We start from the raw sequence: 56,795 nt of genomic DNA on the forward strand, positions 1-56,795 counted from the left end.
GCCGAAGCCGGGCGAGGGGCCCTCGAAGGAGGAGCGCGAGAAGGGTCTCTTCAATCTGCTGTATGTTGCGATCGCGCCCGACGGCCGCCAGGTGCGCGCCGGCGTCACCGGTGACCGCGATCCCGGCTACGGCTCGACCTCGAAGATGATCTCCGAATGCGCGATCTGCCTGCTGCGCGATGCGGCTGACGTTCCGGCCGGCTTCTGGACACCGGGTGCAGCGATGCAGCACAAGCTGATCAAGCGGTTGCGTGACAATGCGGGGCTGACGTTCGAGGTGGAGACGTAGCTCCTCGCCTCTCGTCGCAAGCTGCGGGGCAATCGCATATGGCGCTTTGCGCGCCCTGAGCGCGCGCCTCGTCCTTCGAGACGCCCGCTTCGCGGTCTCCTCAGGATGAGGCTAAGCAGCATCAGTGCTCGTTGAAATGAGTGCCGCGTACCCGGTCGTCATCCTGAGGGCCCGCCAAATCACACCGCCCGCGCGTCATAGGCGTACATGAAATCCATGCCCTTGGCGCCGAGTGGCAGGAGCCACTTCAGCATCTGATTGCGAACCCACGCACCGGTGGCGCTAAACTCGCGCTTGCTGTTGCCATTGCGGCGCGCCATGGCGACGATCTTTTCGGTGCGCGGGCGGCGCGAGGCCTCGAAGGTCTGGAACGTGGCGCTGAGCTCCTGCCCCTCCTGCATCAGCCGCGCGAGCCGCATCGCATCCTCCAGCGCCAGCGAAGCGCCTTGGCCGGCATGGGGGCTGGTCGCATGCGCCGCATCGCCGATTAGCAGCGAGCGCTTGCGCGACCAGGTCGGCAAGGTCGCGACGTCGAGCGTGTCGGTGACGACGATGTTCTCGGCCGCTTCGATGATGTCGGAAATCGGATCGTGCCAGCCGCGATGGAAGCCGCGCAGATGCTGCTTCAGCGTCGCGTGGTCGAGCGCGCGAAACATCACCGCGTCCATGCCGTGCGCCGGCTGTGTGCTCCACCACATCACGCCGTCGTCCGGATCGGGGCTGCAATAGCCGTAGCCGAAGAAGCCACTCTGTCCGAACGTGGTCTCGACGTGGCGGCCGATCGACCTGCCGTCGAGCACCGCGTGCGGCACGAAGCCGCCGAAGCCGATCAGTCCGGTGTTGAACGGCTGCGGCCCGTCCGGCACCACCTGGCAGCGCGCCACCGAGTGAACGCCGTCGGCGCCGATCAGGAAGTCGCCCTCGGCCGTGGTGCCGTCGGCGAAGTAGGCGATGATCGGCTGGTCGCCGCGGTCCTCGATCTTGATCAGGCGCTTCTCGAAGTAGAGTGAGACGCAGGCACACCAGGCCTTGTCGATCAGGATTTCGTTCAGCGTGGCGCGGGAGATGTTGACGGCCGGCTGGCCGAAGCGCCGCTCCATGTCGCGGTTGATCGAGCCGAGCCGCTCGCCGTCCTGCGAATAGAAGTCGAAGGCCTCCGCGACCGAGCCGCGGCTGATCAACTCTTTCGCAAGGCCGATCTCGTCCATGACATGCATGCCGTTCGGTGCGATCTGAAGGCCGCCGCCAATGCCCTTCGAATAGGGCCAGGCCTCATAGATCGCCGACTCGATGCCGGCCCGGCGAAGCAGGACCGCGGCGACGGGCCCGGCGATGCCGGCGCCGATGATCAGGGCCTTGCGGGGACGATAGGACATGGCTTGCTCCCGACGTTTCCGTGGTGCTAGGAGAAATCACGGCTGCTAAATCTCTTAGTGGCTAAGATATATACCGACTAAGCGACGAGGCGAATCTTGTCAAGGACGAAGGCGCGCGATGCGCTGTTGCAGGAGCTCGAGGAGGCGATGCGCAGGTCGTCCGCGCAGGGCGTGCTCTACGGCCAGACCGTTGCGAACGTTGCCGGAATTGCCAATTCCGACCTTGAATGCATGGACATCCTGTATCTCGAAGGCCGTGTCACTGCGGGCCGGCTCGCCGAGGTCACGGGGCTCACGACCGGCGCCATCACCGGCGTGGTCGACCGGCTCGAAAAGGCTGGCCTGGTGCGCCGTGAACGCGACGAGACCGATCGTCGGAAGGTTTTCATCGCGGTCGTGCCGGACGCGGCGATGAAGATCGGTCAGTTCTACGTACCGATGCAGCAGGCGATGGAGAAGGTGTTCGGCGGCTATTCAGACGAGGAACTGCGTCTGCTGCTGCGCTTCGCCAATGAGGGCTACAAGGCCGTGCTCGCAGCCACGGAGGCGCTCAAGGGCCTGCTCGAGACCCGCCGGAGAAGCGTCCCGCTCTCAAGCTGAAGAAGCTTCGTCGTCAGCCTTGATCTTGTAGACCTGTGCGGCCGCGATCATGCCCCACATCGCGCCCAGCATCATCCAGAAGTGCCGCCAGTGGTCGGTGTCGATCACAAAACTTTCGCCGACAGTGCCGATGAAGGCAGAGAACACCGCGAGATAGGCGCGCTGCCAGGGCACGCGGACGAAGATGTGGCGGAAGCCCATGATGACGGTGGTGAAGACCAGCGCGGGATAGCACACCCCGGAGAGCCAGCCGCCGGACATGAAGGCGTTGAGATAGGAGTTGTGGGTGTCCTCGGGGAAGAAGCGGTGGAATTGCAGGGGGCCGATGCCGAACGGCAGGTCGAGCGCCATCTCGGCGCCGAGGATGTGGCGGCCGAACCGGCCGAAGCGGCCCTCGTCATAGCTCTGGTCGAAGCTCGCGCGCTGCTTGAACATCTCGGCAATCGAGTCGAATGACAGCAGCACCGCGATCAAGGCCAGTCCCAGCACCGCGGCGACGATCGCCATGACGATGATGCGGGAGCGCTGCGCGTTGGTGCGGCTGGTCAACACCATCAGCGCCAGCATGAAGGCGGAGGTCAACACCAAGCCGCCCCAGGCGGCGCGGGAGAAGGCGAGCAGGATCGCCAGCGACATGAGGCCGAAGCCGATGACATTGCGGAACGCCTTGCCGAGCTTGTCCGAAACCACGCTCTGGAGCGAGAACAGCGCCGGCAGGATGAGGAAGGCGCCGAGCACGTTCGGATCCTTGAACGTGCCGCGCGCGCGTCCGTAGAGCGTGAGGAGATCGTCTCCGCCGGGGATCAGGTGGAAGTAACCGGCGACCGCCAATAACGAGGCCACCATGGCGCCGACCACGAGCCCGCGGCGAAGCATGTCGAGCCGGGCCGCCGTATCCTCCGAGGTGACCATCGCGAAGAACACCACGGTCACCGCCATATACCAGGAGGTCGCGATCCAGCTCGCCACCTCGGACTGATCGAGCAGCGGGATCGCGCTGATGGTGTAGCCGACATTGAGCAGGACCAATATCAGCACCAGCGGCATCAGCGCGAGCTTCAGCCGCAGACCGGTGGCAAAGAAGGTGACAGTCGCGAGCAGCGTCGCGATCTCGTAGGGACTCGGCTCGATGAACACGATCGCGCCCGACGCGCCGACCAGCCATACCAGCGCGCGCTGGAGGGCCAGCACGCCGGGTGCAGCCCGTACGGCTACGTTCACTTCACCGGCTGTCGCCGCATACGCCATCGCACGCTCATACGCTTACGCTACTGGTACGCCACAATACCGCTGTCATCGCCCGGCTTGACCGGGCGATCCAGTACTCCGCGGCGCCTATTGCGGACAACGGTTGGCGCTGCGGAGTACTGGATGCCCCGCCTTCGCGGGGCATGACAGATAAACTCAATTCAATACGCGTTCTCGTTCTTGGTTAGCAGCGAGATCGGCGTCTTCAGGAGAATGTAGAGATCGAACAGCACCGACCAGTTCTCGATGTAATAGAGGTCGAACTCGACGCGTTTCTGGATCTTCTCTTCATTGTCGATTTCGCCGCGCCAGCCGTTGATCTGCGCCCAGCCGGTGATGCCGGGCTTGACGCGGTGGCGCGCGAAGTAGCCGTCGACGGCTTCGTCGAACAGGCGGCTCTGGAGCTTGCCCTGCACCGCATGCGGACGCGGGCCGACCAGCGAGAGGTTGCCCGAGAAGACCACGTTGAAGAGCTGCGGCAACTCGTCGAGGCTGCTCTTGCGGATGAAGCGGCCGACGCGGGTGACGCGTGGATCGTTCTTGGTCACGACCTTCGAGGCGGTCGGATCGGCCTGATGGTGGTACATCGAGCGGAACTTGTAGACGTCGATCCGCTCGTTGTTGAAGCCGAAGCGTTTCTGGCGGAACAGCACCGGGCCGGGGCTGTCGAGCTTCACCGCCAACGCCACCAGTCCCATAACCGGCAGCGCGGCGAGCAGCGCGAGGCTGCCGACGATGCGGTCGAACAGCCATTTCATCACCAGATCCCAGTCGGTGATCGGCGCCTCGAACACGTCCAGCGTCGGCACTTCGCCGAGATAGGAATAGGAGCGGGGCCGGAAGCGCAGCTTGTTGGTGTGCGCGGAGAGGCGAATGTCGACCGGCAGCACCCAGAGCTTCTTCAGCATCTCCAGAATGCGGGTCTCCGCCGAGATCGGCAGCGCGAACAGCACGAGGTCGACACGAGTGCGGCGAGCGAATTCAACGATGTCGTCGACCTTGCCGAGCTTGCGCGCGCCGGCGCAGGTGTCGAGCGCGCGGCTGTCGTTGCGATCGTCGAACACGCCGAGTACGTGGATGTCGGAATCCTCCTGCGCCTTCAGCGCCTGGACCAGTTGCTCACCGTTGCTGTCGGAGCCGACGATGATGGTGCGGCGGTCGAGCCGGCCCTCGCGCGCCCAGCCGCGCACCAGCGAGCGCAGGATGAGACGCTCGGCCATCAGCGCGGCGAGCCCGAGGAAGTAGAAGGCGGCAAGCCACAGCCGCGACATTTCGCTGCCGAACTTGGCGAAGAACGAGATGCCGATGAAGAGCAGGAAGACGAACGACCAGGACGAGATCATCCGTGTCATCTGCCGAAGCTGCCCGCGGAACAACTGCACCTGGTAGATGTCGGCGGCCTGGAAACAGACCACAGCGGCGACCGCCACCGCGATAATCTCCGCAGGATAGACCCAGTTGAACCCACCGGCGAGCGGCATGACATAGCCGGCGTAGAGCGCAATACCGACGAGGCTGAGCAGCGCGAAATCAGCCAGGCGGACGAAGCCGGCGATCACGATGGGCGAATAGGCGCGGGCGACCTTCTGATTGACGACCTCGAGCGCTGCGGGCGAGAGCCGGCGGCGGCGCTCCACAAAGGGTTGGTCAGCCGGCTTCGCCGCGGCGCTGGTCGCGGCATCGAGCATCGAGCGTGCGTTGAGCGGTTCCACGAGCGTCCACGTCCATTCCAAAGCCCCGCGGCACGGCTTTTGCGCGCCCGGCAAGCATTCCCCGGCACCTCGATTATCGAACAAATCGGAAGATTTTCTAAAGCGGGCTTAAGAATGGTTAATGATTGGCAAATGCGTCGCGATAAGCGGCGAGCACGCCGTCGACCATCGCCTGCTGCGAAAAATGCGCCGAGATGCGCGCGCGCAGGGCGGTTGCGCGCTGGGCCGTCCCTTGCGGATCGTCGAGCGAGGCCGCGATCGCCTCGGCCATGGCCTCGGAATTGCTCGGCGCGAACAGGGCGGGGCTCTCCGGCCCGAAGATCTCGGGAATGCCGCCGATGCGGGCCGCGATCATGGGAATGCCGGCAGCACCAGCCTCGATCACGACATAGGGCATGGAATCGCCACGCGAGGGGACGACCAGCAGCCGGCCCTTGGAGAAGCCGTACCGCGCCTTGACGTGCCCGATGAAACGGATCGCGCTGGAGAGGCCGAGCCTCTCGACCTGAGCCTTCAGCGCCGCGGTTTCCTCGCCGTCGCCGCCGAGCGTCAGCGTGACCTTCTTGCCGTTCTCGTGCAGGCGCGCGACGGCATCGACCAGCAGATCCGCGCCCTTGATGTGCCTGAACTCGCCGACATAGGCGAGGTCGGTGGCATCCTCGGCAGTCGCGACGGGCTCGAACTCCTCCGGCGTGACGCCGTTGAAGACGCAATGCACCACGCCCTTGGGCGTGCCGACGATGCGTTGATAGGTGTCGCGGGCAAATGCGCTCTCGAACAGGAACAGGTCGGTCGCGTCCATCAGCGTGCGCTCGAGCCGCGCGTAGAACTCGCCCTTGAATGTGTTGAGGGGATAATGCAGCGAGCCGCCATGCGGGGTGTAGATGCGGATGGTGTCGTCGGAGCGTCGCCGCATGCGGATGAAGGCGCCGGCCTTGGCGCCATGGCCGTGCATGACGTCGGGCCTGAGCGTCGCGATCAGGCGTCGCATGCGAAGCCACACCAGGACGTCGTCAGGTGACGGTTCGCGGCGGATCGCGAGCCGGTGCACGCCGAGCTTCAGTCGCGGCGCGAGCTCGGCAAGCGCCTTGTCGGCGCGCTCGCCGCCGGTGAGGCTGTCGGCGAGGATGCCGACATGATGGCCGCGGTCGACCTGGCCATTGGCGACGTCGAGGATGTGGCGGAAGATGCCGCCAACTGGTGCGCGCACGGCGTGCAGGATGCGAAGCGGCCGGTCGGAAGAAGGGGGCATGATCAAAGCCAGCGCTCGACGGCAACTGCCGAACAATTCTCGTGAAATAATCGAGACGGATTAAGGGCCGTCATGGTTAACAAACGGTGACGGGGCGCCATGCGGCGGTTGCCGGACGCAGCGATTAACCCAGCGGCAACCTTAATGGAGTGTAGTCGCCCTGTTGAGGCAGCTTGTGGCGTTGCCCCTGCGGGAGTGTTCGATGCGTTTAGCGTTCTGGCGTGCCGGCAAGGACAAGGCGGTGATCGAGCGGGCTGTCTCAAGGTCCAAACCCGAAGCCGCGCCCAAGGTCGAGGCGAAGCCTGCGCCGGTTGCCGCGAAGCAGGCGCAAGTCGAATCTGGCGACATCGACCTGCACGCGCTCGGCGCGGCATTGGCGCGCAAGCGGGGCTGGATCATCGTGCCGACTGTGCTGGTGCTCGTTGCATCGGTTGTTGCCGTCAATCTCGTCACACCGCGCTACAAGTCTGAATCGCGGATCCTGATCGATGGCCGCGAGAACGTGTTCCTGCGCCCGAACAGCGACCGCACTGAAGAGCGGCAGGCGCTCGACGCCGAGGCCGTCACCAGCCAGGTGCAGCTCGTGCTGTCGCGCGATCTCGCGCGCGAGATCATCAAGAAGAACAAGCTCGCGGAGCGGCCCGAATTCGATCCGGTGCTGCAAGGCATCTCGCCGCTGAAGTCGCTGGCAGCGCTGGTCGGCATCGGCCGCGATCCGTTCTCGATGACACCGGAAGAGCGCGTGCTGGATGCCTATTACGAGCGCCTCCAGGCTTACGCCGTCGACAAGTCGCGCGTGATCGTGGTCGAATTCCAGTCTGCCGATCCCGAGCTCGCCGCGCGCGTCGCCAACTCTATCGCCGACGTTTATCTCGTGCTCCAGCAGGGTGTGCGCCAGGAGCAGGCCAAGAACGCCAGCCAGTGGCTGGCCGGCGAGATCGAGAATTTGCGCAAGAAGGTGTCCGAGGCGGAGGGGCGGGTCGAGGACTTCCGCTCCAAGTCGAGCCTGTTCGTCGGCACCAACAACACCACGCTGTCGAACCAGCAGATGGGCGAGATCAATACCCAGCTCAACAACGCGCGCTCGATCAAGGCCGACGCAGAATCCAAAGCGCGGCTGATCCGCGAAATGCTCCAGAGCGGAAAGCCGATCGAGGCATCGGAGGTGGTGAACTCCGAATTGATGCGGCGGCTGTCGGAGCAGCGGGTGACGCTGCGTGCGCAGCTCGCCGAGCAGTCATCCACGCTGCTCGGCAATCATCCCCGGATCAAGGAGTTGAAGGCGCAGCTTGGCGACCTCGACAATCAGATCCGCGACGAAGCGGCGAAGATTTCGCGTTCGCTCGAAAGCGACGCTCGAATCGCCAGCGGCCGGGTCGACGGTCTGACGGCGAGCCTCGAGCAGCTCAAGAAGCAGGCGGCATCCACCAACGGCCAGGACGTGCAGCTCCGCGCGCTCGAGCGCGAGGCCAAGGCGCAGCGCGACCTTCTGGAAACCTATCTCGCCAAGTATCGCGAGGCCAACACCCGCGAGACCATCGATACCGCCCCGACGGACGGCCGTATCATTTCGCGCGCCATCGTCTCGAATACCCCGGCCTACCCGAAGAAGCTGCCGATCGTGCTGATCGCGACGATTGCGACGCTGCTGCTGTCGTCCGGCGTCGTCGTCACCGGCGAGCTGCTGCGCCAGACTGCGCCGCGGGCTGTGGCTGCGGTCCTACCGTCACGGGCGACGGTGCGCCAAGAACCGGCAGCGGAGCTGGTGGTCGAGCCGAGGGTCGATCCCGTCGTCGACGAGCCCAGGCCGCTTCAGCCGGCGATGGCCGCTGAGGCCGACATGACCGAATTCGCCGAGATCGAGCAATTAGCCGAGAGCCTGCGCGCCGCGGGCGCGGCGGCGAAGAAGATTACGGTGCTCGGCACCGCGGCCGGCGACTCGATTACGCTCTCGGCGCTGACGCTCGCCCGGCATCTCGCGCGTGACGCACGCGTCGTCGTGGTCGATCTCGCCGCGTCCTCGCCGACCATTGCCGCGGTGGCCGTCGATGGCTCCGCGCCCGGCCTTGCCGAGCTGATGCAGGGCGAAGCGTCTTTCGCGCAGGTTATCACCCGGGACAAGCTGTCGCGGCTGCATCTGGTCATGGCCGGCCGCCCCGGCTTCGATCGCAGCCTGCTGCAATCACCGCGGGTGACGCTCGCGATCGATGCGCTGCTCCGGGCCTACGACCACGTGCTGCTGGATGCCGGCGGTGCCTCCGATCTGCCGGCCGAGTTGCTGACGGCCGATGCCCGCGCCGTCGTGGTGCCGGATGCATCGATGGCACAGGATGCGCGCACGCTGATGTGCGAGCAGCTGAGGGCCGTCGGCTTCAGCGACGTGACGATGCTAAGCAGGCCGGTGCTGCCGTCCGATGCGGTGGACGCGCCGCGCGTGGTGGCGGCGTAGGCGAGGGCGCTGCTCCCGGTAATCTACCGATCAGTGCTGCTCTTACCTCCCCCATCCAGGGGAGGGTAAGAGGCAGCCCGCAAATGGAGAGACGAGGGCGCCGGCGTTACCCGAACGCCTGACGCAGACTGCGCGCCAGGTCGAGCAGCATCTGGTTCTGCTTCACCAGCCGCTTGCCGCGGTTCAGCGAGGACATTGCCACCGCCGCGAGCCTTCCGCGCGAGGTCAACGGGACAAAGCTGTCGAAAATGTCCTCGTCGTCCTTGCAGAACATCCGCTTGTAGTCGTCCGAGCCGATGCCGAGGTCGAGCGAGCGGTAGCCGCGCTCGGCGCAGCGATCGATGATGTAGCGCATCAGGATCAGACCGGGACTGTAGCGGGCATTCTCGGACATCGTGTAGGTGTTGAACATCATCGAGAGGCGCTGGCCGTCGGCGACGCCGGCAAAGATCGCGATTACTTCCTCCTCGCATTCGAGCGCGTGGACGTCGATCACGCGTCCTTCTCCTCGCCGGGCGAGGGAGGCGCTGCGGATGAACTGTTCGACGCCCGGTTCGGCGAAGACGTTCGGCAGCTTCTGCTCCGCCATCCGTGCCGGCTTGACGCGGAAGAACCAGTCGAGCAGGCGCACGATGTCCGCATCCGTGGTCGCAAGGTGGTAGCGGTAGCCCGCGAGGGCCTGGAGCTTCTTCTCCTTGCTCTTGAGGCGACGACGGAAGGAATTGCTGATCCGCGATGCGGGCGGACCGCCCGGCTCCATCGCCAGCAACGGGCAGCCGTTGACCGAGCTCTGCCGCGGCAGCAGCGAAAACGGGTTCTGCTGATCGTGCCAGCGCTTAGGCTGCTGCGTCAGCGAGAGGACGTCGACATGCTCGCGCAGCGGTGCAAACAGCGCATCGAGATCGGCGAGAACGGCCTGTGCCGCGAATTCGGCGTTCCACAGGCCCATGTTGAAGGTGGTATGCTTGCCGCCCATGAAGCAGGCCGTGCGCACGCCGTGGGCTTGGCGCAGCGACAGCGGCAGCAGCACGAGCGGCCGGTGCTCGACGTCGCGGGCGATCACGACGAACGGGCGCGCGCCCTCGCGTTCGCCGACCAACTGCTGCCAGGGACCGAGCAGGTCAAACCGCTGATACGGCGTGAAGAGGTGGCCGCTCTCCTCGAAGGCGCGCCAGACCGCCTCGGCCTCGCCGAGATCAGCGACGATATCGACCTGGCCGATGCGGCCCGCTTTCGACCGCGCTGGCGCTTCTGCCGTCCGGCTTTGCATCGCCGCAGCCATGGTCATTCGCGAAACCTGTCGAGAAATCGAAAATATACGTATTTCGGCCGGTGGCCGACCTTTGCAAACAAATGTCAACAAAGGGTAATGACGATAGGAAAGGGAACAGGGGGCTGCGCGAAGGTGGGGACCTTGGCATCCGACGACAAATGGCTGGAGCGTCTTCGGCTTGAGCTGGCCTGGTTCAGCGGCCAGGCTGCGTTGCGCAGCCGTGGTGCCGGCGCCATCCTGCGCTTTGCGCATGTGCGGCCGCGGCGGCGCGGCGGCTTTCAGCCGCTGGGCGCGCACGAGATCACACCGCAGTTCCTCGACCGCGCCATTCGCGCGCTGAAGCAGTGGAAGTACGATTTCCTTGGCATGGACGAGGTCTGCCGCCGCGCGGTGACGCTGCCGGAGAAGCGGCGCTTCGTGGCGCTGACCTTCGATGGCGCCAACAAGGATTTCATCAACTTCGCCTATCCGGTGCTGGCGCGGCACGCTGTGCCTTGCACGATCTATGTCCCTACCGCCTTTCCCGACGGCGTCGGCGAAGCCTGGTGGCTCGGGCTCGAACGGATGATCGCGCGCGAGAGCCGCATCAGCCTGATGATGGGCGAGAAGGAGCAGCGCTTCACCGTCACCGACAATGCCGAGAAGCAGGCGCTGTTTTCGTATCTCGAGAGCTGGTTGCGTTCGCTACCGCCGGCGGATCTGTCGGCGTCGATCGCCGATCTTTGCGCGCGCTACCGGATAGACCTCGCCGCGATCTCGCGCGAGGCGTCGATGGGTTGGGAAGATCTGACGAAGCTCGCCGCCGATCCGCTCGTCACGATCGGCAGCGCGACCGTCAACTATCCTGTTCTCGCTAACATGAAGGATGCGGCCGCGCTCCGCGAGATGACCATGGGCAAGGCGGTCGCGGAAGCGGCTTTCCGCCGCGAGATCAGGCATTTCGCCTTTCCGTTCGGCGATCGCTCTTCGTTTGGGCGCAGCCACGTCGTGATGGCAGAGGAGGCCGGCTTTGCCAGCGCCGTGTCGACGATCCCGGGCATCGTGGATGCAGAGGGACGCACCAATCTGCGCGCGCTGCCGCGGATCTCGTGGGACGGCCGGGTACGATCGCTGCGCATGATGCGCGTGCTGGTGTCCGGCGTTGCCTTTGCGCCGGTGAAGCCGACCGGCAGTGCCGCGAACTAGAAGGGCTGCGAACTGGACTTGGCGCGATCGGGACGCTGCATCCAGCTCACGATCGGCATCGCCGGTAGCACCCATCCCATGCCAACGACCACGTAGTAGATCGCCTGGCGCCAGCCGGACTCGGCGATCCACGGCATCTGCGCCAGCGCCATGCCGAGCAGGGCCCAGACCGTGGCCAGCATCAGGAGCAGGATGGCGCCGAGGAACTTGCGGGTGCGGATCGTCATGGCGGGAGCTTGCTGCGTTGGCGTAACTTGCGCTGCGGGAGCGGGGGACTATAAGGGGCGCGCAGTCCGGTTCAAGCCTCCTTGGTTCAAGTCCTGGTTTTTGCCCTAATGACGACGATTTCCGCCCCGTCCGAACCGCATCGCGCCGTGCGCGTGTGGCTGATCGCCGTGGCCGCGCTGATCGCGCTGATGGTGCTGGTCGGTGGCGCGACGCGGTTGACGGAATCCGGCCTCTCGATCGTCGAATGGAAGCCGGTCACGGGCAGCGTGCCGCCGCTCACCGAGGCGCAGTGGACAGAGGCGTTCGAGGCCTACAAGAAGATCCCGCAATATCGCGAGCTCAATGCAGGCATGAGCCTGTCCGAGTTCAAGGAGATCTTCTGGTGGGAGTGGAGCCACCGGTTGCTCGGCCGTTTCATTGGCATCGCCTATCTGCTGCCGTTCCTGTTCTTCCTATGGCGCGGCGGTCTGTCGGGTGAGCTGAAGCGGCGGCTATGGCTGCTGTTTGCGCTCGGCGGGCTTCAGGGCGCGGTCGGCTGGTGGATGGTGGCCTCGGGCCTGTCGGAACGCATCGAGGTGTCGCAATATCGGCTGGCGACGCATCTGGTGCTCGCGCTTCTGATCTTCGCCGGCATCGTCTGGACGGTGCGGCGGCTCAAGGAGCGGCCGCAGATCGCAGCACCTGCGCGCCTGCGGTTCACGAGCGCGCTGCTCCTCGTCGTGACTTTCGTGCAGATCTATTTCGGCGCGCTGGTCGCGGGCCTGCGCGCCGGACGCGCCTACAACACCTGGCCGCAGATCGACGGCGCGTTCATTCCTTCGGCGGAACGGCTGTGGTTCGAAACGCCGTGGTGGCGCAACCTGTTTGACAACGTGCTGACGGTGCAGTTCGAGCACCGTATGACCGCGTACGCGTTGTTCGTGCTGGCGGCGCTGCACGCGGTTGACGCCGTGCGTTCGCGCGCAGGTGCGGCGACAAGCGGCGCGCTGTGGTTGTTGGCTGCGGTAAGCATGCAGGCGGTGCTCGGCATCCTGACGCTGCTCAACCAGGTTCCGATTGGACTGGCGCTTGCGCACCAGGCGGTCGCGATCGTCGTGTTGATACTCGCGGTGGTGCAGACGGAGCGACTGGCTTCGCGGCAGTCGATCGAGGCGCGGCCGCGCGGTGTTCCGCTCGGTCAGGCGAGCTGATCAGCAATAGCCATAGATGCCGCACGCGTAGGGCAGTCGCCAGAAATAGTCGACCTGCTTTCCGCCGTAATACGGGCCCCGATAATCGTAATCCCAGGGGCGACCGTAATAGCCCGGCAGCGTGTGCGAGCCGGGCAGCAGCGGCGTGCCGGGCAGGTTGCGGATGTAACTGCCGATGCCATAGGCCGGCGAGATCAGCGCGTCGGGATCGGTCTCGACATAGACTCTTGGCGCTTCCTGCGGCGGAACAGCTGCGCGCCGCTGCGGCGTGGCCGGCAGATCGGCAGCCAGCGCGGTTGAAACCGTCAGCATCGCCGCAAGGGCAGGCACCATCCAGCGCAGCATCGTCGGCTCCGAATCAAAGGAGGGATCCAGTGACGATGTATGCGGCAGATATGGTTAACGACTGTTAACTGACATAAGCCATTCCGGGGCGGGCGAAGCACCGAGCCTGGAATCTCGGGTTCAGCGCTACGCGCTCCGGCATGACGCCAAAGCCTTACGCGCCCAGCGCCTGTTCCAGATCCGCAATCAGATCCTCCTTGTCCTCGATGCCGATCGAGAGCCGCACCACGTCGGGGCCGGCGCCGGACTTGATCTTGGCGGCATCGTCGAGCTGGCTGTGCGTGGTCGAAGCCGGGTGGATCACCAGCGAGCGGGTGTCGCCGACATTGGCCAGATGCGAAAACAGCTGCAATTTCGACACCAGGCTGACGCCGGCATCATAGCCGCCCTTAAGGCTGAAGGTGAACACGGCGCCCGCGCCCTTCGGTGCATATTTGCGCGCGAGCTGATTGTATTTGTCGCTCGGAAGGCCGGCATAACTGACTGAAGCCACCGCCGGGTGGCCGACGAGGAATTCGGCGACCGCCTTGGCATTGTCGCAGTGCTTCTGCATGCGCAGCGGCAGCGTCTCGATGCCGGTCAGGATCATGAAGGCGTTGAACGGCGACAGCGCCGGCCCAAGGTCGCGCAAGCCCAGCACGCGGCAGGCGATCGCGAAGGCAAAATTGCCAAAGGTCTCCTGGAGGCGGATGCCATGATATTCGGGCCGCGGCTCCGACAGCATCGGATATTTGCCGCCGGTGGACCAGTCGAAGGTGCCGGCATCGACGATGATACCGCCCAGCGAATTGCCATGGCCGCCCAGGAATTTCGTCAGCGAGTGCACGACGATGTCGGCGCCATGGTCGATCGGGCGGATCAGATAGGGCGAGGCCAGCGTGTTGTCGACGATCAGCGGCACGCCGGCTTTGCGCGCCACCGTCGAGATCGCTTCGATGTCGGTGATGCCGCCGGCGGGATTAGCGATCGACTCGATGAAGATCGCCTTCGTGCGCGGCGTCACCGCGCGCTCGAAGCTTGCGATGTCGTCGGGATCGGCCCACACCACGTTCCAGCCAAAGCTCTTGAACGCATGCGTGAACTGATTGATCGAGCCGCCATAGAGCTTTCGCGCCGCGATGAATTCGTCGCCGGGCTGGAGCAATTGCTGCAGCACCACGACTTGCGCAGCATGGCCCGAGGCCACCGCAAGCGCGGCCGTGCCGCCTTCGAGCGCCGCGACACGTTCTTCCAGCACCGCGTTGGTGGGATTGCCGATGCGGGTATAGATGTTACCGAACGCCTGCAAACCGAACAGCGAGGCGGCGTGGTCGGCATCGTTGAACACGAAAGACGTCGTTTGATAAATCGGAGTTGCGCGCGCACCGGTGGTGGGATCGGGCTGTGCACCGGCATGCACGGCGAGCGTGGAAAATCCCGGAAGGCGATCGCTCATTGAGGCGTCCTGTTCTCTTGATCTGAAATCGCGCGGCATGCTGATCGGCGCGGCATCCGCCGTCAAGCTGCTGCTTCACATCGGAACGATCGTGCTACGCATTGTCGCGATCGCGAAAGGAATCCTTCGCGATCGCGTCAGCTCTGCTCGGTCTTGTTTTTGGCGGCGCGATCGGATGCCGCGGTGTCGCCACCGCCGACACTCATCCGATTGAGGGATAGCCGCATGCCTTGCGTCGGTGCCGGAGCGCGCTTGGAACTGAGCGTGCGTGAATTGACGCCCATCCAGGAGATCTCGGACGACAGGCGGCCGTATTCGATCTTGGGACAGCGGTTCATCACCACCTTGATGCCGACGGACTCTGCCTTCGCCGCCGCCGCGTCGTCGCGCGCGCCAAGCTGCATCCAGATCACCTTCGGCAGCGGATCGAGCGTGAGCGCCTCTTCGACGACAGGCATGATGTGGCTCGAGTTGCGAAAAATGTCGATCATGTCGACGGGACGGCCGATGTCTACGAGCGAGGCGACGAAGGGGTTTCCGAGCAGCTCCTTGCCGACATGGCCGGGATTGACCGGGATCATGTCATAGCCGCGCTGCGCCAGATATTTGAACGCAAAATAACTCGGCCGCACGTTGACGGGCGAGGCGCCGACCATTGCGATCGACTTCACGCTGTTGAGGATGCCGCGGATGTAATTGTCGGGGTAGGCGTCGTGGTTCATCTCTTATCTTTTCTTGTTGTCATTCATCCCGCCACGTCGGCGTACGCTTCTCGATGAAGGCGCCAATGCCTTCCTCGGCGTCGCGCGCCATCATGTTCTCGGTCATCACCTCTGCCGCATAGCGATAGGCATCGGCAAGGCTCATCTCGGCTTGGCGATAGAACGCCTCCTTGCCGAGCTTGACGGTGTAGGCGGATTTCAGCGCGACCTGATTTGCGAGCGCAATCGCGGCCTCGCGCTCAGTGCCGGCGGGGACGACGCGATTGATAAGGCCGATCTCGCGGGCGCGCGCGGCCGGGATCGGCTCGCCCGTCAGCAGCATCTCCATCGCCTGCTTGCGGGGAACGTTGCGCGACAGCGCCACCATCGGGGTCGAGCAAAACAGGCCGATATCGACGCCGGGCGTGGCGAAGCTCGCAGCGTCCGAGGCGATCGCGAGATCGCAGCTTGCAACCAGCTGGCAGCCGGCCGCGGTGGCAACGCCCTGGACCGCGGCGACGACCGGTTTGGGCAGGCGCACGATCGCCTGCATCATGGCGCTGCAGGCGGTCATGATCTGCGCAAAATAGGCGCGGCCGTGATCAGGATCGACGCGGCGACCGCTCAGTTCCTTCAAATCGTGGCCCGCGCAGAATGCCGGTCCGTTGGCCGCGATGACGGCCCCGCGGATACGCTTGTCCTCGGCGATCGCATTCACGCTCGCGTGCAGATGCCCGATCATCGCCTCAGAGAGGCTGTTGCGGGCCTCGGGCCGGTTCAGCGTGAGGATGGCAATGCTGCCGACGATTTCGCGCAGCAGGATCGGCGGTTGCGGGGAAGGGGCGCGGGCGACCTGGGCGGACATCGAAGCGTTTCCGGTTAGATTATTGCATTTGGATGACGCAGATAACTTAATGTACCAGGGGACATGAAGCGAGGGTGGGGAACAGCATGGCGTTAGCAAAAATGAGCGTGGCAGAGCTCGAGCAGTTTCTGCGCGACGAGTTTCCCCAGGCCTTCAGCGGCGATGACGTTACGATCGAAAGCGCCGATGGCCAAACCTGCCTTTTGCGCCAGCGCTACAGCGAAAGGATGCTGCGGCCGGGCGGAACCGTGTCCGGCCCGACGCTGATGGCGCTGGCCGATTTCGCCATGTACGTGGTGCTGCTGTCGGCGATCGGGCCGATCGGGCTGGCGGTCACCACCAATCTCAACATCAACTTCCTGCGCAAGGGCCAGCCGGGGCAGGACGTGCTGGCGGAGGCGCGGCTGCTCAAGCTCGGCAAGCGCCTTGCGGTCGGCGAGGTAAATCTGCTGTCCGGAACCTCGCCCGACCCAATCGCGCATGTCACCTCCACCTATTCCATTCCAAATGTTTGAGGTTTTTGCAGGTATATTAGTACCATAATTTCAAACCATTGATATTGCTAGTATAATTTCGCGCTTTGGGCATTGACCGCTGCGCCGCTCTTCTCTAGAAACCGCCCAGTCCGGTGCGGTGTTCGCGCCGATGTCTCCCTCACGGAAATTCTGACATGAAAACCTTTTCGGCAAAGCCGGCCGAGGTGACGAAGAAGTGGGTGCTGATCGACGCCAAGGGTCTGGTCGTCGGCCGTCTCGCCACCATTGTCGCCATGCGGCTCCGCGGCAAACACCTCCCGACCTACACCCCGCACGTCGATTGCGGCGACAACGTCATCATCATCAACGCGCAGCATGCGGTCCTCACCGGCCGCAAGCGCGAGCAGAAGACCTACTACAAGCACACCGGCTACGTCGGCCACGTCAAGGAGCGCACTGCGCGCCAGATCCTCGAGGGCAAGCATCCCGAGCGTGTGCTCGAGAAGGCCGTCGAGCGCATGATCCCGCGTGGTCCGCTCGGCCGCGTGCAGATGGGCAATCTCCGCGTCTACGGCGGCGCCGATCATCCGCACGAGGCGCAGCAGCCCGAGAAGATCGACATCGCCAAGTTGAACCGCAAGAACACGAGGGCCGCATAACATGGCCGAATCCATCCAGTCGCTCGACCAGCTCTCGCAGCTCAAGACGGCGGCCGCGCCCGAGGCGCCCAAGCACGAGAAGAAGGTCGACAAGTTCAACCGCGCCTATGCTACCGGCAAGCGCAAGGACGCGGTCGCCCGCGTCTGGATCAAGCCGGGCGCCGGCAAGGTCATGGTCAACGCGCGTGAGGTCGAGGTCTATTTCGCCCGTCCCGTGCTGCGTATGATGATCCAGCAGCCGTTCGTCGCGGCAGCGCGCGCCGGCCAGTATGACGTGATCTGCACCGTCGCCGGCGGCGGCCTGTCCGGCCAGGCCGGCGCCGTCCGTCACGGCATCTCCAAGGCGCTCACCTACTTCGAGCCGGAGCTGCGCGGCGTACTCAAGAAGGGCGGCTTCCTCACCCGCGACTCCCGCGTGGTCGAGCGCAAGAAGTACGGCAAGGCCAAGGCCCGCCGGTCCTTCCAGTTCTCGAAGCGTTAATCATTTCGGCCGCATTCGCCGCGAAAGCGGCTTCAATGAGATGCAAAAGGGCGCTGATTTCAGCGCCCTTTTTGTTGTTCGTTTGTACGCAAATTGATGGCGTGTTTCCCGAAAACTTGGGTCGGCGCGAAAACCTGAATGGAACCCGCGGGACATAGCGTCGCATTCGGAAGGGCGCGCAAATCGGCTGTGCCGATCGCGTAACTGCTATGTTCTAGAGGGGGCCGACATGATGTCGCTCGATAGCATCACGCTCTATTTGGTCGCCACCATGGTTGCCGCACTGCTCGGCGCCATGATGGTGTTTTTCGGCAGGCAAGAGAACAGCCCCGCGCTGAAATGGTGGGGCACCGCCTATCTGCTCGGTGCCGCCTCCGTCGCGCTGTGGACTGCGGCCGGCGAAAAGCTGGGCCCGCATCTTTACCTCGCGCTGAACGCGATCGGATTCGCGGCCTGCGGCATGGTCTGGAACGCCGCGCGAGTCTTTCATGGCCGCAAGCCGAACTGGCCCGGCCTCGTGCTTGGCGCGCTCGCCTGGATCGCCGCCGTGACGCTGCTCGGCGCCGAGCCGTCCATGCTGCGTATGATCATCGGTGCTGGCATCGTCTCGGTCTACGCGGCGCTGACCGCGAGCGAACTCTGGACCGAGCGGCGCAAGAGCCTGCAACGGCGCTGGCCGGGCTTCGCGGTGCCGATGATGCATGGCTGCGTCTTGATGCTGCCAATCCTCATCGGCAGCTTCCTGCGCCCCCACGATGCGACCTTCTCGTCGAGCATCTGGGTCACCGTGTTCGCGGTCGAACTCGTGCTCTATGCCGTCGGCACCGTGTTCGTGATCTTCATGCTGGTGTCCGAGCGCACGGTGACCGCGCACCGGACCGCCGCGTCCACCGATCCCTTGACGGGCATGCTCAACCGGCGCGGCTTCTCCGAAGCCTGCTCGCGCGTGATCGAGCGCGAGGCCAAGGCCGGGCGGCCGGTGACCGTGATGATCTTTGATATCGACCACTTCAAGTCGATCAACGACCGGTTCGGCCATCCCGCCGGCGACGAGATGCTGAAATTGTTCTCGACCGTAGTCGTCAACAACCTGCGCATCTCCGACCTCTCGGGCCGTATCGGTGGCGAGGAGTTCGCAGCCCTGCTGCCGTGTTCGCTGGAAGAGGGGGTGCTGGTCGCCGAGCGCGTGCGCGAAGCGTTCGAGACCTCCGGCGTCGTGGTCGATGAAGGTCCGGTCGATACCACCGTCAGCATCGGCGTCGCCGGCGGTCCGGCCGGCACCGAGCTCGAGGTGCTGCTGGCCTCGGCCGACACCGCGCTCTACCAGGCCAAGCGCGGCGGCCGAAACCGCGTCGAGGCGGCGGAGGAGCTGCCGCTGTCGCTGGAGAACTGGCGCCGCCAGAGCGCGGCGCGGACCGGCGCCGCGCAGGTGCGTCCGGCCACCGCCTGAGACGGCAGGCGACCTTGCGGTAATCCTCTGTTTACCGTTCGATCCCTACCATCATGGTCATGGAATCGATCCGTCGACAGACCCCGCAGGCCGCCCTGATGTCACTCGAAGCCCAAGCTGCCTCGGCGCGCGGTGGCTTCGCCTGTCTGTTCTCGACCGCGGACGAATACGAGAGCGCGCTGATCACGGAGCGTCGTTCTCAAGGACGATACGGCCAACGCCGCAGCTACTGGCCCTTCGTGCTGTTCGTCGGTTGCGCGTTCATCGTGGTGGGCACCGTGCTGCTGCTCGCCTGAGAGATCTGCGTTTGCCAGCCGGCCAAGCGCCGTTTCGGAGCCTTTTTCTTTTGCGACGGCTGCGGTAGACACGCCCATCGAACAAAAATGGGTGGAAACCGATGATCACCGAGATCGCGCAGATCGACGTCAAGCCGGGCAGCGAAAAGGATTTCGAGGCGGCTGTGGCGAAGGCAAAGGCCGCCTTCGGCCGCTCCAAGGGCTTTCACGGCTTCGAACTGCACAAGTCGATCGAGAAGCCGCAGCGCTATCGGCTGATGGTGAAGTGGGCGAGCCTGGAAAACCACACCGTCGATTTTCGCGGCTCCGAAAACTTCACGGAATGGCGCGGCCTCGTCGGCCAGTATTTTGCTTCACCCCCCGAAGTCGAGCACACCGAGATCGTGCTGACGACCTGACGAGCAGGCTCAGGCCGCCTCGGTCAGAGACGGCGCCTCATACGTCTTGAAATGATCGATCATGACCTTGGCAATGGCGACCAGTGGCAGCGCCAGCGCGAGGCCCCAGATTCCGAACACGACGCCGAGCAGGATCTGGAACGCGAACAGCGTGGCCGGTGGAATGTCCAGCGCCTGGCGCTGAAGGAGCGGCGTCAGCACGTAGCTCTCCATCGCATGCACGCCGAGGAAAAGCAGCAGCGCGGACAGCGCCGCGAGCCAGCCCGAAGCCAGGCTCGCCAGCACCACGATGACGCCGGCGATAATGGCGCCGACGGTTGGGATGAAGGCAAGCAGGCCAGCCTGGATTCCCAGGATGAACGCACCGGGGATGCCGATGATGGCCAGGCCGATCCAGGTCACCGCCCCGACCGCGAGCATGACCGTAATCTGCGCGATCAGCCAGCGCTCCAGCGTCTCAGCGGTACGGTCGATGATGAGGGTGACGCGCGTACGATGCTTGGCCGGCGCGAGGAACAGCAGGCCGTCGTGATAGACGCCGGGCTGGGCCGCGAAGGACAGCCCTAGGAACAGCACGATAAAAATGTTCCCGACGCCGTGGATGGTGCCGAGCAGCAGCTTGAAGGTCTGGCTCACGATCGCTCCGCCGCTGGAAGCGAGCGCGCCGGCGCCGGGCAAGGGACCGCGCGGGGGCGCTGCTGGCGACGGCGTCGAGCTCGCCGGCGCGTCGGCCGAGGAGTCAGATGCAGCATTGCCGAGGTCGAAGAAGCTGGTGTCGATGCCGTGGTTTTCAAGGAAAGACCTGACGTTGGTGATCTGCGACTTGATCGTCTTGCTCAGCAGCGAGGCCTGCTCCGCGATGGTGGCGCCGCCGAGATAGGCGACGCCCGCGAGCATCAAAGCGAGCGCGATGCAGACAATCGCGAGCCGGACGGGATGGGGCAGGTGCACGCGGCGGCCAAGCGCGCCCGTCAGCGCGTTAAGGCCAAGGCCGAGCAGCATGCCGGTGAAGATCAGCAGCAGGGTGGCGGCAAAATACCAGGTGAAGACCAGCATCGCCGTGAACAGCACGACACTGACGCCCCCGACCGAGATCGCCCAGGCGAGATCGGCGCGGGCGCGGGGCCGTTCATCTGCGGGAATGGTCACATCGGGTCCTTTCGGCGGCTGCGGGGAGGCACTCTTTCGCGAAATCCCGCCTCGGATCAAGCCGGTCGAAAACCGCCGGTTTGACGTTGTCCACGGCCTCGTCGGGCCAGCGCGAACAGTGTCGCGGCCGCCCTCCGGCCAGGCATTTGCGCGAAAATGGCATTGCCGTCCCGCGATCCCCTCTGTTGAATTTGTTCTCCCCCAAGGGCATGTTTGGAGAATCTTCTTGCGGGAGGTCGGAACGGGAGATGAGAAAGCCGGTCGTCGGCGTGATCGGGAATTCCCATCGCGTCGAAAATCGATTTCAGGTCCAGATGGTCGGCGAGCGAAATCTGCGCGCCGTAGCCGAGGTCTCCGGTGGCTTGCCGCTGATGTTCGCGGGCTCGCCCGACATCACCGATATCGGGGCGCTGCTCGATACTGTCGACGGCGTCATCCTCACCGGCGCCCGGGCCAACGTGCACCCGACGCGTTTCAACGTCGATCCTTGCGAGAAGCACGAGCCTTACGACATCCACCGCGACGAAGTCGCGCTGGCGCTCTCGGTGGCCTGCGTCGCCCGCGGCATCCCGCTGTTCGGCATCTGCCGGGGCCTGCAGGAGATGAACGTCGCCTTCGGCGGCTCGCTGCATCCCGAGATCCGCGAAATCCCGGGCCGCATAAACCACCGCATGCCCAGGCTCGAGAATGGCGAGATCCATCCTGATCCCACCGTGGTGTTCGCCGACCGCCACGACGTCGACCTGACGCCGGGCGGCGCGTTCGCGAAGATCCTCGGCTGCGAGAAGATCCGGGTCAATTCGCTGCATGGTCAGGGCATCCTGGAGCCCGGCAAGCGCGTGCTGATCGAGGGCGTCGCCGAGGACGGCACCATCGAGGCGATCCGCATCGCCGAAGCCCCGACCTTCGCGCTCGGCGTGCAATGGCACGCCGAATACGATCCCCAACGCAATCCGATCAATCGCAAACTGTTCGAGGCCTTTGGCGAGGCGCTCGCGGCGCGGCAGAAGGCTGCGGCGTAGGCTAAGCACACGGCGAGAATGCCTCGGTTTTTCGGCAATCCGGTTTCTGCCGCAACGTCTGTGCCAGAATCGAGGAGCACGAGCCCTCGCACTGATCGCTCGGCGGCATGCAGCCAACGAGCGAGATCATCGCGAGCACGGACCGGTCGGCACGGACGGCGTGAGGGTGGTAGGACGGCAGCGCCTGGCGCCGGGCGGATCAGCTAGGCATGGTCGGCCGCTGCCTCTCTTGGCCCAATCACATCGCCATCCTGCAGGACCATCGCATTGCGTTGCACAATCGCGACGTTGGTCTCCACGCGCAGCATTGAGGTTCACGAGAGGACCACCATATGCTCTGCAAGGGAGCCCTTGCCGTGCAGACCATGAAGGCGGCCCTCGTTGCGGCGATTACCGTCGTGGCTTTGACCTGCTGCCTCCTTCCCAGCTCAGCGGAGGAGAGCGGCCGTGTTGCACTGGTTGCTTCGATCGACGGGGCCATTGGCCCTGCGTCAGCCAGCTACGTGCGGGAGGCTTTGGCCAAAGCGAGCGAACGGCGCGCCGAGGTCGTACTTCTGAGAATGAACACGCCCGGCGGTCTCAATTCCAGCATGCGCGAGATCATCGCGGATGTGCTCGCCTCGCCCATCCCTGTCGTCGGCTACGTCGCCCCCTCCGGCGCCCACGCGGCGAGTGCCGGGACCTACATTCTTTATGCGACCCACATCGCGGCGATGGCACCAGGCACCAATATCGGTGCGGCGACGCCGGTCCAGATTGGCGGGCCGCTACCGGGCCTGCCGAGCGGCACACCCGAGAAGGATGGCAAAGACAAGAAGGGTGAGCCGAAGGACGCGATGACGGCGAAGGCCACGAACGATGCCGTCGCCTTTATCCGCAGCCTTGCCGAGCTGCGCAACCGCAATGCGGATTGGGCAGAGAAGGCGGTGCGTGAGGCCGCCACTCTCTCTGCCAATGGCGCGTTAGGGGCACATGCCATCGATCTCGTCGCGCGCGATCAGGCCGAATTGCTGCGGCAGATCGATGGCCGTGTGGTGGAGATTGCAGGCGGCAAAACGCAACGCCTCGCGACGAAGGATGCTGTCGTCGAAGCCATCGAGCCGGGACGGATATCCCGCTTCCTGGCGGTCATCACCGATCCGAACGTGGCGTTCATTCTCCTGATGGTGGGCATTTACGGTCTGATCTTCGAGTTCATGTCTCCCGGAGCCGTCGCTCCTGGAGTGGTCGGCGCGATCTGCCTGCTGATCGGCCTCTATGCGCTCAATTTGCTGCCGATCAACTATGCCGGCCTCGCCCTGATGCTGGTCGGACTCGTGCTTCTCACGGTCGAAGCCTTCAATCCGACGGTGGTGATCGGTCTCGGAGGGATCATTGCCTTCGTGCTGGGTGCGCTGATGCTGTTCAGGGTCGAGGCGCCCGGCTATCGCCTGTCGTGGTCGGTGATCGGCATCACTGCAGCTGTGTTCGTCGGCTTTGCTCTGGTCTTGCTTGGTTCGCTTCGGCGTGCCGCCAACGCTCCTGAACGGGTCGGCGCGCAGGCCATGCGAGGCTTGCCTGCTGAGGTCCTCGACTGGAATGGGAGCGAAGGTCATGTCTTCGCCCATGGCGAGCGCTGGCAGGCGCGCGGCGCCGACACGTTCAAGCCCGGAGAGACGGTGGAAGTTACCAGCGTCGTCGACCTGACGCTGCTGATACGGCGCGCGCCGCTGCGGACCGGTAAGGGAGGTACATCATGATGCTGGAATATCTGACCTATGCGGCACTCGCGCTGCTGGTCATCATGTTTCTGTCCCAGGCCATTCGAATTCTGCGCGAATACGAGCGCGGCGTCATCTTTACGCTCGGCCGCTTTACCGGTGTGAAGGGCCCGGGCCTCATCATCCTCGTTCCGATCGTGCAGCAACTCGTCAAGGTCGATCTACGCGTGATGGTGCAGGTCGTGCCGCCGCAGGACGTGATTTCGCGAGACAACGTGTCCGTCAAGGTCAATGCCGTTCTGTACTTCCGCATCGTCGACCCCGAGCGCGCCATCATCAAGGTCGGCGATTACATGGCGGCCACCAGCCAGCTCGCCCAGACCACGTTGCGTTCGGTGCTCGGCAAGCACGAGCTTGACGAGATGCTTGCCGAGCGCGACAGGTTGAACGCCGATATCCAGGAGATCCTCGACAAGCAGACTGACATCTGGGGCATCAAGGTCACCGGCATAGAGATCAAGGACGTCGATATCAACGAAACCATGGTTCGCGCGATTGCCAAACAGGCCGAGGCGGAGCGCTTGCGGCGAGCCAAGGTGATCAATGCGATGGGCGAGCAGCAGGCCGCCGAAAAGCTCGTCGAAGCCGGCCGGATCCTCGCGCAGGAGCCTCAGGCAATGCAGCTGCGATATTTCGCGGCTCTGCACGACATCGCCGGCGAACGGTCGTCGACCGTCGTGTTTCCGCTACCGACGGGCTTGCTCGACCATTTCATGCCGCGGCCTAACAACCCGTAGCCGCAAGCGGCGCGGATGACCCATCTCGGCCCAAATGGGCATCTCGAATGTTGATGCCTACTTAAACGGGAGAAACATTCGAGGGACCCCGCCTATGGCGGACCCCCCCGGCGAATATCACGCTCTCATGGTGAGGAACTCGCCTCAGCGTGCGCCTCGAACTATGCAGGCAGGCCGAGCACGTTCGACAGGATTGCAGCAGTCATCTGGGATAGCCTTACCACAACTTCCGAAACGAAAAGGCGCCCCCTTTCGGAGCGCCTTTTGCTTGTCGCATGGCGTTCGAGCCGATCAGCCCGAATAGTACATGTCGAATTCGATCGGATGCGGGGTCATCTCGAAGCGCTCGACTTCGGTCATCTTCAGCTCGATATAGGCATCGATGAAGTCGTCGTCGAACACGCCGCCGGCCTTGAGGAAGGCGCGGTCCTGGTCGAGATTCTCGAGGGCTTCACGCAAGCTGCCGCACACTGTCGGGATCTGCTTCAGCTCTTCCTTCGGCAAATCGTAGAGATCCTTGTCCATCGCCGGACCCGGATCGATCTTGTTTTTGATGCCGTCGAGACCGGCCATCAGCATCGCGGCGAAGCCGAGATAGGGATTGGCGAGCGGATCGGGGAAGCGCACCTCGACGCGCTTGGCCTTCGGCGAGGCGGTGTAAGGGATGCGGCAGGAGGCCGAGCGGTTGCGCGCGGAGTAGGCGAGCAGCACGGGCGCTTCATAGCCCGGGACCAAACGCTTGTAGGAATTGGTCGAGGGGTTGGTGAAGGCGTTGATCGCCTTGGCGTGCTTGATGATGCCGCCGATGTAATGGAGGCAGGTCTCGGACAAGTCGGCGTATTTGTTGCCGGCGAACACCGGCTTGCCGTCCTTCCAGATCGACTGGTGAACGTGCATGCCCGAACCGTTGTCGCCATAGACCGGCTTCGGCATGAAGGTGGCGGTCTTGCCGTAGATGTGCGCGACCTGGTGGATGCAATATTTGTAGATCTGGATGTGGTCGGCCATCAGCGTCAGCGTGTCGAACTTCATGCCGAGCTCGTGCTGGGCGGAGGCGACTTCGTGGTGATGCTTCTCGACCTTGACGCCCATCTTGGCCATGGCCCCGAGCATCTCCGAGCGCATGTCCTGCACGGAGTCCTGCGGCGGAACCGGGAAGTAGCCGCCTTTGGTGCGGACGCGGTGGCCGAGATTGCCGCCTTCATATTCGGTATCGGAGTTGGTCGGCAGCTCCGAGGAGTCGAGACGGAAACCGGTGTTGTAGGGGGTCGAGGAGAAGCGCACGTCGTCGAACACGAAGAACTCGGCCTCGGGGCCGACGAAGACGGTGTCGCCCACGCCCATCGACTTCACCATCGCCTCGGCCTTCTTGGCGATGCCGCGGGGGTCGCGGTTGTAGGGCTCGCCGGTGGTCGGCTCGAGCACGTCGCAGGTGATGACCATCGTGGTCTCGGCGAAGAACGGGTCGATCGTCGCGGTCACCGGATCGGGCATCAGGCACATGTCGGACTCGTTGATCGCCTTCCAACCGGCGATCGAGGAACCGTCGAACATCGTCCCTTCGGCGAAAATATCCTCATCGATCATGCTGACGTCGAACGTCACATGCTGCCACTTGCCGCGCGGATCGGTGAAGCGCAGGTCGACGTATTTGACGTCGTTGTCCTTGATCGATTTCAGGACGTCTTTGGCGGTCTTCATGCATACCCCTTTTGGCTCTGCGGGTCGGTTTCCAGATGAGCAAGATTATTCTCGCTTTGGGCGAGTTTTGCGCGCGTACAAACGAAATCAGGCCGCCGAAGCAGCCTTATTTCCTGTCAGAGTGTCGCAAAATGCGGGATAGCACCCGGCTCAGATAGCGTCCAGCCCGGATTCGCCGGTTCGGATGCGGATCGCCTCTTCGATATTGGAGACGAAGATCTTGCCGTCGCCGATGCGCCCGGTCTGCGCCGCGCGACGGATCGCGTCGATGGCGCGCTCGACCAGATCGTCGCCGATCACGATCTCGATCTTCACCTTGGGCAGGAAGTCGACGATGTATTCTGCGCCGCGGTAGAGTTCGGCGTGACCCTTCTGCCGGCCAAAGCCCTTGGCTTCGGTGACGGTGATGCCCTGTAGGCCGACTTCCTGAAGCGCTTCCTTCACCTCGTCGAGCTTGAATGGCTTGATGATGGCTTCGATTTTCTTCACTGCGCGCCTCCCGGCCTTTTCGATCAAATAGCAACGTCTTCGTCAGGATGCGCTTTTGTCACGCACGATCTTGTCTTCGCTATGCCGGAATGCCTGACCAGCCCGGCAACAACGGCCGGCCACACCCAGATAAATGCCAGTGAGCACGACAAACCGAAGCGGCTTCCTCGAAAGCAGGGTCTATGCCAAGTTGCAAATGCCCTGATTATTGGAGCGTTATCAGCCTTTTAACGAGCACAATCTGATGGGTGGCGCCGACCGGCACAAAATACCGAAGACTACGAAATAGGCAAACGGTTCAATATGTGTGCAGATCGTTGGTCCGTGGGATGGGTCGGCACGGAACGTGCCTGTTGAACGGGCGTTTGGACAGGGAAGTGGCATGGAAGTTCTGACCAACGCTGAAATGCAGCGCGCCGATCAGCTCAGCATTGCGGCAGGCACGCCCGGCTTCAAGCTGATGCTCGGCGCCGGCCAGGCGGTCGCCGAGGCGGCCAATGCGCTGGTGGAGGAGGGGCCGATCCTGATCGTCGCCGGTCCCGGCAACAATGGCGGCGACGGTTTTGTCGCAGCCGCCGAGCTCGCCGCCCAAGGGCGCGAGGTCTCGGTGATCCTGATGTGCGAGCGCGACCAGCTCCAGGGTGACGCCGCCTCGGCCGCGCGCGGCTGGAAGCACCCGGTGCTCCCGTTCAATCCGCAGGCGATCGGAAAGCCGGCACTGATCATCGATGCGCTGTTCGGCGCGGGTCTCAGCCGTCCGGTCGATGGCGAGGCGCGCGCGATGATCGAGGCGATCAACGGCAACGGCGCGCCGGTGCTGGCCGTCGACCTGCCGAGCGGCATCAACGGCACCAGCGCCGCGGTGATGGGCGCGGCCGTGAATGCCGCGGAGACCGTGGCTTTCTTCCGCAAGAAGCCGGCGCATCTGTTGCTGCCCGGTCGCATGCATTGCGGCCGTGTGCGCGTCGCCGACATCGGCATCGACGCAAGCGTGCTGGACGAGATCGCCCCGCAGCTCTTCGAGAACGATCCGGATTTCTGGGGCGCCGCCTTTCCGGTGCCGCGCGTCGACGGCCACAAATTTGCGCGAGGCCATGTGCTGGCCGTCTCCGGTGATGCAGCCGCAACGGGCGCTGCGCGGCTTGCCGCGCGCGCGGCGCTGCGGGCCGGCGCCGGGCTTGTGACGCTGGCGAGCCCGCGCGATGCGCTCGCGATCAACGCGAGCGCGCTAACCGCGGTGATGGTTCGCCCGGTCGACACCGCGATCGAGTTCGGCGAGCTCCTCGGCGACAAGCGCTATAACACCTGCATGATCGGCCCCGGCGCGGGCGTCGGCGAGCGCACCTGCGATCTCGTTCACACCGCGCTGACGGCCCAGCGGCGCCTGGTGCTGGACGCCGACGCGCTGACGAGCTTTGCCGCAAAGCCCGAGCGGCTGTTCGAATCGATCAAGTCGTCGCAGGACAATACGGTGGTGCTGACCCCGCATGAGGGCGAGTTTCCGCGGCTGTTTTCCGACCTCAGCAACAAGCATCCGGGCCGCTCGAAACTCGAGCGCGTTCGCGCCGCCGCCGAGCGCTCCGGCGCCGTCGTGCTGCTGAAAGGACCGGACACGACGATCGCCGCCCCCGACGGCCGCGCCACCATCGCCGCCAACGCGCCGCCCTGGCTCGCCACCGCCGGCGCCGGCGACGTGCTCTCGGGCATCATCGCTGGCCTCCTGGCGCAAGGCGTGCCGGCATTTGAGGCCGCCAGCATCGGCGTCTGGATGCATGGCGAGGCGGGAAGCGAGGCGGGGCCCGGGCTGATCGCGGAGGATCTGACCGAGACACTGCCGGCTGTGCATCGGCGGATCTATGACGCGCTCGGGTCGAATACTGAGCGTTCACTCCACCGCGTACCAGCGCACCAGGCGCGGGGCGGCCCAGTCGGTCAGAACGGATTCGAGCAGCCATCGTCCGGGTGAGGTCGCCGCGAACGCGATGCGCTGGGTCTGACCGGGCTCGATCGCGAGCGTGTCGAGCCAATAGGGCTTCCAGCCGTCGTCGAGCTTGTCGAGCAGGCGGAAGGGGTGGCCGTGCAGGTGGAACACGGTGGTGATCGGGGCGGGGTTCTGCAGGGCCAGTACGACGGTGCGGCCGGCTTTGGCGCGGAAGGCGGGGGCGGAAGCGGTGGAAAAGTTTGCCGGCCGCGCCCAGCCGGAATTGGCTGCGCCCAGCGCGACATCGAACCGCAGGGCGCCTCTCAACTCGAGCTTCTCAGGTAGATCGTTCGACGGGAGTGGCTGCGGTTCGAACAGCGGAATGCGCCGCTCCAATTGGCCCGATACCTTGAGGCTGCCTACGCTTCGCGCCTCCTTGCCGTCATGCAGCACGAAAGCGGCCGATATGGCCGTGTTCACAAACGCGTCGGCCCGTCCGCCGGGCGCCAGCACGAGAGCGCCATTGCGAGCCGGGAAGGGCTCGGCCGGCTGTCCGTCCAGGGCCATGACCCTGACCTCGTGGCTTTCCAATTTGATCGCCAGAACAGTGCGTTGGGAGCCATTGATAAAGCGCAGCCGTAGCCGCTCATTGGCGGCAGCTGAGAGCTCGAATGAAGTCTGTCCGTTGATCGTGTAGAGCGGCGTCGTGTCCTGGGGATCGCGACCGGGGGAAAGCGCGGTCCCGTCCGGCCGCAGGCGCCATTCCTCGATCAGCAACACCTCGTCGCGATCGACGAGGATCTGATTTGCCTCCTCGGCGATGATCGGAAGCGGGCGCGCGGGTTGCTTCAGGCTGTCCTCGAAGAGTCGGAAGTCGGCCAGCAGGGTTCCTGCACTAGATATTGAGATGATTGATGTTTCCGTCGCGCCCGGGGCGGTTGGCGCGCGCCCCCGTAGCGGATCGGAAGCGGCCGGGCCGTTCAGGCCGGACCAGACCGGTGCAAGCGGCACAGGCAGCTCGTTCCGGAACACCACCTCGCAGCGGTTGCCGCGCTTGAGACGAACGTTTCCCAGATGGCTTACGGCGGCGAGCTCCCAGATCGGCGTAGGCGGCTGACCCTGCCTCAGCGCCAACGTGGCCGGCCTTGCCTGGAGGGCGAGCTGGGCTGTGGCCGGCGGGGTTGCGCCGCCGGCGATCAGCCCGGCCGCCGAGGCGCCGAGGCCCGCCAAAACCTCGCGTCGGCTCAGGTCAAAAATCCGCGTTGTCATGGCCGATCCGGACCACGCCGCGCTGGATAAGTCCAGCCGGCGTGCCTATTTGATGCCTGCCTCCAACCAGCCATTTTTTTGCTGCGAACAGTCAGGCACATGCTATAAGCCCGGCCGCCCGCGGCATCGCGGCCGGCCTTGATGCGAATTCACGCGGGCGTGGCGGAACTGGTAGACGCGCTGGATTTAGGTTCCAGTGTCGCAAGATGTGGGGGTTCGAGTCCCTCCGCCCGCACCAAGCGCTTTCAGCGTTTGCACGGATTACGAGGCCAGCTTCCTCGCGGATGTTTGTCCGCTTGGAGCCGGCCCGCTGAACCACCGGCGTTGAGGCGTCTGCCTCGCGCCGGATCGATTAATGACAGCGTCCCGACGCATGCGCGCCGGGACCGAACGAGAAGAAGATTGGACGCCATGCAGGTCACAGAGACCCTCTCGGAAGGTTTGAAGCACGAGTTCAAGATCAGCGTCCCTGCGTCTGATCTCGACGCCAAGGCCGATGCCAAGCTCGTCGATCTCAAGGACAAGGTCCGCCTCAACGGCTTCCGTCCCGGCAAGGTGCCGGTCGGTCACCTGAAGAAGGTCTATGGCCGCTCGGTGATGGCCGAGACCATCGACCAGACCATCCGCGACACCAACACCCAGCTGTTCTCCGAGCGTGGCTTCCGCCTTGCGACCGAGCCGAAGATCACCATGCCGAGCGAGCAGGCCGAGGTCGAGGAGCTGCTGTCGGGTAAGACTGATCTGACCTACACGGTCGCGATCGAGGTGGTGCCTTCGATCGCGCTCGCCGACTTCAAGACCTTCCAGGTCGAAAAGCCCGTCGCCGAGGTCACCGATTCCGACGTCGACGAGGCGATCAAGCGCATCGCTGATTCCAACCGTACCTATGCTGACAAGGGCGAGGGCGCCAAGGCCGCCTCGGGCGACCGCGTCACCGTCGCCTTCAAGGGTACCATCAACGGCGAAGCCTTCGAGGGCGGCACCGGTGAGGGCATCCAGGTCGTCGTCGGGTCCAATACCTTCATCCCCGGCTTCGAGGAGCAGCTGACCGGCATCGGCGCGGGCGAGACGCGCACGCTGAAAGTGTCGTTCCCGAAGAACTACATGAACGACAAGCTCGCCGGCCAGCCCGCCGAGTTCGAGACCACCGCGACGCTGATCGAGGCGCCGCAGGACATCGCGATCGACGACGAGTTCGCCAAGACGCTCGGCCTTGAATCGCTCGACAAGCTGAAGGAAGCCGCGCGCGAGCGTCTCGCCGCCGAGTTCGCGACCGCGACGCGTCAGCGTGTCAAGCGCGCGCTGCTCGACCGCCTCGACGAGGCGCATCGCTTCGAAGCGCCGCCCTCGCTGGTCGACGAGGAGTTCAATCTGATGTGGAACTCGGTCAAGGCCGAGATGGACTCCGCCGGCAAGACCTTCGCCGACGAGAACACCACGGAAGACGCCGCCAAGGAAGAGTACCGCAAGATCGCCGACCGCCGCGTGCGCCTCGGCCTCGTGCTCTCCGAGATCGGCGAGAAGAACAAGATCACCGTGACCGACGACGAGGTCGGCCGCGCGGTGATCGAGCGGGCGCGCCAGATGCCCGGCCGCGAGAAGGAGGTCTGGGACTATTACCGCAACAACGCCCAGGCGCTGGCCCAGCTTCGTGCACCGATCTATGAGGACAAGGTCGTCGATTTCATCCTCGAACTCGCAAACGTGACCGAGAAGAAGGTGTCGCGCGAGGACCTCTACAAGGACGACGAGGCGGAAAAGACCGCTGCCTGAAGGGATTGAGGCAGTCTTCTATTAAGAATGATCAGCGAAGAGGCCAAGCTAGCCAGATGGCCGGCTGGGCCTCTTTGTGCGAATCAGCTTCAACTACCCGAGGGATTAAGCCTTAATGCGCTCCGCACTTGTCAGGCGCGAATTGGGCTATATCTGTCGGTACGCCCTGTACCAATGTTCTACCTCTGCCAAGTTCCTGCATCACAGGACGTCCATCCGCCTTCCGGCAAATCCAGCCAAACTGGCAGCCAAACTTGGCGATGTCCGTCTCTGAAACCCTAGGTGACTCATGCGCGATCCGGTTGAAACCTACATGAACCTCGTGCCTATGGTGGTCGAGCAGACCAACCGTGGCGAGCGCGCCTACGACATTTTCTCGCGCCTGCTGAAGGAGCGCATCATCTTCGTGACCGGCCCGGTCGAGGACGGGATGTCGACGTTGATCGTCGCGCAGTTGTTGTTCCTCGAGGCTGAAAATCCGAAGAAGGAAATCTCGATGTACATCAACTCGCCGGGCGGCGTGGTGACGTCGGGCCTTGCCATCTACGACACCATGCAGTTCATCCGCCCGCCGGTCTCGACGCTGTGCACGGGCCAGGCGGCTTCGATGGGCTCGCTGCTGCTTGCCGCCGGCGAGAAGGACATGCGCTTCTCGCTGCCGAACGCGCGTATCATGGTTCATCAGCCCTCCGGCGGCTTCCAGGGCCAAGCCACCGACATCATGCTGCACGCCCAGGAAATCCTGAACCTGAAGAAGCGGCTCAACGAGATCTACGTCAAGCACACCGGCCAGACCTACAAGTCGATCGAGGACGCGCTGGAACGCGACAAGTTCCTGACTGCGAACGACGCCAAGGAGTTCGGTCTGGTCGACAGGGTGATCGACAAGCGCGCCGAGGAACCGGTGCCGGCGAAAACCCAATAGCACTACCCGGTGGTTACGGCGATCCCTCGGGATCGCCGGGGACCGTCAGGACGATGTTCACGTTAAGGACCGCGCGCGCGTTGCAAAACGCCGTTTTGCGTCCTGCGACAGGCAGAAAGTTCCGCTTTCGTGCTTGTTTTTCGTGGTAATCCAGCAACGCCGGAATGATTTCGATCACTTCGCCCGTGCCAAGACCGGAAATCACGGTATTGTCACGGGTAGCCGGCGAGCCCCGATTAGCGAATTCTTGATAGTCGGGTGACAGCATGGTTGGCTACGATTGATCGGCTAAGATCGCGGAGAATCGAGCGACCGTGATTCGCACGGGATGTAACGCGTAGGGTCTTTTTTGGTACGGAATTTGCTCTACTTAAGCTTCATGCCGGCCATCGTGTCGGAATGGAGCGATCGAGCGGAACGGGATCGAACCGCGGACGGAGACATGAATGAGTAAGGTCGGCACGAGCGACTCCAAGAACACGCTATATTGCTCGTTCTGCGGCAAGAGCCAGCACGAAGTCCGCAAACTGATCGCGGGTCCCACGGTCTTCATCTGCGACGAGTGCGTTGAGCTCTGCATGGACATCATCCGCGAGGAGAACAAATCCTCGCTGGTCAAGTCGCGCGACGGCATTCCGACGCCGAAGGAAATCTGCAAGGTGCTGGACGACTACGTGATCGGCCAGAGCCATGCGAAGAAGGTCCTGTCGGTCGCGGTGCACAACCACTACAAGCGCCTCAACCACCAGACCAAGCACAACGACGTCGAGCTCGCGAAGTCGAACATTCTGCTGATCGGTCCGACCGGCTCGGGCAAGACTCTGCTCGCGCAGACGCTCGCCCGCATCCTCGACGTGCCGTTCACGATGGCGGACGCGACGACCCTGACCGAAGCCGGCTATGTCGGCGAGGACGTCGAGAACATCATCCTGAAGCTGCTCCAGGCCGCCGACTACAATGTCGAGCGCGCCCAGCGCGGCATCGTCTACATCGACGAAATCGACAAGATCAGCCGCAAGTCCGACAATCCCTCAATCACGCGCGACGTGTCGGGTGAGGGCGTGCAGCAGGCGCTGCTCAAGATCATGGAAGGCACGGTGGCTTCGGTCCCGCCGCAGGGCGGCCGCAAGCATCCGCAGCAGGAATTCCTGCAGGTGGATACCACCAACATCCTGTTCATCTGCGGCGGCGCCTTCGCCGGTCTCGAAAAGATCATCTCGGCGCGCGGACGGTCGACCTCGATCGGCTTCGGTGCCCAGGTGCTCGCGCCAGAGGATCGCCGGACCGGCGAGATCTTCCGTCACGTCGAGCCTGAGGACCTCCTGAAGTACGGCCTCATCCCTGAATTCGTCGGTCGTCTGCCGGTGGTGGCGACGCTCGAGGACCTGGACGAGACCTCGCTGAAGAAGATCCTCACCGAGCCGAAGAACGCGCTGGTGAAACAGTACCAACGCCTGTTCGAGATGGAGAACATCGAGCTGACCTTCGCCGACGAGGCGCTTGGCGCGGTCGCGCGCAAGGCGATCGAGCGCAAGACCGGCGCGCGCGGTTTGCGTTCGATCCTTGAGGCGATCCTGCTCGAGACCATGTTCGACCTGCCGGGTCTGGAAGGTGTGGAAGAGGTCGTGATTTCGCGAGAAGTCGTGGAAGGCACGGCGCGTCCGCTCTACATCTACGCCGATCGGTCCGATCGCGCCGTCGAGAATGCCAGCGCCTGATTTCTCGGCGCTGGAACGCTCCAATCGTCTCATCAAGGAGGGCTGCGGAGCTGTATCTCCGCAGCCGGTGTTGCGTCGCTTACCTGCGTGCGTAAGCGCCTGAAGGCGCGCGTTTTTCAATGACTTGACACCCCCCGGGTCGATAGCCACCTAATGTCGGCGGCGAGCGAAAATTCTCTTCTGGATTCGCCTCAGTTCCGATCCGGCAAGCCGGTCCGACTCGCAAAAGGACCGACCGGCTCTGCGGATCACGTCGGCACCTTGTGGCGGTTGCGCATGATCAGCGGGCTGCGTGCAAGGGGGCAAAGCAAAAGGAAAAGGCCATGACTAATCCCAAACCTCGGCCAACCATCGTTCATGGCGAAACGCACGCTTATCCCGTGCTGCCGCTGCGCGATATCGTCGTCTTCCCGCACATGATCGTGCCGCTCTTCGTGGGTCGCGAGAAGTCGATCCGCGCGCTCGAAGAGGTGATGAAGAACGATGCGCTGATCATGCTGGCGACGCAGAAGAACGCGTCCGATGATGATCCGGCGCCCGATGCCATCTACGAGACCGGTACGCTTGCCAGCGTGCTCCAGCTCTTGAAGCTTCCCGACGGCACCGTGAAGGTGCTGGTCGAAGGGCTCGAGCGTGCGCGCGTGCAGAAATACACCGATCGCGCCGACTATTACGAAGCGACCGCGGTCGCGCTCGCCGACACCGACGCGAAGTCGGTCGAGGCGGAGGCGCTGGCGCGCTCGGTCGTGTCCGACTTCGAGAGCTACGTGAAGCTCAACAAGAAGATCTCGGCCGAGGTCGTCGGCGTCGTGCAGGCGATCACCGATTTCGCCAAGCTGGCCGACACGGTTGCCTCGCATCTTGCGGTCAAGATCGCGGACCGCCAGGGCATCCTGGAGACGCTGTCCGTCACGACGCGCCTCGAGAAGGTGCTGGGCCTGATGGAGAGCGAGATCTCGGTGCTCCAGGTCGAGAAGCGCATCCGCTCGCGCGTCAAGCGCCAGATGGAGAAGACCCAGCGCGAGTATTATCTCAACGAGCAGATGAAGGCGATCCAGAAGGAACTCGGCGACGACGACGGTCGCGACGAGCTCGCCGATCTCGAAGAGAAGATCTCCAAGACCAAGCTCTCCAAGGAAGCGCGCGAGAAGGCGCAGCACGAATTGAAGAAGCTGCGCCAGATGTCGCCGATGTCCGCGGAAGCGACCGTCGTGCGCAACTATCTGGATTGGCTGCTGTCGATCCCGTGGAACAAGAAGTCCAAGGTGAAGAAGGATCTGGAAGCGGCGCAAGCCATCCTGGACTCCGATCATTACGGGCTCGAGAAGGTCAAGGAACGCATCGTCGAGTATCTCGCGGTGCAGTCGCGCGCCAACAAGTTGACGGGTCCGATCCTGTGCCTCGTCGGGCCTCCCGGCGTCGGCAAGACCTCGCTCGGCAAGTCGATCGCGAAGGCGACGGGGCGCGAATTCGTGCGCGTCTCGCTTGGCGGCGTGCGCGACGAGGCCGAGATCCGCGGCCACCGCCGCACCTATATCGGCTCGATGCCCGGCAAGATCATTCAGTCGATGCGCAAGGCGAAGTCGTCCAATCCGCTGTTCCTGCTGGACGAGATCGACAAGATGGGCGCCGATTTCCGCGGCGATCCGTCCTCGGCGCTGCTCGAGGTGCTCGACCCCGAGCAGAACGCGACCTTCAACGACCACTATCTCGAGGTCGACTACGATCTGTCCAACGTGATGTTCATCACGACCGCGAATACGCTCAATATTCCGGGCCCGCTGATGGACCGCATGGAGATCATCCGGATCGCGGGCTACACGGAGAACGAGAAGGTCGAGATCGCGCGCAAGCACTTGATCCCGAACGCGGTGTCCAAGCACGGCCTGGACTCCAAGGAGTTCTCGATCGACGACGACGCGCTGCTGCTCTTGATCCGCCGCTATACCCGCGAAGCGGGCGTGCGCAATCTTGAGCGTGAGCTTTCGACACTCGCCCGCAAGGCGGTGAAGGAGCTGATGATCTCCAAGAAGAAGTCGGTCAAGGTCACCGAGAAGACTCTGGAAGAGCTGCTCGGCGTGCCGAAATACCGCTTCGGCGAGATCGAGAGCGAGCCGCAGGTCGGCATCGTCACCGGCCTTGCCTGGACCGATGTCGGCGGCGAGCTGCTGACGATCGAAGGCGTCATGATGCCCGGCAAGGGCAAGATGACGGTCACGGGCAATCTCCGTGACGTCATGAAGGAGTCGATCTCGGCGGCGGCGTCCTACGTCCGCTCGCGTGCGATCAACTACGGCGTCGAGCCGCCGCTGTTCGACAAGCGCGACATCCACGTGCACGTGCCGGAGGGCGCGACGCCGAAGGACGGTCCCTCCGCGGGTGTCGCCATGGCCACCGCGATCATCTCGGTCATGACCGGCATTCCGGTTCGCCATGATGTCGCGATGACCGGCGAGATCACGCTGCGCGGCCGCGTGCTGCCGATCGGCGGCCTGAAGGAGAAGCTGCTGGCTGCTGCCCGCGGCGGCATCAAGACGGTGCTGATCCCCGAGGACAATGCCAAGGATCTCACGGAGATTTCCGATGCGATCAAGGGCGGCATGGAGATCATCCCGGTTTCGCGCCTCGACGACGTCGTCGCCAAGGCGCTGGTGAAGAAGCCGGTGCCGATCGTCTGGGAAGAGGACACCAAAGTGACGGTGAAGCCGGACGGCGATGAGGCCGCCGGCGGCCTAACCGCTCACTGAGATTCCGCAAAAGATGATAAAACGGCGCCTTCGGGCGCCGTTTTTGTTTTGGAGCCAAGGGGGAGAGGGCGATGCAGATCGATGGGCAATGCCATTGCGGCAAGATCAGCTTCGAGGCCGACATCGATCCCGAGGCGGTCTCGGTTTGCCACTGCACTGACTGCCAGACCCTGACCGGCTCGCCGTTCCGGGTGACGGCCGTCTGTTCCGGAGCCGCCGTCCGCCTGACCGGCGGCACGCCCAAAATCTATGGCAAGCGGGGCGACAACGGCCAGATGCGCTTCCAGCATTTCTGCGCCGATTGCGGTTCCCCGCTATTCACGAGCGGCGAGGGCGACCAGGCCGATGATTGGGGCATCCGCTGGGGTAGCATCCGCCAGCGCGACAAGTTGCGGCCGACGCGGCAAATCTGGTGCCGGTCGGCGGCGGTGTGGATCGACGCGGTGCCGTTGCTGCCGGGCCGGCCGCAGGATTGAGCTCGGCGAGTGTCGGGAAGTCCGCCTTCGCCTGTCCGGCTTCGGCGTGACAGCCCTCGCCCGCTTCGCGTCAATGATGTTCCGAAGGTGGCTTGCCCAGCCGTAGCTCGCGAAGCGAGCGAAGGCTGGTGGGCGGTCACGGATTCGAACCGCGGACCCTCTCGGTGTAAACGAGATGCTCTAACCAGCTGAGCTAACCGCCCAAGTGCGCCTCTTTAGCGCCCCGGCGGGTGCCGAAGCAAGGGCCGAGCGCGCCGCCAACTGGCTCCAATTTGCCGCCTGGGCAGGGTTTTGATGCTGAACACGAGTAGCCCTGCTGCAGGCCCGCTGCAGGGCCCTCCTCTTTTTTCGTAGCGCGAATCTCGTCGTCCGGCTGAGGAGGCGGCGATCAGCTCGCCGCCACCGTGCGTTTCGAATCTCCCGTCTGATGTCACGCCGTCTTGGTGAACATCGTCAGGACACCGTCGGCGATGTTGATCGCGACGACTTGTGACGAGCTCAAGCCCTTGGCCTTGAGCACGGAGGCTGCCTGCGGTGTGGCGTCGATGGACTGCCGAAGCGACTGGATGTCCTGATCGCTTGTGTGCGCCACGAGTTCATCGACTTTCGCGCGCACCGCCGGCTGCAATTCCTTAACGTCGACAACCTGTATGCTCCGGATCACCGTGCTGGACTGCGTGGACGGGGACTCGGCGCCGGATTGCGGCGATGCGCCCTGTGCCTGCACCAGAGCCGGTGTCCCGAGGGCGAGAGCTGCAACGATGACGGATGCCGTGAAGCTGCGCATGGTATGCCTTTCCAGTTTGAGGAACGGCGAACCTATCGAGGTAATTTGGTTGGCATCTGATTCCGATGTGGCCGTTCGGTGAAACCAATACGGCCGCAATGCGCACAGATCCCGCGCCAGCGTTCCATTCCCGAGCCTGCGTTGTGCCGTCACGTCATCGGCCTTGCCGTTTCCTTGACCGCCTGGGCCGTCGTCGCCATACCGGCGGCATAGGCCGCTCCTGCGCCGAGGAGCAGCGAACAGAAGCTTGCAAACATCACGTACGAGAAGTGTTTGCGGGCCTCATCGAGCTGGGCCGGCGTGGCCGGCCGAGTCGTCGCACCGACCGTATCCCGTCCCGTATTGTTCGACCAATAGGCGATCCGGGCGCTCGCTGTATATGACGGGCCGACGAGGTTGCTGGCGATGCTGGTCGCGGACGCCGGCATCATCGCTGCCGCAGCCACCACGACCACGGTTGTGACCGCCCAGGCGGCAAGTGCGTGACCGACGCGGCCGAGCCCGGACTGATCCGGCGAGTTGGCTGCCGCAACGGCACCGCCGACAAAGGCGGCGATGATTCCCGACACCGCCCACCACACGAACGCCGCCCAGCCAGCGCCAGCGGGTGCCGTTGAGGCTGTGGGTATGTCGATTGCGAGCAAGCCAATGCCCAGACCGAGCATCGTCAGCAAGATCTGGACGACCAGCGAAGCGAACATGCCAGCCAGCACGGCCGACCATGTCCAGCCAAAAAAGGGATTAGGTATTGCACGTGTCACCATGGTGAGATCCTCCATGAACTTCCACTTTCTGTTCCAACGCGCCCTCAAATCTTCCGTTCCTGAAGCAGGAACTCCCGAGGGCTTCGCGGCTTGGTCTATGTCAAAGCTAGAAGAGGCCGGACACCATGACACTTGGTCGAGGCGCCCTGTTGTGGCTGCTAGGAATTCCGCTTCCGGTCATCCTGCTGCTGGCGCTGTTCTGGCGCTAGCTTGGAGGAACGGCGAGTGAGGCGCGGCGCTCGATAGAGGGCGCCGGCCTACGATTTGCTGTGGCTAGAAACGAGGGGCACCCGCAACGGCGGAGAGGCGCCTCAATGACTGAGCTCCTCCTCGACCCGTCGTAAATCCTCCTGACGTAACCGGTGCTGATCGCCTTGCGCCGTCATCCGTCCGGATCAGACCGTCTGCCGGACTGTATGTCATCATCGATGTGCTGCCGCGCCTGCCTGCGCGAAAGCCGGCGCGATCGGCAAGTCTTGGGGTGTCACGTCGCTGGGCGTGCAGCGACGGAGGATTTGACCGCCTCCGGCTGCCATTGGCGAAGCCAGGCAAGCGGGTGGGTCAGGCACCCATATGATCGAGATTGTCCGCAAGCAATCGATGTCGACTGATCGTTCCGACTTCACGGGGTTTTCTCCCGTTCGCTGAGTTCATACAGGGCCGCTTGGCCGTGTCGACTTGGCTTGGCAAAGCGGCGTCGGGGCTTGTCCCGCGCGGAAATCGGCCTTGCGGCTGGGATCGGCATGTGGATAAGCGTCTCGGGCCGAGCGCGGACGTTCGGCACCGTCGCGGAGAGGGTTGATGGAACAGTCAAGCGGACACGAGCTCAACGCCGACCAGATCGCCTATTGGAACGGCCCGAGCGGCCAACGTTGGGCCGATCGTCATGCGGTGCAGGAAAAACTGCTCGGGCCGATCGCGGACGTGCTGATCGACCGTGCCGAGCCGAAGCCCGGCGAGCGCGTGATCGACGTTGGCTGCGGCTCCGGTGCAACGACGGTCGCCCTTGCGAAGGCGGTGGCGCCTGATGGCTTTGCGCTCGGTCTCGACGTCTCCGAGCCGATGCTGTCGCAGGCGCGCGCGTTGGCGCCGAAGGGCCTGCCGCTCGATTTCGTGCTGGCGGATGCCACGGTGCATTCGTTCGAACCGGCGAGCTTCGATCTGCTCGCCTCGCGTTTCGGCGTGATGTTCTTCGCCGATCCCATTGTGTCCTTCACCAATTTGCGGGCAGCGCTGAAGCCGACAGGGCGGCTCGCTTTCGCTTGCTGGCGCGAGCCGAAGGAAAACCCCTGGATGATGGCGCCGCTGATGGCGGTCTACAAGCACGTGCCGAAAATGCCGCCGGTCGGACCGGAAGAGCCGGGCCCGTTCGCCTTCGCCTCCGAAGAGCGCGTGATGCGCATCCTGAAAGGTGCCGGCTTCGTGGACCTTGCATTGCAGCCGCACAATCTGGCGATGGATATAGCGATCGGCGGTGGCCTCGATGCCGCTGTCGACGGCGCACTCCAGATCGGCCCCGCCAGCCGCGCGCTTCAGGGCCATCCGCCGGAGACGTACGAGGCCGCCAAGGCTTCGATCCGCGACATGCTCGCGCCGTTTCAGGAAGGGCAGTCGGTGACGTTGCAGGGCGCGATCTGGATCGTGACAGCGAAGGCGGCGTAAGCGCGCTGCTTCCCGATCGTCCTTGCGCGCAGCGAAGCAAATCAGGCGGCCTCAGCAGAGACAGTCTGGATTGCTTCGTCGCATCAGCGCAAAATTGCTGTGCAATTTTGTCGCGAGCTCCTCGCAATGGCGGGTGGATGGACCGTGAGATCCTACACCACATCGTCCGGCGCCAGGGCGCAGCCGTTGTCAGGATGCGTCTCGACCTGAATCGTGGTGTGACCGACGCGGAACGAGGTCTTGAGCAATTGCGCGGTCTCCATCAGGAATGCATCCCCCGTGCTGCCGGCGGGCATGACGAGGTGGCAGGTCAGCGCCGTCTCGGTGGTCGAGATCGGCCAGACGTGGAGATCGTGGATCGCGGAGACGCCCGGCCGCGCCAGCAGGAACGCCCTGATCGCGGCGAGGTCGGTGCCCTTGGGCGCTGCCGCCATTGACATGTCGATGGAGCCGCGCAACAGGCTGGTCGTGCTCCAGAGGATGATGGCGCAGATGACGAGGCTGGTTAAGGGATCGAGCCAGAGCCAGCCGGTCCACATGATCAGCGCCGCCGAGACGACGACGCCGAGCGAGACGGCGGCATCCGCCGCCATGTGCAGATAGGCGCCTTCGATGTTGATATCGTCTTTGCGTCCGCGGGCGAACAGCATGGCGGTAAAACCGTTGATCAGGATGCCGATGCCTGCCACCACCATTACGGTCACGCCGGCGACCGGCTCCGGCTCGCGCAAACGCAAAATCGCCTCCCAGCCGATCGCGCCGGTTGCGACCAGCAGGAACGCCGCATTCGCGAGCGCGGCCAGGATGGTGGAGGCGCGCAGGCCGTAGGTGAAGCGGCCGCTTGGCGCGCGTCGCGCTGCAATCGACGCACCCCAGGCTACGACCAGGCCGAGCACGTCGGAAAGGTTATGCCCGGCATCCGCGAGCAGGGCGGTGGAGTTACCGATATAGCCATACACGGCTTCGGCCACGACCAGCGCGATGTTCAGCGAAATGCCGATCGCGAACGCCTTGCCGAAGCTGGTCGGCGCATGCACATGCGCGTGGCCAAAACCATGAGCATGATCGTGCGGATGGCCGGCATGACCGTGATGGTGATGTCCGCGATGGTTGGGGCCGGCCATCTCTAGCGCTCCCCGGACGCTGCCAAATCAGGCGCCATTGTAGGCATCTCGCGCACTTCGTCACGGCGGAACAGCACGTAGAGCGCCGGCAGCACCAGCAGCGTCAGCACCGTCGAGGAGATGATGCCGCCGATCACCACGGTCGCGAGCGGCCGCTGCACCTCGGCGCCGGCGCCGGCGGCGAGCGCCATTGGCACGAAACCGAGGGAGGCGACGAGGGCCGTCATCAGCACGGGGCGCAGCCGCGTCAGCGCGCCCTCGTGCACGGCATCGACGACGGATCGCCCCTCGCTGCGCAGCCGCTCGATGAAGGCGATGATGACGAGCCCGTTGAGCACGGCGACGCCGGACAGCGCGATGAATCCGACACCGGCGCTGATGGATAAAGGAATGTCGCGCAGCAGCAGCGCCGCGACGCCGCCGGTCAGGGCCGGCGGCACGCCGGAGAACACCAGTGCAGCATCCGCAGCCGATCCCATGCCCATGAACAGCAGCAGGAACACGAGCAGCAGCGCCACTGGCACCACGATCGCCAATCGCTTGGTCGCGGAGACTAGTTGCTCGAACTGCCCGCCCCAGCCGATGAAGTAGCCCGGCGGCAGCTTGACCTTCTCAGCCACCGCCGCTTCGGCCTCGGCGACGAAGGAGCCGAGGTCGCGCGCGCGGACATTGGCGGTGACGACGATGCGCCGCTTGCCATTTTCGCGGCTGATCTGGTTGGGGCCGGGCGTCGCATCGACTGTGGCGACCGATGACAGCGGCACATACCGCATCTGGGCGAGGGGAGAGGCGGCTAGCGCGGTTCGAATGGCCGTGCTGGAGCTGGCCTCCTCACCGGGCGGCAGCGGGATTGGGATAGCCCGGATCGCCTCGAGATTGCCACGCAGATGCTCCGGCAGGCGCACCACGATGTCGAAACGGCGGTCGCCCTCGAACAGTTTGCCGGCCGACTTGCCGCCCACTGCGATCTCGACGATACCCTGCACCTCACTGATGCTGAGGCCGTAGCGGGCGAGCGCCTGGCGGTCGAGCCGGACGGTGAGGATCGGCAGGCCCGCAACCTGTTCGATCTTGACGTGGCTGGCGCCGCGGATGCCGCGGATCGCTGCCTCGACCCGTTTTGCCGCGCCTTGCAGGATGTCGAGGTCATCGCCGAAGATCTTGACGCCGACGTCGCTGCGCACGCCGGAGATCAGCTCGTTGACACGGAACTGGATCGGCTGGGAGATCTCATAGGCGCTGCCGGGAATCTCGTTGGCGGCATGGTCGATGGCTTCGATCACCTCCGACTTCGGCTTGTTCGGGTCGGGCCATTCGGCGCGCGGCTTCAGCATGATGTAGCCGTCGGTCTGCGCCGGCGACATCGGGTCGGTGGCGATCTCGGCGGTGCCGATACGAGTGAAGAACTCCTTCACCTCGGGAATCTGCTTGATGCGTTTCTCCAGTACCTTCTGAAGGTCGAGCGACTGCGTGAGGCTGGTCCCAGGAATCCGGATCGAGGCCAGGGCGAGGTCGCCTTCGTCCAGACTCGGAATGAACTCGCCACCCATGCGCGCGGCAGCGATGCCGCTTGCGACCACGATGAGCGCGGCCATGATTGCGACGGCGAGCCGGTTGTCGATGGCAAATCGGAGCAGGGGAAGATAGGCGCGCTTCGCCGCCCGCATGAACAGGTTCTCGTGCTCGGATACCTTGCCGGTGACGAAGATGGCAACCGCCGCCGGAACGAAGGTGATGGAGAACAGCACGGCAGCGCCGAGCGCCATCAGCACGGTCAGCGCCATCGGCGTGAACATCTTGCCTTCGACGCCGGTCAGCGTCAGCACGGGGAGGTAGACCACCGCGATGATCAGGGTTCCGAACAGGCTCGGCTTGATCACCTCGCTCGACCCGCGCAGGATCGCACGCAGCCGCTCCGAGGTCGTCAGCAGCCCGCCTTTATCGCGCTGGGCCGCGGCCAGCATGCGCAGGCAGTTCTCGACGATGATCACCGCGCCGTCGACGATGATGCCGAAGTCGATCGCGCCGAGACTCATCAGGTTGGCGCTGACCTTGGTCTCGACCATGCCGGTAATGGTCATGGCCATGGACAGCGGAATGACGCAGGCGGTGACCAGCGCGGCGCGGATGTTTCCGAGGATCAGGAACAACACGGCCACCACCAGCGCCGCGCCTTCCAGCAGATTATTCCGGACCGTGCGGATGGTGGCTTCGACCAGATCGGTGCGGTCGTAGACGGTCCGCGTCACGACGCCTTCGGGCAGCGACTTGGCGATGTCCTCCAGGCGGGCTGCGACGCGGCGCGCCACGGTCCGGCTGTTCTCCCCGATCAGCAACATCGCGGTACCGAGCACGGTTTCCTCGCCGGCCCGCGTCGCCGCGCCTGTGCGCAGATCGCGGCCTTCCGTCACTGTCGCGACATCCCTGATCCTGACGGGATTGCCGCCGCGCGAGCCGATGACGATGTCCTGGATCTCGTTGATATTGCCGACCTGGCCCGGGGAGCGAACCAGGTATTGCTCGCCGTTGCGCTCAATATAGCCGGCGCCCACATTGGCGTTGTTGGCGGCGAGCGCCGTCATGACGTCGCGAAAGCCGAGCCGGTAGGCCATCAGCTTGCCCGGGTCCGGCAGCACGTGGAACTGCCGCTCGAACCCGCCGATGGTGTTGACTTCGATCACGCCTGGCACGTTGCGAAGCTGCGGCCGGATAATCCAGTCCTGCACGGTCCGCAAATCGGTCAGCGAATAGTCGTGGCCGCCTTGCGTCTTGGCGCCCGCCTTGGCCTCGACGGTATACATGAAGATTTCGCCGAGCCCCGTCGAGACCGGGCCCATCGCGACCTCGCCCCCGGCCGGAAGCTGGTCCTTCACCTGCTGGATGCGTTCGCCGACGAGCTGGCGGGCGAAGTAGATGTCGGTGCCGTCCTTGAAGACGACCGTCACCTGGCTCAGGCCATAGCGTGACAGCGAGCGGGTGTAATCCAGCTTCGGCAGGCCGCCCATCGCGGTCTCGACCGGGAAGGTGATGCGCTGCTCGGTCTCCAGCGGCGAATAGCCGGGCGCACGGGTGTTGATCTGGACCTGGACGTTGGTGATGTCAGGCACGGCATCGATCGGCAGGCGCTGGAAATTCCAGACGCCGAAGGCGAGGGCGCCGAGCGCCAGCAGCAGAACCAGCCAGCGTTGATGAACAGAGGCGGCGATGAGACGCTCAATCATGCTCGGCCTCACCCTTGCCCATCTCCGCCTTCACGACGTAGCTGTTCTCCGCGACGTAATGCTCGCCGGCCGCAAGGCCCGCCTTGATCTCGACATGGCGCGGATCGGCATCCCCAAGCTCCACCGGCCGCGCCTCGATCTTGTCGCCGTCCTCGCGGACGAACACGATGGTCCGGTTCTCCAGCGTCTGGATCGCGCTGCGGCGCACCGCGACCGCGACGTTGCGCGCGGCGAGGATCAGCCGCGCCGTGACGAACAGGCCGGGACGCAGGCGCCCGTCCGAATTTGGCAGCACCACGCGGGCCAGCGCCGTCTGGGTTTCGCTCGAGCCGATCGGCGCCATGTAGGAGATCATGCCCTTGATCTCGCCGCGGCCATCGTCGGGATCGATCAGCACCTCGTCATTGAGGCGGACGCGCCGCAGGTCCTGCCGGTAGATCGACAGGTCGACCCAGATGGTGGAGAGATCGGCGAGGACGAAGGCCGGCTTTTGTTCGGAGGCGTATTCGCCGAGCGAGATCTGCCGCTCGATGATGGTGCCGGCGATCGGTGCTTTCAGCTCGTAGACGGTGAGGCTCTGGTTGCTCTCGATCGCGGCGAGCAAATCGTCCTTGGCAACCTTGTCGCCAATGCGCTTCAGGATCGACTTGGCGATGCCCGGAAAGCGCGGCGTCACCTGCACCACGGCTTCCTGATTGGCGCGCAGGATGCCGTTGAAGGCGAGCGTGTCGGTCAGCGTCGCGCTCGCGGCCTCGGCCAGCACCACGCCTGCGGCGGCGAGCTTGACGTCGGAGATGCGGATGCGATCGGCGCCGTGCTCGTCCTGCTCGACATGGTCGTTCGATTTCTCGGGCTTCTTGTCCGCGGCATGCTCGGCTGGCGAGAGCCTGGCCGGCGCGAGCATCGAATAGGCGTAGGCGCCGAGCCCGGCGGCAACGACGGCGACGACAAGGGTGGAGGACGTCTTCATCGTGCGCTCTCCCGCGCCAGCGTGAAGGGATTGCCGACGAGACCTTCGATGGTCGCAACGCCTGCATGGAAATTCTGCAGCGCCTCCTGCTCCCGCAGCCGCGCCTGGGCGACGCTCGCCTGGGCGTCCAGCACTTCGAGCAGGGTGAAGCGGCCCTGGCCGTAACCTTGCGAGATTGCCTCGGACGCTTCGACGGCCTTGGGGATCGCGGTCTCGCGCAGGACCGCGAGTTCGCGCAGCGAGCCTTGGAGCGAGTCATAGGCGCGGCCGGCGATCACGATCAGCATGTGGCGGTTGGCCTCGCGCTCGGCTTTGGTCTTGGCGAGGCTTTCCTGGGCGGAGAGGATGTTGCCCTGATTCTGGTCGAACACGGGAATCGGCACCGAGACGGTGAAGCGCACGGCATCGTCATTGGTTTCGTTGTAATGGCGCCAGCCGGCTGCGATCCGCACGTCGGGATAGGGCTTGAGCCGTGCCAGCAGCAGCTCGGCATTGCGCTGGGCATAGACGGCGGTCCAACGCACCAGTTGCGGATTGGCATCGATGGCGGCGACCACCGACTGGAACGTCGGCGGCCGACCGGTGGTGTCGAGCCGGCCGGAGACCTCGCCGAATTTCGCGGCGGGATCTCCCATCAGCACCGCCAGCTCGCGCCGGGCGCTGGCCAGCGTCGCCTTGAAGCGCTCGCGGTCGGCTTTCACCAGGGCAGAGGCGACTTCGGCGCGGCCGGTCTCGGCCGGCGAGGAGGCGCCGGCCTCGACGCGGCGGCGCAGCAGCGGCGTCAGGCGGTCGATCGCGGCGATCTGCTCGTCAAGGATCTGGATGCGCCGCTGCGCGCCGAGCACGCTGAGGAAGGCGATCGCGGTCTCCGACAGCACCTCCAGCCTGACGGCCTTACGCTGGATCGCGGCGACCTCGATACCGGCTGCGCCGGCGGCAATCCGCGCTTCTCGTTTGCCGAACAGCTCGAAAGCTTGGCTGATTTGGAGCGTAGTCTCGGCCGACCGCGTCCCGCGATATTTGCCAGAGCCGAGTGAATCGTCCTGCTCATAGGACAGCTCCGGATTGAGCAGCGCGCCCGCCTGGATGCGCTGGCCCGTGGCAATGCCAAGGTCGCGCTCAGCTGCCGTCAGGCGCGGGCTCGCCTCCAGCGCGCGCGACAGCGCGCTCCGCATCGTCAAAGTCTGGGCGTAAGCCGGTGCAAGCGCCAACCCGGCAATCAGACACGCCGCAGCGCACGCGAGGCGCGCGGCCATACCCCTGCAAAACATGAAGCCGACCTGTGAAGGATGAACCTAATGGGCGCGGGCGCCCCACCAATCCGTTCAGGCAATGTGTTTGGGAGGCGGCGAGTCGGTATCGGGAATAATTCCGGCGAGCCGGGGTCCACGCTGCGGGCTCGATGCAGACGCGAGCGCGACCGATGCGGCGGATAGCGCCGGCTGCGCCACCGTCACCGAGAAGCAGCCGTGGCAATGGTGTCCGCCGATCACCTTGTGGTCGCCGTGGCCTGCGGAGCCATCGAGGATCGAAGCGATGTCCGAGCCGCCGGACGGGCTGGTCACATCGATGTCATGAGTGCCGTGGAGCGCGCCCGAGAGCAGGTACATGACCGCAACAAACACAGCCATGAGCCCACGCCAATTGCGCGTGCGCCTGAGTCTGAGGGGCCGGCGGTTCAAGACCACGAATTTACTCATCCTGTCGATCAGGCTGGCCTACCACAGCGATGGGAACAGTGTCGACCCGCAACAATGTTACGTATGGGGAACTCAACGTCGCAGCCGCACAGGCACTCGCGCGGCTGCGACCATTCGCATCGTCGACGGATACGGCTTCATTCAGCGGCCTCCGCAATGTGGACAGGCATGACGGCGTCCCCGGACGAATCCAGTCCAAGACCCTTCACCAGGGCGAAGATCGCAGGGATCACGATCAGCGTCAGCAGGGTGGACGAGATCATGCCGCCGATCATGGGCACGGCGATGCGCTGCATGATCTCCGAGCCGGTGCCGGTGCTCCACATGATCGGCAGCAGGCCGGCCATGATCGCGACCACCGTCATCATCTTCGGGCGGACGCGCTCAACGGCGCCCTCCATGATGGCGGCGTAGAGATCCGCGCGCGTCAGCATGCGGTCCGCGAGCGCGCAGCGCGCTTTGGTCGCCGCGAGCGCGTGGTTGAGATAGATCAGCATTACGACGCCGGTTTCGGCTGCCACGCCCGCCAGCGCGATGAAGCCGACGGCGACCGCGACCGATAGGTTGAAGCCGAGCCACCACATCAGCCAGAGGCCGCCGACCAGGGCGAAGGGCAGCGAGAGCATGACGATCATGGTGTCGGTGACCGAGCGGAAGTTGAGATAGAGCAGCAGGAAGATGATCAGCAGCGTCACCGGCACCACGATCTTGAGCCGCGCGGTAGCGCGTTCGAGATATTCGTACTGCCCGCTCCAAACCAGATAATAGCCGGGCGGGAATTCGATGCTTGCCTGCACGGCGTGCCGGGCATCGGCGACATAGCCGCCGAGATCGCGATCGCGAATGTCGACGTAAATATAGGTCGCAAGCTGGCCGTTTTCGGTTCGGATCGAGGTCGGCCCGCGTGCCGGCGTTACGCTCGCGATCTCACCGAGAGGGACGGCGCCGCCTGATGGCATCGGCACCAGGACGTCGCTGCTGATCGCCTTCGGATTGTCGCGCAGGTCGCGCGGGTAGCGCATATTGACCGTGAAGCGCTGACGCCCCTCCACCGTCGTCGTCACGGTCTGGCCGCCGAGTGCGGTCGCGATCGTGTCCTGCACGTCCTGCACCATGATGCCGTAGCGCGACAGCGCCTCGCGGTTCGGCGTGATCTCGAGGTAGTAACCACCGAGGCCGCGCTCGGCATAGGCCGACGAGGTGCCGGGGACCGCCTTGAGCACCTGCTCGACCTGCTTTGCAAGCTTGTCGATGCCGGCGAGATCGGTGCCGATGACCTTGACGCCGACGGGCGTTCGGATGCCGGTCGAGAGCATGTCGATGCGGGCCTTGATCGGCATGGTCCAGGCGTTGGAGACGCCCGGAAACTGCAAGGCCTTGTCCATCTCGGCGACCAGACTGTCGACGGTCACGCCCGCCCGCCACTCGGTCTTCGGCTTCAGGTTGACGATGGTCTCGAACATCTCCGGGGGGGCAGGGTCGGTTGCAGTCGCCGCGCGCCCAGCCTTGCCGTAGACCGAGGCAACCTCCGGAAACGAGCGGATGATGCGGTCCTGTATCTGCATCAGCTCGGTGGCCTTGGTCACGGAAATGCCGGGTAGCGTCGTCGGCATGTAGAGCAGGGTGCCTTCGTTGAGGTTGGGCATGAACTCGGTACCGAGCCGCCCGGCCGGCCAGACCGACACCGCGAGCACGCCGAGCGCGAGCAGGATCACGGGGATCTTGGCGCGCAGCACACCTGAGATCACCGGGCGGTAAATCCAGATCAGGAAGCGGTTGATCGGATTCTTGTGCTCCGGAATGATCTTGCCGCGGACGAAGATCACCATCAGCGCCGGGACCAATGTCACCGAGAGCAGCGCCGCCGCGGCCATCGCAAAGGTCTTGGTGAAGGCGAGCGGGCTGAACAGCCGTCCCTCTTGCGATTCCAGCGTGAAGATCGGCATGAACGACACCGTGATGATCAGGAGACTGAAGAACAGGGCGGGCCCGACTTCCACCGCAGCGTCGATCAGGATCGCGAGCCGCGAGCGGCCCGGCTCGGCGCGTTCGAGATGCTTGTGGGCGTTCTCGATCATGACGATGGCGGCGTCGATCATGGCACCGATTGCGATCGCAATGCCGCCGAGACTCATGATGTTGGAGCCGATCCCGAGCAGTTTCATGGCACCAAAAGCCATCAGAACGCCCACGGGAAGCATCAGGACCGCGACCAGTGCGCTGCGGACATGCAACAGGAACACGATGCAGACGAGGGCGACGACGATGCTCTCCTCGATCAGCGTATGCCTCAGCGTATCGATCGCTGCGTAGATCAGGTTCGAGCGGTCGTAGACCGGAACGATCTCGACCGATTTCGGCAGGCTGGTTGCGATCTCCCTGAAGCGCTTCTTGACGTTCTCGATCACGTCGAGCGCGTTCACGCCAAAACGCTGGAGCACGATGCCGCTCGCAACCTCGCCCTCGCCATTGAACTCGGCGATGCCGCGCCGCTCGTCGGGACCGAGCTCGACGCGGGCGACGTCGCGGAGCTTGACCGGTGTGCCGTTGTCGGCCTTCAGCACGATGTCGCCGAGATCCTCGATGCCCCTAAGATAGCCCTTGCCCCGGATGACATATTCGAACTCGGACAGCTCGACGGTGCGGCCGCCGACATCGGCATTGCTGGCGCGGATCGCCTCGCGCATCTTCTGCATGGTGATGCCGAGGTCGCGCATGCGCTGCGGATCGAGGATGACGTTGTACTGCTTGACGAAGCCGCCGATGCCGGCGACCTCCGCGACGCCTTCGGCCCTGGCCAGGGCGAATTTCAGGTTCCAGTCCTGGACCGTCCTGGTCTCCGCGAGGTTCAGCTCTTTCGAGATCACGGCGTATTGGTAGACCCAGCCGACGCCGGTAGCGTCCGGGCCGACCGTCGGCGTCACGCCGGCCGGCAGCCGCGACGCCGCCCCGTTGAGGAATTCGAGCACACGCGAGCGCGCCCAGTAGATGTCGGTGCCGTCCTCGAAGATGACATAGACGAAGGAGACGCCGAAAAAGGAGAATCCGCGCACAACCTTCGATTTCGGCACCGTCAGCATCGCCGTGGTGAGGGGATAGGTGATCTGGTCCTCGATCACCTGCGGCGCCTGTCCCTGATATTCGGTGTAGACGATGACCTGGGTGTCGGAGAGATCGGGAATGGCGTCGAGCGGCAGATGGACGAGGGCATAGAGGCCCGCGGCGGCGGCAAAGCCAGCGCCGAACAGCACCAGCAGCAGGTTGCGTGCCGACCATGCGATGAGGCGCGCGATCATGGCCTGGCTCCCATCGCCTTGTCGCCGGCTTGCGCCGTGCCGGCCTCGGCGAAGCCTTTCAGCGCGGCCTTTAGATTGCTCTCGGCATCGATCAGGAAGTTGGCGGAGGTGACGACGGCGTCGCCCTCGGCAAGGCCGTCGCGGATTTCGACATAGCCGTCGCCGCGCCGTCCGGGCTTGACCTCGCGCGGCTCGAATCGGCCTTGGCCCTTGTCGACCAGCACGGCCTGCCGGCTGCCGGTGTCCAGCAGCGCGCTCTCGGCGACGCTGAGCACCGGCACCGGTGTGCCGGTGTCGATCTCGGCGTCGACATACATGTCGGGAAGCAAAGCGAGATCGGCATTCGCCAGCTCAATTCGCACTCGCGCCGTGCGCGTCTCCTTGTTCACCTGCGGATAGATCACGCTGATCAGGCCCTTGAAGTCCCGCCCGGGATGGCTGCGGGCCCGCACCGTCACGGGCTGGCCGACCGCGACATTGCCGAGATCGCGTTCGGCCACATCGACGGTCGCCCAGACCTGCGAGATGTCGGCGATGCGGAACAGCACGTCCCCGGGCTGGGCACGCATGCCCTCGATGGCGTTGCGCTGAAGCACGATGCCATCGCGCGGCGACGACCACTGAATGGTGATCGGCAGGGCGTGGCTCTTCTCCATTTCGACGATGACGGGTTCGGGGACGTCGAGATTGATCAGGCGCTGCCGGGAGCCGCGGCCATAGGGCTCGATGCCCCCCGTCGTCTTCGAGGTGATCGTCGCGAGATATTCGGCGGCTGCCGACGCGACGGCGGAGCTGTAGATCTCCATCAGCGGCTGGCCTTTGGTGACGCGGCTGCCCGTGGTGACGTCGGCCACCTTCTGCACAAAACTGTCGGCCCGCATCGCGACCACCGAGACCCGGCGTTCATCGAGCTGGATCGTGCCGGGCGCGCGCAGCAGCATTCTGATCCGGCGCAGTTCGGCCGGTTCGGATTTGACGCCGCTACGCTGAATCTTGCCGGGCGACAGTTTCACCGAACCGTCGTCGCTGTCCTCGCCTTCGTAGACGGGAATGTAATCCATCCCCATCGAGTCCTTCTTCGGCACCGGCGAGGTGTCTGGCAGGCCCATCGGGTTGCGGTAATATTTGATCTTGCGATCGCCCTTGGCGTCAGCCGTTACGACCCTGGGCGATTCGTCCGGCTCGTCGAAGCTGATGTCCTCGTTCGCCCGCACGGCGCGATAGTCGCGGCCGTCGGCCGTCTTCTTCGGGGTGAGCGAGTAGAACGGCCTGCCGTCCGGATCCCGGAAATAGATCGGTGCGCCGGTGTCCGCCTGCGCGGCGAAGGTCAGCGAGCTTGACCCCGACTGAGGCTGCATGGCGCGGCCGCCAATCAGCGCGACAGCGGCCGCCGCGAAAATCGCAGCGGCACTGCCTGTAACGGCGAGGCGGGTCATTTCTCGGCCGTGACGACGAGCTTGTTTTCGACCGTGCCAGTCTCGCCCTGCACCTTGGCGCCCAGTGAGAGCTGCCAGCGTCCGGCCATGCTGAAATTGGCCTTGAAGCGATAGGTCCCGGGTTCGGTGCCCGGCAGCGGCGTGAGCTTGGTGACCATCTCCTGCATGCCGTCAGGCGCCATGTCGAGCCGAGTGGCGAAGATCACCGCATCGGGTATCGCCTTGCCGCTGGTCTTGTCGACCAGCCGCACGGTTACGATGCGCTCGGCCCCCGTCTTGATGGTCGGTTGAACCAGTTGGAATTCGTAGTTCTTGATCTCGGCCTGAGCGCTCCCCGTGAGCACAGCACCGATCAGCGCGGCCAGAGCGGTGCGCGCGAGCTTGGTCGTCGTCATGATTGATAGTTCCTCGATGGGTCTGATGGAGCCGCCGGAGCTGCACGCGGCAGCCGGGATGCAGCCAATCGGCAGGCAATGGCGCGCGCGCCGATGTCGGCGCGCACGATCATCAGGCGCGTCAGCGCCAATCAGGCCCGGGTTCGAGGAGGATGGTCGGGTGGCTTGGCGGCGAGCCCGTCGCGCAGGCGGTCATTGCGCGGCGCGAGCGCGCTCCTCTGCGGCTGCCGCTCGATCATCGTGCTCGCTCCGAACGGAGCGGAGAGCGACAGGCTCAGCATGCACAATGCGACGAACGGACAGGAATCGCAGGCCTTGCTCTTGGTCTGATCCGGGCAGCAGGGCATGTCTTCGGACATGCCTTGCGTGTCGTCTGACATTGCGGGCATGCTGGCAACAGCACCGGATACCGGCATGGCGGATGCAGGCGTCGCCAGCGGCGCGAGCAGGAGCCCGGCTGCGACCAGCAGCATCACCACAGCGTTGGCGAACGGTTTCACGGACATGCCTCATTGTCGCACGGCGGAGCGGAACCTGCAAACCGGCCGGGCATCACGACTTGGCCATTCGTTTGCGTGCCTTGTGCAAAGGAGCCTCCGGCAATCGGGCGTTAACCAGCGCGGAGGCCCCGTTACCGCGACGAGATCGTTCGGCAGATCGCAAGAAGTCGCGGCTCGACCGTGATGGTGGAAACGGGGATGGCCTTTTCCCGGAATGCGCATTTGCCTGATACAGCCAGGCTGTTCTGCGGTCCACGCGGCGCTCCCGATCCGGAAGGTTCCGGCCGACCGCATTTCATCATCTGCCCTCGGCGTCGTTAACCCAGCAAGAGACCTCAAAGCCGGCCCTAAGCGCAAAGGCCCCAGCCCGGGACTGACCGGCTGGGGCCTCATGTGCTCACAATCTTCATCCTTGGGACTCGCGCAGACAATGCGCATCTCGCCGATCCGTTCCATGGCAGATGACAAATTTGGAACGTTCCTCATTCCTTGTGATTACCGAGCAGAGGTATCTGAGGAGGAAGGGACCATGGACGGACTGATTTATCTCATCGGCTTGATCGTCGTGATCATGGCGATCCTGTCGTTCTTCGGCCTGCGCTGAGAGAACGGCAATGGCTATTGAAACTCTCATACGGGAAGACGTCATGGAGGGCGGCGTGGCTACAGCCGACGAACGCCGGACCATCCAATGGAGCTCGGTACTTGCAGGCTCTCTCGCCGCCAGCGCAATGTCGTTCATCCTGATCGGCTTTGGCGTCGCGGTCGGCCTGGGTGTCAGCTCGGCCTCGCCGACATGGCGGGATGCCTCAGCGGCCCTTGCGTTGCTGTCCGGCTTGTATCTGATCATCCAGGCGATCGTCAGTTTTGGCTTTGGCGGTTACATCGCCGGCCGGACCGCGCGACCGGCGCCGGCACTTGCAACGATCGAGGATGATGGCGAGCGGCGGGACGGGCTGCATGGCCTGACGTCGTGGGCTCTCGCGGTGCTTCTCGGCGCCGCGCTGCTCGCGCTGCTCGGTGCAGCTGCGATCGACCGTTCGCCGATGCGCAGCTCGGCCAGCAACACTTCGGCCGCCGAACCGCTGTTGAGCTATGAGCTCGACAAGCTGTTCCGCGCGCCGCGGCGCCCGCCCAACACCGATCTGCGGGAACCCCGCGCCGAAGCGGGACGCATCCTGATGACGTCATCGAGCCACAGCGGTGTCAGCACCGACGATCGAAACTATCTCGTGCAGCAGGTGGCCGCGCTGACGGGTCTCGCGGCGCCCGACGCCGAACGACGAGTCGATGCTTCGATCGCGGATGCCAGGACAGCCATCAACCGCGCGCGGCGTAACTCGATCATCGTTGCGTTCTCGGTTGCGGCCGCGACCCTGATCGGGGCCGCAGTGGCCTGGGCGGCGGCCGCCGCCGGCGGCCGACATCGCGATGGAGAACCGCTGCCGAGCTGGATGGCGAGTGCCAACCGGTTCCATCGCAATCCGCGCGCGATGCCGGTGCCCTGATCCCAAGCAAATGGCCGGGCATAAGCCCGGCCATTTCCGCATGCACAACCGATAAGGGGCGCTAGGCCCGTTCTTCCCAGATCATCGCGAGATGCACGATGGTCTGCACCGCCTTCTCCATGTCCTGCCGGCTGACCCATTCGAGCCGCGAATGAAACGCGTGCTCGCCGGCGAAGATGTTGGGGCAGGGCAGGCCCATGAAGGACAGGCGCGAGCCGTCGGTGCCGCCGCGGATCGCGGTGCGCATCGGGCGCAAACCGGCGCGGCGGATCGCTTCGATGGCGTATTCGAGGACGTGGGGGTGACGGTCGATCACCTGCTTCATGTTGCGGTACTGCTCGCGCACCTCGAATTTGTAGGTCGAGCGCGGATAGTCCTTCATCACGTCCTTGACGATGTTCTCGAGCAGGACCTCCTTCTCCTTCAGCCCATCCTCGTTGAAGTCGCGGACGATGAAGGAGAGCGTCGCCTGTTCCAGCGCGCCCTCGATGCCGACCGGGTGCAGAAAGCCCTGCTTGCCTGAGGTCGTCTCCGGCGAGCAGCCTTCCTTGGGCAGCCGCTCGACGATGGCGGCGGCGATCTTGATCGCGTGCTCCATCTTGCCCTTGGCATAGCCGGGATGGGCGCTGACGCCGTTGATGGTGATGGTAGCCCCATCGGCCGAGAAAGTCTCGTCCTCGACGCAGCCGGCGCTCTCGCCGTCCATGGTGTAGCCGAAATCGGCGCCGAGCTTCTTCAGATCGACATTGTCGACGCCGCGGCCGATCTCTTCATCCGGCGTGAACAGGATCTTGATGGTGCCGTGCTTCACATCGGGATTGTTGATGAAGAAATGCGCGGCATCCATGATTTCGGCGACGCCGGCCTTGTTGTCGGCGCCTAACAACGTGGTGCCGTCGGTCGTGATGATGTCGTTGCCGATCTGGTTCTTCAGCGCAGGGTGCTCGGCGAAGCGGATCACTTGGCTGGTGTCGCCGGGCAGCACGATGTCGCCGCCGCGATAGTTCTTCACCACCTGCGGCTTGACATCCTTGCCGGTGACGTCGGGCGAGGTGTCCATGTGCGAGCAGAAACAGATCACCGGCACCTTCTTAGGTGTGTTGGCCGGGATCGTTGCATAGACATAGCCGAACTCGTCGAGATGCGCGTCCGCAACGCCCATGGCTTTGAGCTCGGCGGCGAGCACGCGGCCGAGCTCCTTCTGCTTCTCGGTCGAAGGCGAGGCCGCCGATTCCGGATCGGACTGGGTGTCGATGGTGACGTAGCGCAGGAAGCGCTCGGTCACGGTATGCGAAAAGGTGAGGGGGGACATTTCTGCTCAAACCGCCGGGTCAGGGGGAAGCTGGCGGTATACCAGAAAAGCGGGCTGCGTTGCGGACAGAACGATGTTGGGTCGGGCGTCACGAAGCGTAATTGCTAGATCGCCTCTTTCAGTTCCTTGACGGGGCGGAACGCGACCTTCCTGCTGGCCTTGATGTGGATCGGCTCGCCAGTGGCGGGATTGCGGCCGGTGCGGGCGGCGCGCTTGCGGACCTGGAGAATGCCGAGGCCGACGATCCGGACGCGGTCGCCCTTCTTCAGGTGCTTGGTGATCAGGTCGACCATGTTGGTCAGGACGGCCTCGGCGCGCTTTTTCGACAGGTCCTGGCTTTCCGCGATGTCAGCAGCGAGGTGCTTGAGCGTAATAGTGGCGGGAGCGGCTGCCTTCTTCGCCATGTCTAACCTCCTCGTTCTGGCCGGTGGCTCGGGGACCACCCCTGGACCCCGCAAGTTCCTGGAGGCGTAGACGATTCGGGCGCGGCCTGACTATGCCGGCTCGAATGTCGTCCATGGCTTG

General features: G+C 64.4%; 49 protein-coding genes, 2 tRNA genes and 2 pseudogenes (1 of these 53 cut by a window edge). 24 read left to right on the forward strand and 29 right to left on the reverse strand.

Features of this window, described 5'->3' with window-relative positions:
• On the forward strand, positions 1–289 hold the end of the coding sequence (locus IVA91_RS04460; RefSeq protein WP_247458367.1) for a saccharopine dehydrogenase NADP-binding domain-containing protein. Its footprint begins 890 nt before the window's first position; only the last 289 of its 1,179 coding nucleotides appear in the window; its start codon lies beyond the left edge, outside the window; its stop codon occupies positions 287–289.
• A gap of 179 nt (positions 290–468) precedes the next feature.
• Here the strand turns inward: IVA91_RS04460 and IVA91_RS04465 are convergent, their stop codons facing one another.
• The gene (locus IVA91_RS04465; protein ID WP_247458368.1) at positions 469–1,665 is read right to left on the reverse strand and encodes an FAD-dependent monooxygenase; all 1,197 of its coding nucleotides are present in this window, start codon (positions 1,663–1,665) and stop codon (positions 469–471) included.
• Between the two features lie 147 nt (positions 1,666–1,812).
• Between IVA91_RS04465 and IVA91_RS04470 the strand changes: the two are divergent.
• Positions 1,813–2,288: pseudogene (locus IVA91_RS04470) on the forward strand (MarR family transcriptional regulator).
• Here IVA91_RS04470 and IVA91_RS04475 read toward each other — a convergent pair.
• The 3 genes from IVA91_RS04475 to IVA91_RS04485 form a co-directional block, all read right to left on the reverse strand.
• Entirely contained in the window at positions 2,257–3,513 is a 1,257-nt protein-coding gene (locus IVA91_RS04475) for an O-antigen ligase family protein (RefSeq protein WP_247458370.1), read from the reverse strand. The pseudogene IVA91_RS04470 and the gene IVA91_RS04475 overlap by 32 nt on opposite strands.
• A gap of 161 nt (positions 3,514–3,674) precedes the next feature.
• Positions 3,675–5,225 (reverse strand): undecaprenyl-phosphate glucose phosphotransferase, encoded by a 1,551-nt coding sequence (locus IVA91_RS04480; RefSeq protein WP_247458372.1) that lies wholly within the window; start codon positions 5,223–5,225, stop codon positions 3,675–3,677.
• 118 nt (positions 5,226–5,343) lie between these two features.
• On the reverse strand, positions 5,344–6,477 hold the full coding sequence (locus IVA91_RS04485; RefSeq protein WP_247458374.1) for a glycosyltransferase family 4 protein: 1,134 nt from the start codon (positions 6,475–6,477) through the stop codon (positions 5,344–5,346).
• 202 nt (positions 6,478–6,679) lie between these two features.
• Here IVA91_RS04485 and IVA91_RS04490 point away from each other — a divergent pair, with 202 nt between their 5' ends.
• Positions 6,680–8,926 (forward strand): exopolysaccharide transport family protein, encoded by a 2,247-nt coding sequence (locus IVA91_RS04490; RefSeq protein WP_247458375.1) that lies wholly within the window; start codon positions 6,680–6,682, stop codon positions 8,924–8,926.
• A gap of 106 nt (positions 8,927–9,032) precedes the next feature.
• On the opposite strand, the gene IVA91_RS04495 is transcribed toward IVA91_RS04490, so the two are convergent.
• Positions 9,033–10,214 carry a GNAT family N-acetyltransferase gene (locus IVA91_RS04495; protein ID WP_247458376.1) on the reverse strand — a complete coding sequence of 394 codons (1,182 nt, stop codon included), beginning with the start codon at positions 10,212–10,214 and terminating at the stop codon, positions 9,033–9,035.
• 126 nt (positions 10,215–10,340) lie between these two features.
• Between IVA91_RS04495 and IVA91_RS04500 the strand changes: the two genes are divergently transcribed.
• Positions 10,341–11,384 (forward strand): polysaccharide deacetylase family protein, encoded by a 1,044-nt coding sequence (locus tag IVA91_RS04500; protein WP_247458377.1) that lies wholly within the window; start codon positions 10,341–10,343, stop codon positions 11,382–11,384.
• Here IVA91_RS04500 and IVA91_RS04505 read toward each other — a convergent pair.
• Entirely contained in the window at positions 11,381–11,611 is a 231-nt protein-coding gene (locus tag IVA91_RS04505; RefSeq protein ID WP_247277097.1) for a DUF2842 domain-containing protein, read from the reverse strand. The two genes, IVA91_RS04500 and IVA91_RS04505, sit on opposite strands and share 4 nt — an antisense overlap.
• 108 nt (positions 11,612–11,719) lie before the next feature.
• Here IVA91_RS04505 and IVA91_RS04510 point away from each other — a divergent pair, with 108 nt between their 5' ends.
• The gene (locus IVA91_RS04510) at positions 11,720–12,802 is read left to right on the forward strand and encodes a COX15/CtaA family protein (protein WP_247458378.1); all 1,083 of its coding nucleotides are present in this window, start codon (positions 11,720–11,722) and stop codon (positions 12,800–12,802) included.
• Here IVA91_RS04510 and IVA91_RS04515 read toward each other — a convergent pair whose 3' ends face one another.
• The 4 genes from IVA91_RS04515 to IVA91_RS04530 all read right to left on the reverse strand — a co-directional run bounded on the left by IVA91_RS04515 (position 12,803) and on the right by IVA91_RS04530 (position 16,148).
• Positions 12,803–13,147, reverse strand: coding sequence for a hypothetical protein (locus IVA91_RS04515; protein WP_247458379.1), 345 nt, complete (start codon positions 13,145–13,147; stop codon positions 12,803–12,805).
• A gap of 154 nt (positions 13,148–13,301) precedes the next feature.
• The gene (locus IVA91_RS04520) at positions 13,302–14,582 is read right to left on the reverse strand and encodes an O-acetylhomoserine aminocarboxypropyltransferase (RefSeq protein WP_247277100.1); all 1,281 of its coding nucleotides are present in this window, start codon (positions 14,580–14,582) and stop codon (positions 13,302–13,304) included.
• A gap of 137 nt (positions 14,583–14,719) precedes the next feature.
• Positions 14,720–15,304: a CoA-binding protein gene (locus IVA91_RS04525; RefSeq protein ID WP_247299555.1), complete on the reverse strand. Its 585-nt coding sequence runs from the start codon at positions 15,302–15,304 to the stop codon at positions 14,720–14,722.
• Between the two features lie 19 nt (positions 15,305–15,323).
• A complete protein-coding gene (locus IVA91_RS04530; RefSeq protein WP_247277102.1) occupies positions 15,324–16,148 on the reverse strand; it encodes an enoyl-CoA hydratase in 825 nt (274 codons plus the stop codon).
• Positions 16,149–16,234: 86 nt separating this feature from the next.
• On the opposite strand from IVA91_RS04530, the gene IVA91_RS04535 reads away from it, so the two are divergent.
• The 6 genes from IVA91_RS04535 to IVA91_RS04560 all read left to right on the forward strand — a co-directional run bounded on the left by IVA91_RS04535 (position 16,235) and on the right by IVA91_RS04560 (position 19,908).
• Positions 16,235–16,663, forward strand: a complete 429-nt coding sequence (locus IVA91_RS04535) for a PaaI family thioesterase (RefSeq protein ID WP_247277103.1) — start codon at positions 16,235–16,237, stop codon at positions 16,661–16,663.
• Between the two features lie 155 nt (positions 16,664–16,818).
• A complete protein-coding gene (rplM, locus tag IVA91_RS04540) occupies positions 16,819–17,283 on the forward strand; it encodes a 50S ribosomal protein L13 (protein ID WP_011087726.1) in 465 nt (154 codons plus the stop codon).
• Between the two features lies 1 nt (position 17,284).
• Positions 17,285–17,764, forward strand: coding sequence for a 30S ribosomal protein S9 (rpsI, locus tag IVA91_RS04545; RefSeq protein ID WP_247299545.1), 480 nt, complete (start codon positions 17,285–17,287; stop codon positions 17,762–17,764).
• 229 nt (positions 17,765–17,993) lie between these two features.
• Positions 17,994–19,214: a GGDEF domain-containing protein gene (locus tag IVA91_RS04550; RefSeq protein ID WP_247458380.1), complete on the forward strand. Its 1,221-nt coding sequence runs from the start codon at positions 17,994–17,996 to the stop codon at positions 19,212–19,214.
• Between the two features lie 59 nt (positions 19,215–19,273).
• Entirely contained in the window at positions 19,274–19,510 is a 237-nt protein-coding gene (locus IVA91_RS04555; protein ID WP_247458399.1) for a hypothetical protein, read from the forward strand.
• A 101-nt stretch (positions 19,511–19,611) separates the two neighbouring features.
• Positions 19,612–19,908 carry an antibiotic biosynthesis monooxygenase family protein gene (locus IVA91_RS04560; RefSeq protein WP_247277107.1) on the forward strand — a complete coding sequence of 99 codons (297 nt, stop codon included), beginning with the start codon at positions 19,612–19,614 and terminating at the stop codon, positions 19,906–19,908.
• A 9-nt stretch (positions 19,909–19,917) separates the two neighbouring features.
• Here the strand turns inward: IVA91_RS04560 and IVA91_RS04565 are convergent, their stop codons facing one another.
• Positions 19,918–21,057, reverse strand: a complete 1,140-nt coding sequence (locus IVA91_RS04565; protein ID WP_247458381.1) for an AI-2E family transporter — start codon at positions 21,055–21,057, stop codon at positions 19,918–19,920.
• Between the two features lie 248 nt (positions 21,058–21,305).
• Between IVA91_RS04565 and IVA91_RS04570 the strand changes: the two genes are divergently transcribed.
• The 3 genes from IVA91_RS04570 to IVA91_RS04580 all read left to right on the forward strand — a co-directional run bounded on the left by IVA91_RS04570 (position 21,306) and on the right by IVA91_RS04580 (position 24,576).
• Positions 21,306–22,079 (forward strand): gamma-glutamyl-gamma-aminobutyrate hydrolase family protein, encoded by a 774-nt coding sequence (locus IVA91_RS04570; protein WP_247277109.1) that lies wholly within the window; start codon positions 21,306–21,308, stop codon positions 22,077–22,079.
• A gap of 356 nt (positions 22,080–22,435) precedes the next feature.
• On the forward strand, positions 22,436–23,818 hold the full coding sequence (locus IVA91_RS04575; protein WP_247458382.1) for a nodulation protein NfeD: 1,383 nt from the start codon (positions 22,436–22,438) through the stop codon (positions 23,816–23,818).
• Positions 23,815–24,576, forward strand: a complete 762-nt coding sequence (locus IVA91_RS04580; RefSeq protein WP_247277111.1) for a slipin family protein — start codon at positions 23,815–23,817, stop codon at positions 24,574–24,576. Before IVA91_RS04575 ends, IVA91_RS04580 begins: the two co-directional genes overlap by 4 nt.
• Before the next feature lie 291 nt (positions 24,577–24,867).
• On the opposite strand, the gene glnA is transcribed toward IVA91_RS04580, so the two are convergent.
• A complete protein-coding gene (glnA, locus tag IVA91_RS04585) occupies positions 24,868–26,277 on the reverse strand; it encodes a type I glutamate--ammonia ligase (RefSeq protein WP_247277112.1) in 1,410 nt (469 codons plus the stop codon).
• A 150-nt stretch (positions 26,278–26,427) separates the two neighbouring features.
• On the reverse strand, positions 26,428–26,766 hold the full coding sequence (locus tag IVA91_RS04590) for a P-II family nitrogen regulator (protein WP_007603495.1): 339 nt from the start codon (positions 26,764–26,766) through the stop codon (positions 26,428–26,430).
• A gap of 382 nt (positions 26,767–27,148) precedes the next feature.
• Between IVA91_RS04590 and IVA91_RS04595 the strand changes: the two are divergent.
• Positions 27,149–28,636, forward strand: a pseudogene (locus tag IVA91_RS04595) (NAD(P)H-hydrate dehydratase); the annotation flags it as partial.
• A 15-nt stretch (positions 28,637–28,651) separates the two neighbouring features.
• Here IVA91_RS04595 and IVA91_RS04600 read toward each other — a convergent pair.
• Complete coding sequence (locus tag IVA91_RS04600; protein WP_247458383.1) at positions 28,652–29,956, reverse strand: multicopper oxidase domain-containing protein; 1,305 nt, start codon at positions 29,954–29,956, stop codon at positions 28,652–28,654.
• Between the two features lie 153 nt (positions 29,957–30,109).
• On the opposite strand from IVA91_RS04600, the gene IVA91_RS04605 reads away from it, so the two are divergent.
• The 3 genes from IVA91_RS04605 (at position 30,110) to IVA91_RS04615 (ending at position 32,654) form a co-directional block, all read left to right on the forward strand.
• Positions 30,110–30,194: transfer RNA gene (locus IVA91_RS04605), tRNA-Leu, on the forward strand.
• A 173-nt stretch (positions 30,195–30,367) separates the two neighbouring features.
• Entirely contained in the window at positions 30,368–31,729 is a 1,362-nt protein-coding gene (gene tig / locus IVA91_RS04610; RefSeq protein ID WP_247458384.1) for a trigger factor, read from the forward strand.
• Positions 31,730–32,018: 289 nt separating this feature from the next.
• Positions 32,019–32,654 (forward strand): ATP-dependent Clp protease proteolytic subunit, encoded by a 636-nt coding sequence (locus IVA91_RS04615; RefSeq protein ID WP_247277116.1) that lies wholly within the window; start codon positions 32,019–32,021, stop codon positions 32,652–32,654.
• Positions 32,655–32,667: 13 nt separating this feature from the next.
• On the opposite strand, the gene IVA91_RS04620 is transcribed toward IVA91_RS04615, so the two are convergent.
• Positions 32,668–32,922, reverse strand: a complete 255-nt coding sequence (locus IVA91_RS04620; protein ID WP_247277117.1) for a hypothetical protein — start codon at positions 32,920–32,922, stop codon at positions 32,668–32,670.
• Positions 32,923–33,100: 178 nt separating this feature from the next.
• On the opposite strand from IVA91_RS04620, the gene clpX reads away from it, so the two are divergent.
• From clpX to IVA91_RS04635, 3 genes are all read left to right on the forward strand, one after another.
• Complete coding sequence (gene clpX, locus IVA91_RS04625) at positions 33,101–34,372, forward strand: ATP-dependent Clp protease ATP-binding subunit ClpX (protein ID WP_008547851.1); 1,272 nt, start codon at positions 33,101–33,103, stop codon at positions 34,370–34,372.
• Positions 34,373–34,695: 323 nt separating this feature from the next.
• Positions 34,696–37,119 (forward strand): endopeptidase La, encoded by a 2,424-nt coding sequence (lon, locus tag IVA91_RS04630; protein WP_247277118.1) that lies wholly within the window; start codon positions 34,696–34,698, stop codon positions 37,117–37,119.
• A gap of 71 nt (positions 37,120–37,190) precedes the next feature.
• Positions 37,191–37,595 (forward strand): GFA family protein, encoded by a 405-nt coding sequence (locus IVA91_RS04635; protein WP_247458385.1) that lies wholly within the window; start codon positions 37,191–37,193, stop codon positions 37,593–37,595.
• A gap of 126 nt (positions 37,596–37,721) precedes the next feature.
• On the opposite strand, the gene IVA91_RS04640 is transcribed toward IVA91_RS04635, so the two are convergent.
• The 3 genes from IVA91_RS04640 to IVA91_RS04650 form a co-directional block, all read right to left on the reverse strand.
• Positions 37,722–37,798 (reverse strand) — tRNA-Val (locus IVA91_RS04640).
• A gap of 227 nt (positions 37,799–38,025) precedes the next feature.
• Positions 38,026–38,382, reverse strand: a complete 357-nt coding sequence (locus tag IVA91_RS04645; protein WP_247277120.1) for a hypothetical protein — start codon at positions 38,380–38,382, stop codon at positions 38,026–38,028.
• Between the two features lie 149 nt (positions 38,383–38,531).
• A complete protein-coding gene (locus tag IVA91_RS04650) occupies positions 38,532–39,146 on the reverse strand; it encodes a hypothetical protein (RefSeq protein ID WP_247277121.1) in 615 nt (204 codons plus the stop codon).
• An 801-nt stretch (positions 39,147–39,947) separates the two neighbouring features.
• Here IVA91_RS04650 and IVA91_RS04655 point away from each other — a divergent pair.
• Complete coding sequence (locus IVA91_RS04655; protein ID WP_247277122.1) at positions 39,948–40,808, forward strand: methyltransferase domain-containing protein; 861 nt, start codon at positions 39,948–39,950, stop codon at positions 40,806–40,808.
• Positions 40,809–40,960: 152 nt separating this feature from the next.
• On the opposite strand, the gene IVA91_RS04660 is transcribed toward IVA91_RS04655, so the two are convergent.
• From IVA91_RS04660 to IVA91_RS04700, 9 genes are all read right to left on the reverse strand, one after another.
• Entirely contained in the window at positions 40,961–41,932 is a 972-nt protein-coding gene (locus IVA91_RS04660) for a cation diffusion facilitator family transporter (RefSeq protein ID WP_247458386.1), read from the reverse strand.
• A 2-nt stretch (positions 41,933–41,934) separates the two neighbouring features.
• A complete protein-coding gene (locus IVA91_RS04665; RefSeq protein WP_247458387.1) occupies positions 41,935–45,153 on the reverse strand; it encodes a CusA/CzcA family heavy metal efflux RND transporter in 3,219 nt (1,072 codons plus the stop codon).
• Positions 45,146–46,123, reverse strand: a complete 978-nt coding sequence (gene ihpB, locus IVA91_RS04670; protein WP_247458388.1) for a divalent metal ion exporter adaptor subunit IhpB — start codon at positions 46,121–46,123, stop codon at positions 45,146–45,148. Before ihpB ends, IVA91_RS04665 begins: the two co-directional genes overlap by 8 nt.
• The gene (gene ihpA / locus IVA91_RS04675; RefSeq protein ID WP_247458389.1) at positions 46,120–47,394 is read right to left on the reverse strand and encodes a divalent metal ion exporter subunit IhpA; all 1,275 of its coding nucleotides are present in this window, start codon (positions 47,392–47,394) and stop codon (positions 46,120–46,122) included. The genes ihpB and ihpA overlap by 4 nt, the downstream gene beginning before the upstream one ends.
• Positions 47,395–47,448: 54 nt before the next feature.
• Positions 47,449–47,754: a hypothetical protein gene (locus tag IVA91_RS04680; RefSeq protein ID WP_247458390.1), complete on the reverse strand. Its 306-nt coding sequence runs from the start codon at positions 47,752–47,754 to the stop codon at positions 47,449–47,451.
• 206 nt (positions 47,755–47,960) lie between these two features.
• Positions 47,961–51,119, reverse strand: coding sequence for a CusA/CzcA family heavy metal efflux RND transporter (locus IVA91_RS04685; protein WP_247458391.1), 3,159 nt, complete (start codon positions 51,117–51,119; stop codon positions 47,961–47,963).
• Positions 51,116–52,555 (reverse strand): efflux RND transporter periplasmic adaptor subunit, encoded by a 1,440-nt coding sequence (locus tag IVA91_RS04690; RefSeq protein ID WP_247458392.1) that lies wholly within the window; start codon positions 52,553–52,555, stop codon positions 51,116–51,118. The genes IVA91_RS04685 and IVA91_RS04690 overlap by 4 nt, the downstream gene beginning before the upstream one ends.
• On the reverse strand, positions 52,552–52,950 hold the full coding sequence (locus tag IVA91_RS04695) for a FixH family protein (protein ID WP_247458393.1): 399 nt from the start codon (positions 52,948–52,950) through the stop codon (positions 52,552–52,554). The genes IVA91_RS04690 and IVA91_RS04695 overlap by 4 nt, the downstream gene beginning before the upstream one ends.
• 131 nt (positions 52,951–53,081) lie before the next feature.
• Positions 53,082–53,456 carry a hypothetical protein gene (locus IVA91_RS04700; protein WP_247458394.1) on the reverse strand — a complete coding sequence of 125 codons (375 nt, stop codon included), beginning with the start codon at positions 53,454–53,456 and terminating at the stop codon, positions 53,082–53,084.
• Positions 53,457–53,880: 424 nt separating this feature from the next.
• On the opposite strand from IVA91_RS04700, the gene IVA91_RS04705 reads away from it, so the two are divergent.
• Both IVA91_RS04705 and IVA91_RS04710 read left to right on the forward strand, forming a co-directional pair.
• Positions 53,881–54,054 (forward strand): hypothetical protein, encoded by a 174-nt coding sequence (locus tag IVA91_RS04705; protein WP_247458395.1) that lies wholly within the window; start codon positions 53,881–53,883, stop codon positions 54,052–54,054.
• 10 nt (positions 54,055–54,064) lie between these two features.
• A complete protein-coding gene (locus IVA91_RS04710) occupies positions 54,065–54,958 on the forward strand; it encodes a hypothetical protein (RefSeq protein WP_247277132.1) in 894 nt (297 codons plus the stop codon).
• A 61-nt stretch (positions 54,959–55,019) separates the two neighbouring features.
• Here the strand turns inward: IVA91_RS04710 and pepT are convergent, their stop codons facing one another.
• Both pepT and IVA91_RS04720 read right to left on the reverse strand, forming a co-directional pair.
• Entirely contained in the window at positions 55,020–56,270 is a 1,251-nt protein-coding gene (pepT, locus tag IVA91_RS04715) for a peptidase T (protein ID WP_247277133.1), read from the reverse strand.
• A 104-nt stretch (positions 56,271–56,374) separates the two neighbouring features.
• On the reverse strand, positions 56,375–56,674 hold the full coding sequence (locus tag IVA91_RS04720) for an HU family DNA-binding protein (protein ID WP_247277134.1): 300 nt from the start codon (positions 56,672–56,674) through the stop codon (positions 56,375–56,377).
• Positions 56,675–56,795 lie beyond the last annotated feature (121 nt).

The sequence above is a fragment of the Bradyrhizobium sp. 153 genome (assembly GCF_023073835.1).
Lineage (GTDB): Bacteria > Pseudomonadota > Alphaproteobacteria > Rhizobiales > Xanthobacteraceae > Bradyrhizobium.

Bases quoted from the DNA above. Each gene is read 5' to 3' on its own strand.
- IVA91_RS04465 (WP_247458368.1), bottom strand. From the start codon at position 1,665: ATGTCCTATCGTCCCCGCAAGGCCCTGATCATCGGCGCCGGCATCGCC.
- IVA91_RS04475 (WP_247458370.1), bottom strand. From the start codon at position 3,513: ATGGCGTATGCGGCGACAGCCGGTGAAGTGAACGTAGCCGTACGGGCT.
- IVA91_RS04485 (WP_247458374.1), bottom strand. From the start codon at position 6,477: ATGCCCCCTTCTTCCGACCGGCCGCTTCGCATCCTGCACGCCGTGCGC.
- IVA91_RS04490 (WP_247458375.1), top strand. From the start codon at position 6,680: ATGCGTTTAGCGTTCTGGCGTGCCGGCAAGGACAAGGCGGTGATCGAG.
- IVA91_RS04495 (WP_247458376.1), bottom strand. From the start codon at position 10,214: ATGACCATGGCTGCGGCGATGCAAAGCCGGACGGCAGAAGCGCCAGCG.
- IVA91_RS04505 (WP_247277097.1), bottom strand. From the start codon at position 11,611: ATGACGATCCGCACCCGCAAGTTCCTCGGCGCCATCCTGCTCCTGATG.
- IVA91_RS04510 (WP_247458378.1), top strand. From the start codon at position 11,720: ATGACGACGATTTCCGCCCCGTCCGAACCGCATCGCGCCGTGCGCGTG.
- IVA91_RS04515 (WP_247458379.1), bottom strand. From the start codon at position 13,147: ATGCTGCGCTGGATGGTGCCTGCCCTTGCGGCGATGCTGACGGTTTCA.
- IVA91_RS04520 (WP_247277100.1), bottom strand. From the start codon at position 14,582: ATGAGCGATCGCCTTCCGGGATTTTCCACGCTCGCCGTGCATGCCGGT.
- IVA91_RS04525 (WP_247299555.1), bottom strand. From the start codon at position 15,304: ATGAACCACGACGCCTACCCCGACAATTACATCCGCGGCATCCTCAAC.
- IVA91_RS04530 (WP_247277102.1), bottom strand. From the start codon at position 16,148: ATGTCCGCCCAGGTCGCCCGCGCCCCTTCCCCGCAACCGCCGATCCTG.
- IVA91_RS04535 (WP_247277103.1), top strand. From the start codon at position 16,235: ATGGCGTTAGCAAAAATGAGCGTGGCAGAGCTCGAGCAGTTTCTGCGC.
- rplM (WP_011087726.1), top strand. From the start codon at position 16,819: ATGAAAACCTTTTCGGCAAAGCCGGCCGAGGTGACGAAGAAGTGGGTG.
- rpsI (WP_247299545.1), top strand. From the start codon at position 17,285: ATGGCCGAATCCATCCAGTCGCTCGACCAGCTCTCGCAGCTCAAGACG.
- IVA91_RS04550 (WP_247458380.1), top strand. From the start codon at position 17,994: ATGATGTCGCTCGATAGCATCACGCTCTATTTGGTCGCCACCATGGTT.
- IVA91_RS04555 (WP_247458399.1), top strand. From the start codon at position 19,274: ATGGAATCGATCCGTCGACAGACCCCGCAGGCCGCCCTGATGTCACTC.
- IVA91_RS04560 (WP_247277107.1), top strand. From the start codon at position 19,612: ATGATCACCGAGATCGCGCAGATCGACGTCAAGCCGGGCAGCGAAAAG.
- IVA91_RS04570 (WP_247277109.1), top strand. From the start codon at position 21,306: ATGAGAAAGCCGGTCGTCGGCGTGATCGGGAATTCCCATCGCGTCGAA.
- IVA91_RS04580 (WP_247277111.1), top strand. From the start codon at position 23,815: ATGATGCTGGAATATCTGACCTATGCGGCACTCGCGCTGCTGGTCATC.
- glnA (WP_247277112.1), bottom strand. From the start codon at position 26,277: ATGAAGACCGCCAAAGACGTCCTGAAATCGATCAAGGACAACGACGTC.
- IVA91_RS04600 (WP_247458383.1), bottom strand. From the start codon at position 29,956: ATGACAACGCGGATTTTTGACCTGAGCCGACGCGAGGTTTTGGCGGGC.
- tig (WP_247458384.1), top strand. From the start codon at position 30,368: ATGCAGGTCACAGAGACCCTCTCGGAAGGTTTGAAGCACGAGTTCAAG.
- IVA91_RS04615 (WP_247277116.1), top strand. From the start codon at position 32,019: ATGCGCGATCCGGTTGAAACCTACATGAACCTCGTGCCTATGGTGGTC.
- IVA91_RS04620 (WP_247277117.1), bottom strand. From the start codon at position 32,922: ATGCTGTCACCCGACTATCAAGAATTCGCTAATCGGGGCTCGCCGGCT.
- clpX (WP_008547851.1), top strand. From the start codon at position 33,101: ATGAGTAAGGTCGGCACGAGCGACTCCAAGAACACGCTATATTGCTCG.
- lon (WP_247277118.1), top strand. From the start codon at position 34,696: ATGACTAATCCCAAACCTCGGCCAACCATCGTTCATGGCGAAACGCAC.
- IVA91_RS04635 (WP_247458385.1), top strand. From the start codon at position 37,191: ATGCAGATCGATGGGCAATGCCATTGCGGCAAGATCAGCTTCGAGGCC.
- IVA91_RS04645 (WP_247277120.1), bottom strand. From the start codon at position 38,382: ATGCGCAGCTTCACGGCATCCGTCATCGTTGCAGCTCTCGCCCTCGGG.
- IVA91_RS04650 (WP_247277121.1), bottom strand. From the start codon at position 39,146: ATGGTGACACGTGCAATACCTAATCCCTTTTTTGGCTGGACATGGTCG.
- IVA91_RS04655 (WP_247277122.1), top strand. From the start codon at position 39,948: ATGGAACAGTCAAGCGGACACGAGCTCAACGCCGACCAGATCGCCTAT.
- IVA91_RS04660 (WP_247458386.1), bottom strand. From the start codon at position 41,932: ATGGCCGGCCCCAACCATCGCGGACATCACCATCACGGTCATGCCGGC.
- IVA91_RS04665 (WP_247458387.1), bottom strand. From the start codon at position 45,153: ATGATTGAGCGTCTCATCGCCGCCTCTGTTCATCAACGCTGGCTGGTT.
- ihpB (WP_247458388.1), bottom strand. From the start codon at position 46,123: ATGAAGACGTCCTCCACCCTTGTCGTCGCCGTCGTTGCCGCCGGGCTC.
- ihpA (WP_247458389.1), bottom strand. From the start codon at position 47,394: ATGTTTTGCAGGGGTATGGCCGCGCGCCTCGCGTGCGCTGCGGCGTGT.
- IVA91_RS04680 (WP_247458390.1), bottom strand. From the start codon at position 47,754: ATGGCTGTGTTTGTTGCGGTCATGTACCTGCTCTCGGGCGCGCTCCAC.
- IVA91_RS04685 (WP_247458391.1), bottom strand. From the start codon at position 51,119: ATGATCGCGCGCCTCATCGCATGGTCGGCACGCAACCTGCTGCTGGTG.
- IVA91_RS04690 (WP_247458392.1), bottom strand. From the start codon at position 52,555: ATGACCCGCCTCGCCGTTACAGGCAGTGCCGCTGCGATTTTCGCGGCG.
- IVA91_RS04695 (WP_247458393.1), bottom strand. From the start codon at position 52,950: ATGACGACGACCAAGCTCGCGCGCACCGCTCTGGCCGCGCTGATCGGT.
- IVA91_RS04700 (WP_247458394.1), bottom strand. From the start codon at position 53,456: ATGTCCGTGAAACCGTTCGCCAACGCTGTGGTGATGCTGCTGGTCGCA.
- IVA91_RS04705 (WP_247458395.1), top strand. From the start codon at position 53,881: ATGCGCATCTCGCCGATCCGTTCCATGGCAGATGACAAATTTGGAACG.
- IVA91_RS04710 (WP_247277132.1), top strand. From the start codon at position 54,065: ATGGCTATTGAAACTCTCATACGGGAAGACGTCATGGAGGGCGGCGTG.
- pepT (WP_247277133.1), bottom strand. From the start codon at position 56,270: ATGTCCCCCCTCACCTTTTCGCATACCGTGACCGAGCGCTTCCTGCGC.
- IVA91_RS04720 (WP_247277134.1), bottom strand. From the start codon at position 56,674: ATGGCGAAGAAGGCAGCCGCTCCCGCCACTATTACGCTCAAGCACCTC.